The 57,671-nt window shown below is 69.8% G+C and carries 48 protein-coding genes (2 of these 48 running past the window's edge); 37 read left to right on the plus strand and 11 right to left on the minus strand.

The window, feature by feature from the left end; genetic code table 11:
• Positions 1–705 carry the 5' portion of a hypothetical protein gene (locus tag AB4078_RS15680; RefSeq protein ID WP_441977894.1) on the minus strand. Its footprint begins 255 nt before the window's first position, so only the first 705 of its 960 coding nucleotides appear in the window; its start codon is at positions 703–705; its stop codon lies beyond the left edge, outside the window.
• 318 nt (positions 706–1,023) lie between these two features.
• Between AB4078_RS15680 and AB4078_RS15685 the strand changes: the two genes are divergently transcribed.
• The 4 genes from AB4078_RS15685 (at position 1,024) to AB4078_RS15700 (ending at position 5,448) form a co-directional block, all read left to right on the plus strand.
• On the plus strand, positions 1,024–2,394 hold the full coding sequence (locus AB4078_RS15685) for an ABC transporter substrate-binding protein (protein ID WP_440732483.1): 1,371 nt from the start codon (positions 1,024–1,026) through the stop codon (positions 2,392–2,394).
• An 83-nt stretch (positions 2,395–2,477) separates the two neighbouring features.
• Complete coding sequence (locus AB4078_RS15690; protein WP_441977895.1) at positions 2,478–3,404, plus strand: carbohydrate ABC transporter permease; 927 nt, start codon at positions 2,478–2,480, stop codon at positions 3,402–3,404.
• Entirely contained in the window at positions 3,404–4,315 is a 912-nt protein-coding gene (locus tag AB4078_RS15695; RefSeq protein ID WP_440732481.1) for a carbohydrate ABC transporter permease, read from the plus strand. The genes AB4078_RS15690 and AB4078_RS15695 overlap by 1 nt, the downstream gene beginning before the upstream one ends.
• Positions 4,316–4,344: 29 nt before the next feature.
• Complete coding sequence (locus AB4078_RS15700) at positions 4,345–5,448, plus strand: DUF4185 domain-containing protein (RefSeq protein ID WP_441977896.1); 1,104 nt, start codon at positions 4,345–4,347, stop codon at positions 5,446–5,448.
• 41 nt (positions 5,449–5,489) lie between these two features.
• On the opposite strand, the gene AB4078_RS15705 is transcribed toward AB4078_RS15700, so the two are convergent.
• The gene (locus AB4078_RS15705) at positions 5,490–7,052 is read right to left on the minus strand and encodes a molybdopterin-dependent oxidoreductase (RefSeq protein ID WP_441977897.1); all 1,563 of its coding nucleotides are present in this window, start codon (positions 7,050–7,052) and stop codon (positions 5,490–5,492) included.
• Between the two features lie 129 nt (positions 7,053–7,181).
• On the opposite strand from AB4078_RS15705, the gene AB4078_RS15710 reads away from it, so the two are divergent.
• The 6 genes from AB4078_RS15710 (at position 7,182) to AB4078_RS15735 (ending at position 13,609) form a co-directional block, all read left to right on the plus strand.
• Entirely contained in the window at positions 7,182–7,859 is a 678-nt protein-coding gene (locus AB4078_RS15710) for a fasciclin domain-containing protein (RefSeq protein ID WP_441977898.1), read from the plus strand.
• 138 nt (positions 7,860–7,997) lie between these two features.
• Positions 7,998–8,597, plus strand: coding sequence for an ECF RNA polymerase sigma factor SigK (gene sigK / locus AB4078_RS15715; protein ID WP_441977899.1), 600 nt, complete (start codon positions 7,998–8,000; stop codon positions 8,595–8,597).
• Positions 8,594–9,379 carry an anti-sigma factor gene (locus tag AB4078_RS15720; RefSeq protein WP_441977900.1) on the plus strand — a complete coding sequence of 262 codons (786 nt, stop codon included), beginning with the start codon at positions 8,594–8,596 and terminating at the stop codon, positions 9,377–9,379. The genes sigK and AB4078_RS15720 overlap by 4 nt, the downstream gene beginning before the upstream one ends.
• 173 nt (positions 9,380–9,552) lie before the next feature.
• The gene (locus tag AB4078_RS15725; RefSeq protein WP_441977901.1) at positions 9,553–11,277 is read left to right on the plus strand and encodes an ABC transporter ATP-binding protein; all 1,725 of its coding nucleotides are present in this window, start codon (positions 9,553–9,555) and stop codon (positions 11,275–11,277) included.
• A gap of 5 nt (positions 11,278–11,282) precedes the next feature.
• On the plus strand, positions 11,283–13,070 hold the full coding sequence (locus tag AB4078_RS15730; RefSeq protein WP_441977902.1) for an ABC transporter ATP-binding protein: 1,788 nt from the start codon (positions 11,283–11,285) through the stop codon (positions 13,068–13,070).
• A gap of 107 nt (positions 13,071–13,177) precedes the next feature.
• On the plus strand, positions 13,178–13,609 hold the full coding sequence (locus AB4078_RS15735; protein WP_441977903.1) for a DoxX family protein: 432 nt from the start codon (positions 13,178–13,180) through the stop codon (positions 13,607–13,609).
• 204 nt (positions 13,610–13,813) lie between these two features.
• On the opposite strand, the gene AB4078_RS15740 is transcribed toward AB4078_RS15735, so the two are convergent.
• Both AB4078_RS15740 and AB4078_RS15745 read right to left on the minus strand, forming a co-directional pair.
• Positions 13,814–15,349, minus strand: a complete 1,536-nt coding sequence (locus AB4078_RS15740) for a DUF4185 domain-containing protein (RefSeq protein WP_441977904.1) — start codon at positions 15,347–15,349, stop codon at positions 13,814–13,816.
• A 46-nt stretch (positions 15,350–15,395) separates the two neighbouring features.
• Positions 15,396–16,523 (minus strand): glycoside hydrolase family 172 protein, encoded by a 1,128-nt coding sequence (locus AB4078_RS15745; RefSeq protein ID WP_441977905.1) that lies wholly within the window; start codon positions 16,521–16,523, stop codon positions 15,396–15,398.
• 144 nt (positions 16,524–16,667) lie between these two features.
• Between AB4078_RS15745 and AB4078_RS15750 the strand changes: the two genes are divergently transcribed.
• From AB4078_RS15750 to AB4078_RS15775, 6 genes are all read left to right on the plus strand, one after another.
• Positions 16,668–17,648 carry a LacI family DNA-binding transcriptional regulator gene (locus tag AB4078_RS15750; protein ID WP_441977906.1) on the plus strand — a complete coding sequence of 327 codons (981 nt, stop codon included), beginning with the start codon at positions 16,668–16,670 and terminating at the stop codon, positions 17,646–17,648.
• Positions 17,649–17,865: 217 nt separating this feature from the next.
• Entirely contained in the window at positions 17,866–19,374 is a 1,509-nt protein-coding gene (locus tag AB4078_RS15755; RefSeq protein ID WP_441977907.1) for an FGGY-family carbohydrate kinase, read from the plus strand.
• Positions 19,371–21,998: a GH116 family glycosyl-hydrolase gene (locus AB4078_RS15760; protein WP_441977908.1), complete on the plus strand. Its 2,628-nt coding sequence runs from the start codon at positions 19,371–19,373 to the stop codon at positions 21,996–21,998. Before AB4078_RS15755 ends, AB4078_RS15760 begins: the two co-directional genes overlap by 4 nt.
• Complete coding sequence (locus AB4078_RS15765; protein ID WP_441977909.1) at positions 21,995–23,626, plus strand: fucose isomerase; 1,632 nt, start codon at positions 21,995–21,997, stop codon at positions 23,624–23,626. Before AB4078_RS15760 ends, AB4078_RS15765 begins: the two co-directional genes overlap by 4 nt.
• A gap of 183 nt (positions 23,627–23,809) precedes the next feature.
• Positions 23,810–24,220, plus strand: a complete 411-nt coding sequence (locus AB4078_RS15770) for an MmcQ/YjbR family DNA-binding protein (protein ID WP_441977910.1) — start codon at positions 23,810–23,812, stop codon at positions 24,218–24,220.
• 97 nt (positions 24,221–24,317) lie between these two features.
• Positions 24,318–24,851, plus strand: coding sequence for an SRPBCC domain-containing protein (locus AB4078_RS15775; protein ID WP_441977911.1), 534 nt, complete (start codon positions 24,318–24,320; stop codon positions 24,849–24,851).
• 61 nt (positions 24,852–24,912) lie between these two features.
• Here the strand turns inward: AB4078_RS15775 and AB4078_RS15780 are convergent, their stop codons facing one another.
• A complete protein-coding gene (locus AB4078_RS15780) occupies positions 24,913–25,530 on the minus strand; it encodes a hypothetical protein (protein ID WP_441977912.1) in 618 nt (205 codons plus the stop codon).
• 155 nt (positions 25,531–25,685) lie between these two features.
• Between AB4078_RS15780 and AB4078_RS15785 the strand changes: the two genes are divergently transcribed.
• The 3 genes from AB4078_RS15785 to AB4078_RS15795 all read left to right on the plus strand — a co-directional run bounded on the left by AB4078_RS15785 (position 25,686) and on the right by AB4078_RS15795 (position 30,961).
• Positions 25,686–28,133, plus strand: a complete 2,448-nt coding sequence (locus AB4078_RS15785) for a polysaccharide lyase 8 family protein (protein WP_441977913.1) — start codon at positions 25,686–25,688, stop codon at positions 28,131–28,133.
• A gap of 434 nt (positions 28,134–28,567) precedes the next feature.
• Positions 28,568–29,722, plus strand: a complete 1,155-nt coding sequence (locus AB4078_RS15790) for a glycosyltransferase (RefSeq protein WP_441978082.1) — start codon at positions 28,568–28,570, stop codon at positions 29,720–29,722.
• Between the two features lie 6 nt (positions 29,723–29,728).
• Complete coding sequence (locus AB4078_RS15795; RefSeq protein ID WP_441977914.1) at positions 29,729–30,961, plus strand: glycosyltransferase family 4 protein; 1,233 nt, start codon at positions 29,729–29,731, stop codon at positions 30,959–30,961.
• A gap of 21 nt (positions 30,962–30,982) precedes the next feature.
• On the opposite strand, the gene AB4078_RS15800 is transcribed toward AB4078_RS15795, so the two are convergent.
• From AB4078_RS15800 to AB4078_RS15810, 3 genes are read right to left on the minus strand one after another with little or no spacing between them, the layout of a single operon-like run.
• Entirely contained in the window at positions 30,983–31,492 is a 510-nt protein-coding gene (locus AB4078_RS15800; RefSeq protein ID WP_441977915.1) for a hypothetical protein, read from the minus strand.
• A 58-nt stretch (positions 31,493–31,550) separates the two neighbouring features.
• A complete protein-coding gene (locus AB4078_RS15805) occupies positions 31,551–32,210 on the minus strand; it encodes a lipoate--protein ligase family protein (RefSeq protein ID WP_441977916.1) in 660 nt (219 codons plus the stop codon).
• A 35-nt stretch (positions 32,211–32,245) separates the two neighbouring features.
• Entirely contained in the window at positions 32,246–32,932 is a 687-nt protein-coding gene (locus AB4078_RS15810; protein ID WP_441977917.1) for an NRDE family protein, read from the minus strand.
• A gap of 188 nt (positions 32,933–33,120) precedes the next feature.
• On the opposite strand from AB4078_RS15810, the gene coaBC reads away from it, so the two are divergent.
• From coaBC to pucL, 6 genes are all read left to right on the plus strand, one after another.
• Complete coding sequence (coaBC, locus tag AB4078_RS15815) at positions 33,121–34,338, plus strand: bifunctional phosphopantothenoylcysteine decarboxylase/phosphopantothenate--cysteine ligase CoaBC (RefSeq protein ID WP_441977918.1); 1,218 nt, start codon at positions 33,121–33,123, stop codon at positions 34,336–34,338.
• Positions 34,339–34,428: 90 nt separating this feature from the next.
• A complete protein-coding gene (locus AB4078_RS15820) occupies positions 34,429–35,301 on the plus strand; it encodes an HpcH/HpaI aldolase/citrate lyase family protein (protein ID WP_441977919.1) in 873 nt (290 codons plus the stop codon).
• 21 nt (positions 35,302–35,322) lie between these two features.
• Positions 35,323–35,790: a thioredoxin-dependent thiol peroxidase gene (gene bcp, locus AB4078_RS15825; RefSeq protein WP_441977920.1), complete on the plus strand. Its 468-nt coding sequence runs from the start codon at positions 35,323–35,325 to the stop codon at positions 35,788–35,790.
• Positions 35,791–36,026: 236 nt separating this feature from the next.
• Positions 36,027–36,530 carry a 2-oxo-4-hydroxy-4-carboxy-5-ureidoimidazoline decarboxylase gene (gene uraD, locus AB4078_RS15830; RefSeq protein WP_441977921.1) on the plus strand — a complete coding sequence of 168 codons (504 nt, stop codon included), beginning with the start codon at positions 36,027–36,029 and terminating at the stop codon, positions 36,528–36,530.
• Entirely contained in the window at positions 36,527–36,868 is a 342-nt protein-coding gene (uraH, locus tag AB4078_RS15835; protein ID WP_441977922.1) for a hydroxyisourate hydrolase, read from the plus strand. Before uraD ends, uraH begins: the two co-directional genes overlap by 4 nt.
• Positions 36,869–36,880: 12 nt before the next feature.
• Positions 36,881–37,774 carry a factor-independent urate hydroxylase gene (pucL, locus tag AB4078_RS15840; protein ID WP_441977923.1) on the plus strand — a complete coding sequence of 298 codons (894 nt, stop codon included), beginning with the start codon at positions 36,881–36,883 and terminating at the stop codon, positions 37,772–37,774.
• 253 nt (positions 37,775–38,027) lie between these two features.
• Here pucL and AB4078_RS15845 read toward each other — a convergent pair whose 3' ends face one another.
• The gene (locus tag AB4078_RS15845) at positions 38,028–38,774 is read right to left on the minus strand and encodes an SDR family oxidoreductase (RefSeq protein ID WP_441977924.1); all 747 of its coding nucleotides are present in this window, start codon (positions 38,772–38,774) and stop codon (positions 38,028–38,030) included.
• A 113-nt stretch (positions 38,775–38,887) separates the two neighbouring features.
• On the opposite strand from AB4078_RS15845, the gene aceE reads away from it, so the two are divergent.
• The gene (gene aceE / locus AB4078_RS15850; protein WP_441977925.1) at positions 38,888–41,593 is read left to right on the plus strand and encodes a pyruvate dehydrogenase (acetyl-transferring), homodimeric type; all 2,706 of its coding nucleotides are present in this window, start codon (positions 38,888–38,890) and stop codon (positions 41,591–41,593) included.
• 282 nt (positions 41,594–41,875) lie between these two features.
• Here the strand turns inward: aceE and AB4078_RS15855 are convergent, their stop codons facing one another.
• Entirely contained in the window at positions 41,876–42,676 is an 801-nt protein-coding gene (locus AB4078_RS15855; protein WP_441977926.1) for an IclR family transcriptional regulator, read from the minus strand.
• 191 nt (positions 42,677–42,867) lie between these two features.
• On the opposite strand from AB4078_RS15855, the gene AB4078_RS15860 reads away from it, so the two are divergent.
• From AB4078_RS15860 to allB, 11 genes are all read left to right on the plus strand, one after another.
• Positions 42,868–44,259, plus strand: a complete 1,392-nt coding sequence (locus tag AB4078_RS15860; RefSeq protein WP_441977927.1) for an NAD-dependent malic enzyme — start codon at positions 42,868–42,870, stop codon at positions 44,257–44,259.
• Between the two features lie 5 nt (positions 44,260–44,264).
• Positions 44,265–45,539: a DUF6986 family protein gene (locus AB4078_RS15865; protein WP_441977928.1), complete on the plus strand. Its 1,275-nt coding sequence runs from the start codon at positions 44,265–44,267 to the stop codon at positions 45,537–45,539.
• Positions 45,536–46,357, plus strand: a complete 822-nt coding sequence (locus tag AB4078_RS15870) for a bifunctional allantoicase/(S)-ureidoglycine aminohydrolase (protein ID WP_441977929.1) — start codon at positions 45,536–45,538, stop codon at positions 46,355–46,357. Before AB4078_RS15865 ends, AB4078_RS15870 begins: the two co-directional genes overlap by 4 nt.
• Positions 46,358–46,697: 340 nt before the next feature.
• Positions 46,698–47,498, plus strand: coding sequence for a hydroxypyruvate isomerase family protein (locus tag AB4078_RS15875; protein ID WP_441977930.1), 801 nt, complete (start codon positions 46,698–46,700; stop codon positions 47,496–47,498).
• Positions 47,499–47,529: 31 nt separating this feature from the next.
• Entirely contained in the window at positions 47,530–48,408 is an 879-nt protein-coding gene (locus AB4078_RS15880; protein ID WP_441977931.1) for a 2-hydroxy-3-oxopropionate reductase, read from the plus strand.
• A gap of 129 nt (positions 48,409–48,537) precedes the next feature.
• Entirely contained in the window at positions 48,538–50,325 is a 1,788-nt protein-coding gene (gene gcl / locus AB4078_RS15885; RefSeq protein WP_441977932.1) for a glyoxylate carboligase, read from the plus strand.
• Between the two features lie 63 nt (positions 50,326–50,388).
• The gene (locus AB4078_RS15890; RefSeq protein WP_441977933.1) at positions 50,389–51,537 is read left to right on the plus strand and encodes a glycerate kinase; all 1,149 of its coding nucleotides are present in this window, start codon (positions 50,389–50,391) and stop codon (positions 51,535–51,537) included.
• 127 nt (positions 51,538–51,664) lie between these two features.
• Positions 51,665–52,678, plus strand: coding sequence for a LacI family DNA-binding transcriptional regulator (locus AB4078_RS15895; protein ID WP_441977934.1), 1,014 nt, complete (start codon positions 51,665–51,667; stop codon positions 52,676–52,678).
• A gap of 176 nt (positions 52,679–52,854) precedes the next feature.
• Complete coding sequence (locus AB4078_RS15900) at positions 52,855–54,384, plus strand: NCS1 family nucleobase:cation symporter-1 (protein WP_441977935.1); 1,530 nt, start codon at positions 52,855–52,857, stop codon at positions 54,382–54,384.
• A gap of 18 nt (positions 54,385–54,402) precedes the next feature.
• The gene (locus AB4078_RS15905) at positions 54,403–55,128 is read left to right on the plus strand and encodes an aspartate/glutamate racemase family protein (RefSeq protein ID WP_441977936.1); all 726 of its coding nucleotides are present in this window, start codon (positions 54,403–54,405) and stop codon (positions 55,126–55,128) included.
• 88 nt (positions 55,129–55,216) lie between these two features.
• Positions 55,217–56,605, plus strand: coding sequence for an allantoinase AllB (gene allB / locus AB4078_RS15910; protein ID WP_441977937.1), 1,389 nt, complete (start codon positions 55,217–55,219; stop codon positions 56,603–56,605).
• 229 nt (positions 56,606–56,834) lie between these two features.
• On the opposite strand, the gene AB4078_RS15915 is transcribed toward allB, so the two are convergent.
• Positions 56,835–57,671, minus strand: partial view of an NCS1 family nucleobase:cation symporter-1 gene (locus AB4078_RS15915; RefSeq protein ID WP_441977938.1) — the 3' portion only. 822 nt of this gene lie beyond the right edge of the window; the window shows 837 of its 1,659 coding nt (coding positions 823–1,659); its start codon lies beyond the right edge, outside the window — the gene reads right to left on this strand; it ends in the stop codon at positions 56,835–56,837.

Consider the following 57,671-nt stretch of genomic DNA (forward strand, 5'->3'; position numbering starts at 1 on the left):
GTCGCCCGTCGCGGAGACGAGCGCAGCCCCGCCCTCGCGGACGAGCTCGTCGAGTCCGAAGGAGGCGTGCGCGGCGAACCCGGTGCCGGTGAACCCGGGCCAGAGCTCTGCAGGCGTGACCACGCGGTCCGCGAGCTCGAGCCGGCGCAGCCGCGCCCAGTTGCCCATGGTCGCGCTGAGTACGAGCCGGTCCAGAGGCACGGAGCCGGAGTCGCTGTACCCCGCCAGTTCCACCCCGTGCGGACGATCGGCCCTGAACCGCACCCGCACCTGCACCTGCGCCCCGTTATCGAACGGCTCGACCCGGATCCAGATCGTGAGCCGCTCCACGCCGTCCGCGGTGTCGACGATTCCGGGATCGGGATCCAGCCGTGCCCGCACCGCGGCATCGGACGGATGGTCGACGGCCCACATCCGCTTCCCGCGCTCGCCGGGGTCGAGCGTGCTCGGCTCCAGCTCTGAATAGCCGCGCTCGGCGCTGCCCGCAGGCACCGGCTCCACGGCGATGTAGTTCACCAGTCGCTCCGGCGGATGCTCCAGATAGGGGGTGAAGATCTGCAGCAGCCCGCGCGGTGCGGAACTGATGCCCAGCTGCATCCCCGCGGGATGGCCCCAGCGGGGTTCGCGCGGGACAGGACCGGCAGGACGGACCCATCGCCCGGAGAGATCGGCCGGTGAGGGGGATCCGACGGCGGACGTCATCATGGGAGCTCCTTCGTGGTTTTCGCGAGTGTCCTCACGACTGGACGAGCAAACCTCATCTGAAATCGATTTCCTGTCGAACGACTCTAGAGGCGTTCTGGTCGCGGCCGAAAGAGCGGGCGCGGTGCGGAGAGAAGAGGAATCGGCTTTCACTCGCACGGAGTTGCGCAGATCGCTCAAGAGCGTCTTGTGCCTGAAATCGATTTCGCCTACTCTGAATGCAGCCCGGTCGATGCCGACTCAGCGCGACCGCGGACCCGGCCCCCTGTGCCGGACCCAGCACCGATTCGACGAGGAAGTCGTGTTCCCGAGGAGGAACCCATGAAGACGGACACACAGCGCACGCGCCGGGTGGTGATGGCCGCTCTCGGCGGCATCACGGCGGTAGGACTGCTCGCGGGCTGCGGCTCGAGCACGCCGGGGCAGGCCGCGGGCGACGGAGGCGACTCCTCCGGCAAGACCACGATCGAGTTCTGGCACCGCACGTTCACTCCGCCCGAGAACGCCTGGTACAAGGACATCGTCAAGAAGTTCAACGCCTCCCAGGACAAGATCGTCGTCAAGGACACGGAGATCCCGGCGGATGCCTGGGATCAGAAGATGAAGGCTGCCCAGGCGGCGGGCAAGGCCCCTGACATCTACACGCACTCCGGCAGCATCCAGGACGCGGTCAACGCCGGGCAGCTCTACGACCTCGGCAAGGTCGTGGACAAGTCGAAGCTCGACGAGATCATCGACTCCGCCAAGTCCGTGTCCGAGATCGGCGGCACCTATTACGCCTACCCGCTGCTGCAGGAAGCGCAGACGGTGCTGTTCTGGAACAAGGACATGCTCGACAAGGCCGGCGTCGACACCGACAAGGCCCCGGCGACCTGGGACGACCTGCTCGCCGATTGCGCCAAGATCCAGCCGACGCTCGCGCAGGGGCAGTACTGCATCTCGCCGGCGTCCGACGCGATCACCTTCGCCTGGTCGACGGTCGGTCAGCAGTACAACTTCGCCGGGCACACGGCGCTCACGGACGACTGGGCCAAGCCGGACATCGACAACGCGGCGTACCGTGACCTGATGTCCAAGTACAAGGAGCTCTGGGACAAGGGATACATGCCCAAGCAGGCGCTCGCCGCCTATGTCGAGGGCAAGGATTTCGGCCAGAAGAAGGTCGCCTTCAAGGTTTCCGGCTCGTGGATGATGTCCGAGATCGGATCCGACTATCCCGACCTGCTGACCAAGACCGGCATCGGCGCCTTCCCGAACGCCGCGGGCGCCGACGGCCGCACCGCGACCACCCTCGGCAACTTCAAGTGGGTCATCGACGCGAAGAGCAAGCACGCCGACGCCGCCGGGAAGTTCCTCGAGTGGTCTCTCGCCGGCGACCCGAAGAACCTCGTGCCGTTCTTCGTGAACACGCAGTTCACCAAGGTCCCTGTGCGCACCTCCGTGCAGGATGCCGTCGCGAAGGATGAGGCCGCAGCCAAGGCCCCGTGGTCGAAGGTGATCACGAAGGACATCGCGCCGGACGCGATCCCCGAGCCGACCTACCCCTGGGACGTCTCGCTCGCCGTCGGAACTGCCATGGAGTCGGTGATGAAGGGCGCGGCCTCGCCGGATGACGCGATCAACACGGCCGATGCCGCGATCCAGAAGGTCATCCAGTCGCAGGATCTGCCCAGCAAGGCTCCCAAGAAGTGAGCGCGGCGCGGTCGGGGACCGCTGCGAGGCCGTCCCCGACCGCGCAGCCGACGCCCCGCACCTCAGAACGACGAGGAGGCACGATGCCCGCCGAAGTCACCGACGACCGGCACACCGTCAGGCGCCGGCACGCGCGGTACCGGAACCGAGACACCAAGCTCGCGTACCTGATGCTCGCCCCCGTGGTGATCCTGCTCGGCATCTTCGTAGCCTGGCCGGCGGTGTACGCCGGCTTCCTTTCCTTCCAGGACTGGAGCTTCTACAAGGATCCGCAGTTCGTCGGGTGGAAGAACTACGCCGACGTGCTGACGGACCCGCTGTTCGTCGCCACGATCGGCCGAGGCTTCCTGTTCGTGCTGATGACGGTGCCTGCGATGCTCGTGCTGGCCTTCCTGTTCGCGAGTCTCGTGGTGAGCCTGTCGCGTCGGCTCGCGACCATCCTCAAGGTCAGCATCTACATCCCGACGATCATCTCCGGAGTCATCGCGTCCATCATCTTCGTGGTGATCTACGCCTATGACGGCGGAATCCTGAACGCCGTTCTGGCCGCGTTCCACATCGACGCGGTCTCCTGGATCGGGGATCCGGCCTGGGCGCTGCTCGCCGTGGCCGTGCCGGCGGTGTGGCTCGGCATGGGGCTGACCTCGCTCATCATGGTCGCCGCGATGGTCGACATCCCGACGGAGTACTACGAGGCAGCGGCGATGGAGGGCGCCGGCTGGTGGCAGAAGACCTTCTACATCACGATGCCGCAGATGAAGAATGTGTTCCTGTACCTGCTGATCACGGGTTTCGTCGCCGCGATCCAGCAGTTCGAGCTGCCCCTCGTGATGACCCAGGGCGGTCCGCTGGACTCGACCACCCTGCCCAATCTGTTCATCTTCAACCACTTCCGCAACGACGTGAACGTGGGCTACTCGATCGCCGCGGCGCTGCTGCTGTTCGTGGTGCTGGGATCGGTGTCGGCCCTCGTGTTCAAGTTCATCAACTCCGAGAGGCTGGTCGACTGATGAGCGCGACGTACCCCGCGACCGTGCCCGAGACCACCCGCATCGTCCTGGACGGCAAGGATCACCGCCGGCTCAAGGTGCCGCACGGCATCGGTGGCTGGGCGGCCTTCGTCGGCAAGGGCGTGGTCGGCCTGATCTTCCTGCTCGCCGCGCTGTTCCCGCTCGCCTGGATGGTGATCGCCGGCTTCAAGGCGAAGACCGAAGTGCTGAGCACGCCGTTCCAGTTCTTCCCCGAAGTGTGGCACTGGGAGAACTACGGCAAGATCCTCGGCGACGAGACGTTCCTGCGCACGCTCGGCTGGACGTTCCTCGGCGCGATCCTGTTCACCGTGCTCAGCCTCACGGTGAACTCGTTCGCGGCTTACGCGTTCGCGCGTCTCGAGTTCCGGTTCCAGCGCACGCTGTGGGTCGCGGTGCTCACGACCATGTTCATCCCCGGGATGACGATCCTGCTCACCAGCTTCATCGTCGTGACGAAGCTGGCGATGCTGGACACGCTCGCCGTGCTGGTGATCCCGGGGGCGGCCAGCGCCGCGTCGGTGTTCTTCATCCGGCAGTTCTACCTGAACATCCCGGCCAGCCTCGAGGAGGCGGCGATGCTCGACGGCTGCGGCCGGTTCGGCATCTTCGTGCGGATCTTCCTGCCGCTGTCGAAGCCGCCGTTCGTCGTCATGGGCATCACGGCGTTCCTCGCCTACTGGAACTCCTACGTGTGGCCGATCATGACGATCACGTCGCCGGAGAAATTCGTGCTGCAGCAGTACCTCGCGGAGTTCCGCACCGGCCGCGGCTCGAGCGAGCTGGGCCTGCTCATGGCCGGATCCGTGCTCGCCGCGGCGCCGGTCGTGATCCTGTTCCTCATCTTCCAGCGTCAGATCATCGGCAACATCAAAATGGCCGGGCTCAAGTAGCCGGTCGCGTTCTCGAAGGGGAGAAGGCCATGTCCGAAGAAGCGATCCGTCCTGCCCGCGGGCTCACCCGCCGCAGCCTGTTGCAGGGAGCGCTCGCCGCCGGCGCCGCATTCGGCGTCTCGGCGCTGGGCGTGAGTCCCGCGGCGGCCGCGGGACTCACCGTGACCCGTATGAAGGTGCTCGCCGGCACGCAGGCGGGGGTGCAGTACGGGATCGGCGCGACCGATCTCGGGATACCCGCTCGCACGCCCGACGGGCGGCTGCTGTTCATGTTCGGCGACACCTGGGCCGACACGGTGGGCGGTACGAACTGGCGCTCCCCGGTCGCGCTGTACTCCTCGACCACCGACCTCACCACCGGGGTCGTGTTCAACGGCGCGGCGGGCGCGGGTGCGAACACCCAGGTCACGGCGCCCCAGCTCTGGTACTACCCGCACGATGCGTACTACGAGACCGTGATCCCCTCCGACGTGATCACGATCGGATCCCGGATGTACTTGCATGCCATCGTGAACGGGCCGACGTTCGGGGCGGTGCGCTGGACCGAACTGTGGCAGTCCGACGATTCCGGGGCGACCTGGCAGCATACGGGGCTGAAGTTCCCGGCCGACATGGCCAACGGGCACTTCCAGTGCATCACGTGGGGTCAGGGCAACGACGGCTACGTCTACATCTACGGCACGGGCTTCCAGCGCGACAAGGGCATCGTGCTCTACCGGGTGCCGCAGAACAGCATGACCACGTTGTCGGCGTACCAGCCGTGGGGTTACGCGAACGGTGCGTGGGGCTGGGGAAACCCCGCGACCGAGGTGCTGCCGGGAAAGTTCGGCGAGATGTGCCTGCGACCTCTCGGAGGCAAGTGGATCCTGACCTGGTTCAACGCCGATGCCTACCGGATCGACGCGATGATCGTGAACACTCCGACGGACAACCTCTACACAGCCGCGAAGACCACCCTGCTCTGGGGCGGGAACTGGGGCGCCGAGGACGCGACCCACGTCGCCCAGCTCTATGGCGGGTACATCCTGCCCGGCTCGACGCTGCCGGATCTGCATCTCAGCGTGAGTCAGTGGAACACCGGCGACAACAGTGTCTACCACGTCGAGCAGTTCCGGATCCAAGGGCTCGTCTGACGGCGGGCGCCGGCTCGGGGGTCGGCGCTTCCCGCTGCCGCTCAGCCGGCCGTGCCGACCCGGACCACGGTCGACTGCCATCCGGTTGATCCGTTCGGAGCGATCGGGGTGCGCTGCTGTTCCTGCATCCGGCCGTGCCGATCGGTGGCGCGGACGACCAGCGAGTGGCTGCCGCTCGTCGCGTTCCAGTCGAGGAACCACTGCACCCAGGTGTCGTCGCTGACCGGAGCCGACAGCGTCGCAGTCTGCCAGGCCCCTCCGTCGATCTGCACCTCGACCCGCTGGATCCCGACGGTCTGCGCCCAGGCGACCCCGGCGATCCGGGCGGCCCCCGGCGGGATCTCCTTGTCGATGCGCGGGGTGTCGATGCGGCTCGACAGCTTGATCGGCGCCTGCGCGCTGTACCCGCGGGGCGTCCAGTAGGCCTGGTCCTTCTCGAATGTCGTGACCGTCATCCGGGTGAGCCACTTCGTCGCCGAGACGTACCCGTAGAGCCCGGGGACGACCATCCGCACCGGGAAACCGTGCTCGGGCGGCAGGGGCTCGCCGTTCATCGCGACCGCGAGGATCGCGTCGCGGTGCGGATCCGTGAGCGCGTCGAGCGGTGTGCTCGCGGTGAACCCGTCGATGCTGCGCGAGAGGACCATGTCGGCCCCCTTCGCGGGGAGCGCGCGGGAGAGGATCTCGCGCACCGGCACTCCGAGCCAGCGTGCCGTGCCGACGAGATCGCCGCCGACCTGGTTGGAGACGCAGGTCAGGGTCACGGCGTACTCCCGCAGGCCCATCCGCAGCAGTTCGTCGAAGCTCAGCTCCACCTTCTCGCCGACCATTCCGTCGACCATCAGGCGCCAATCTGCGGGTGCCAACGAAGGCACCGTCAGCGCGGTGTCGACACGGTAGAAGTCGGCGTTCGGGGTGAACAGCGGCGAGAGGCCCGGGATGTCGAGCTCGGCTCCCTCGGGCACCGTGACCCGCGACAGCGGCTCCGGCAGTCGCAGCGCCTTGCGCACCGCTGCGATCGAGGTGGTCGCCGCGGTTCCGAGGCGGGCACCGGTTCCCGCCACGATCGCGGCGACCGCTCCCACCGCGGTCAGCGCCAGGAAGCGCCGGCGATCCGGGCCGCCACCCGCGCCATCCGCGGCCCGGAAGGCGCGCCATCGGCGCAGCGCTGCGATCGACATCCGCAGGAACACGCAGCCCGCGATCGCGCCGATGAGCGACGGCAAGGCGGACAACGGCGTCGCCCCCGTGCGGGTCAGCGCGGCCAATGTCCCGGCGGCGCCGGCGGCCGCGAACACCGCGACGCCCGCCCAGCGGTACCGGCGCTCGAGGATGCCCGCACCCGCGGCGACCACGAGCACGCCGACGCCGAGGGTCACGAGGAGGAAGAGCTTGTCGTTGGCGCCGAAGAGCTCGATCGCCAGCTCCTTCGCCCACTGCGGCACGATGTCGATGACGAACGAGCCCGCCGCGAGCAGCGGACTCGCGTCGCGCGCCACGAGGAAGGCCGTGATCTCGGCGGCGGCGACGAACACCATGCCGCTCACGACCCCCGCGACAGCGGCCCAGATCCGTGCGCCTGCTTTCCCTGTGCTCTCACCCATATCCGTGGTTCGTCGCGATCGGCCGATCGGATGGCGATCGGGCCGGATCCAATCCGGCGCGGGTGCGGCTCCGAACGCATCGTGTCGGCCGATGAACGGTCGCGATGCACCAGTCAAAGGAGAAAGATCATGCGATCCACTGTTCGCCTGCACGCCAGGGCGTCGCTCGCCGCCGCCAGCCTGCTCGCCGCCGCGGCCCTGGCCCTCACGGGCTGTTCGTCGATGTCGGGCTCATCTTCCGGCTCGTCCTCCGAGCCATCGACCAGCGCGCCGGCCGCGTCTCCGTCTCAGTCGATGGATCCGGCGGCCGATCTGGTCGGACCGGGATGCGCCGCCTATGCGCAGCAGGTCCCGTCCGGCTCCGGCTCCGTCGCCGGGATGGCGCAGGACCCGGTCGCGACGGCCGCCAGCAACAACCCGCTGCTGACCACGCTGGTCGCGGCGGTCTCGGGCAAGCTCAACCCGAAAGTGAACCTGGTCGACACCCTGAACGGGAGCGAGTTCACCGTCTTCGCACCCGTCGACGACGCCTTCAAGAAGATCGATCCCGCGACGATCGACACGCTGAAGACGGATGCGGGCGCGGACACCCTCAGCAAGATCCTGACGTACCACGTGGTCGCCGGTCAGATCTCGCCGAAGGACATCGTCGGCACGCACAAGACCGTCGAGGGCGGCGACGTGACCGTGACAGGTTCGGGCGACAACCTCAAGGTCAACGACGCGAACGTGATCTGCGGCGGCGTCCACACCGCGAACGCGACCGTGTACCTCGTGGACTCCGTCCTGATGCCGCCGGCCCAGTAAGAACCGACGCATCCGCAGGGACGACCGGACCGGACCGCATGCTCGAAGGCACCGCCCGAGCATGCGGTCCCGTGGTCGGCAGCACGGCGCGGTGGTCCCTTGGGTCGCGCATTGCCGAACCGGGCGAGGAGGTGAGGCATGCTGGAGCCTATGGTGATCGACGATCGGGAGCACGCCGAGCAGGACGGCGGCGATGATCTCGCGTCCGCGCTGCTGGTGCGGGTCGCGGAAGGCGATCAGTCGGCGTTCGCCGAGCTCTACGAGATGCTGTCCTCGCGCGTCTTCGGTCTCATCCTTCGCGTGCTGGTGAATCGCTCGCAGAGCGAGGAAGTGCTGCAAGAGGTCTTCCTGGAGATCTGGCAGACCGCGGCCCGCTTCGCCTCCGACCGGGGCCGGGGGAGGACCTGGATCCTGACGATCGCGCACCGTCGGGCGGTGGATCGCGTGCGTGCCTCGCAGTCCAGCGCCGACCGTGACGTGCGGATCGGCGCACGCGACCTCGACGTCGCCCATGACAGCGTCGCCGAACAGGCGGAACTTTCGATCGAAGCCGACCGGGTCGTCGACGCCCTTTCTGCCTTGCCTGACGCGCAACGCGAGGCGCTCGTGCTCGCGTACTACGGCGGTTACTCGCAGAGCGAGATCGCCACACTCACGGGATCACCGCTGGGAACGGTGAAGACCCGGATGAGAGATGGACTCACGCGTCTGCGGACGCACTGGGGGGTGAACGCATGAACGAGTCGGAGTTCGCCGAGCTGGCCGCGGGCCACAGCCTCGGGTCGCTGTCTGCGGAGGATGAGCGACGCTACCGGGACGCGCTCGCCGCGCACCCCGAGTGGTCGTCGATCGTCTCCGACGACGCGGACACTGCAGCCCTCCTTGCCGACGGGGTGCCCCCGGTCGCGCCCCCTCCGGCGTTGCGCGACGCGCTTCTCGCCCGCATCGCGGTGACGCCCCAGAACCTCGGCCAGGACGCAGCGCCCGCGGACGAGCCGCCGGCCGTTTCCGACCAGGGCGATCCGGCCCCGGCTCCGGAGGCCGCCGCAGCGGAGCCCGCGCGTCGTCCGCGCAGGCTGCTGTTCGCACTGGCCGCGTGCCTCGTGCTGATCGTCGGTCTCGGCGTGGCCGCCTCTGTCGTGATCCCGCAACTGCTGCGCCCCGCGGCCGTCGTCGCGCTGGACAAGATCGAGAACGCACCCGATGCGGCGCAGAAGACCGTGTCGCTGCCCTCCGGGGGCCACGCGACGGCGCACTGGTCGGCGTCGATCGGCTCGGCGGTGCTCGTGTCCGACGGGCTGCAGCCGCTGGACGCGAAGCAGACGTACGAGCTGTGGTTCGTCCGGGGCGATGGACCCGTCTCAGCCGGCGTCTTCGCCGCGGAGCAGGGAACGACGACCGCGCAACTGAGCGGGAACATGCACGCCGGCGACGCGATCGCCGTGACGGTGGAGCCGGCGGGGGGATCCCCCACGGGAAAGCCCACAAGCCAGCCGATCATCGTCATCCCGACGTCCTGAGGCAGATCCCGTTCCGCATCTCCGAAATCAGTGATATCGATTTCACGCGAAATCCGCTAGCGTGGCGGCATGCGCCGTTGAACAGAGCTCCCCGGATCCTGTGATCCTTTCCGCCCCCGGCCGCGTGCGCCGAGGGGCGATGACTCTGTTTCCCCCGCGAGAGGAGCCGGGCGATGATCGCCCTTCCCGAGACCTATGTCCCCCCGCCGTCAGGAGTGACACCGCTCGGCTTCCTGGCCTGGCTCGTGCGCCGGCAGTGGACCACGGTGCTGCAGGGCGTCGTGTGCGACGTCGTCTGGTTGCTCGGACTCGCGCTCACCCCGTGGGCGATCGGCAGGGCGATCGACGAGGGCCTGGTCGCGGGCGACTACGGCGCCTTCCTCGGCTGGCTGGGCGTCGTCGTGTGGCTGCAGCTGCAGCATTCGCTCATCCAGGGGCTCCGCGACCGCGCCGGATCCATCAACTACGAGCGCGGGGTGAGCCGGGTCGATCAGGTGATCGTGCACACCGCGACGCGGATCACGATCGCCGCCGATCGCCGGCTGGGATCCGGATCCGCGGTCACGATGGCGTCGAACGACGCCTGGTGGTTCGGATTCGTGCCGATCAACGTCGGCACCCTGGTCTCCGCGCTCGTCTCGTTCGGCACGGTCTCGGTCCTCCTGCTGCGCGACTCGGTGCTGCTCGGCGTGCTGGTGATCGTCGCGGTGCCCGCGTTCTCGATGTTGCAGGTGTTCCTCGTCGGGATCCTCCGTTCTCGACAGAGCGCGGCCAGGGATGCGACCCGCGACATGAACGCGGTCGCGACCGACAGTGTGCGCGGGCTGCGGGTGATCCGCGGCATCGGCGGCGAGGACTGGTTCCTGGAGCGGTTCCGCCGCCGCTCGGAGCGCGCCAGGGACGCGCAGCAGGCGGTCGCCTGGCCGGTGTCCCTCGCCGACGCGCTCGGCGTGCTGATCGCGGGAGTCCTCGTCGTCGGGCTCACCTGGATCGGCGCCGCGATGGTCGCCCGCGGAGAGCTGCGGATCGGCGAGCTGGTGGCGTTCTACGGATACGCGGGCTTCATGGTGCTGCCCGTCACGCTGTTCAACCAGGTCGTCCGGGTCGTCGTGCGCGGGATGATTGCGGCGCGCGCCATCGTGGAACTCCTCGCGGTCGAGCCGCTCTGGACGGACGGCCCCGACGACGCCGTGCCGGCGCCAGGGGCGGGAGCGCCCGCGCTGCACGATCCGCGCACGGGACTCACCGTGCGCGACGGCGAAGTCGTCGCCGTCGTGGTGCGCGACGCGCAGCAGGCGCAGGCTCTCGTCGATCGGTTCGGCCGCCTCGGCGACGACATCGCCGACCCGGTGCTGCTGAGTGGGCGACAGGCCTCGAGCCTTGCCGTGTCGGCCGTGCGAGCGCAGATCGTTGTGTCCGACCCCGTGCCGTTCCTGTTCAGCGGGACGCTGCGGGATCTGCTGGACCCTTGGGGACGCCACGACGATGCGCGGATCCTGCGCGCCGTCGCGGCGGCCGATGCGGAGGACGTCCTCGAGCAGCTTCCGGAAGGGCTCGATGTGCGTGTCGGCGAACGCGGTGTCGAGTTCTCCGGCGGTCAGAGGCAGCGCCTCGGCGCCGCGCGGGCTCTTCTGACCGAGGCGCCGATCCTGGTGCTGCACGATCCGACGTCCGCGGTCGATGCCGCGACGGAGGAGCGGATGGCGACCGGGATCCGCGCGCATCGCGCCGGGCGGATCACGATCGTCGTGAGCGCCAGTCCGCTCGTCCTCAGCGCCGCCGACAGAGTCGTCGTGATCGCCGACGCGCGGATCTGCGCCGAGGGCACACACGAGGAGCTGATCGGGCGGGATCCCGTGTATCGCCGCGCGGTGCTGCGGGCCGAGGGGGTCGCGTGATGACGATGACCGACGAGACCGAGCCGGCGCTGCCCCGGGCGGGCGCCGCGCGGGTGCGGCAGGAGCTCGCCGCGATCTGGAGACGGCATCGGGCGCGCTTCGTGCTCGTGGTCGCGCTCAACGCGGGGGCTGCTGCGGCGTCGCTCGTGCCGCCGCGCCTGATCGGGCTGCTCATCGACCGGCTGCGCGCCGGAGCGGGGGCGGGCGAGGTGGCGCTCTACGGCTCGGCCATGCTGGCCGGGGTGCTCGCGCAGACGCTCTTCGTGCTGACGGCCGCGCGCAGCGCGTGGCGGCTCGGCGAAGACGTGTTCGCGCGGCTGCGGATCGACTTCCTCTCCGACGTCCTCGCTGTTCCGATGGGCGTGGTGGAGTCTGCGGGCACGGGCGAGCTCGTCACGCGCACCACGCAGGACATCAGCACGGTGGCGGAGACGGTGCGCTGGGCGCTCCCAGGGAGCCTGATATCCGCGCTCACCGTGGTACTCACCCTCGTCGCCGCGGCGGTCGCCGCGCCCCTCATCGCGCCGGTGTACCTGATCGCTCTGCCCGTGCTGGTCCTGCTGATGCGCTGGTACACGCGGCGGGCCCCTGGCGTCTATCAGCGGCTCGGAGACAGCTACGGGCCCACGTTCGCTTCCCTCGACGAGACCGCGAACGGAGCCCGCGCGGTCGAGGCGCTGAGCCTGCAGGGCGCGCGCCGGCGCTCGATCTCGGATGCGCTCGCCCTGCACTGGCGGGCCGCGGTGGGCCGGATCCGGCTGCGCCAGACCATGCTCCCGTGGGCGAACCTCGCCTTCGCGATCCCCGTCTTCTCGTCGCTCGCGTGGGGAGGCTGGCTCGCCGTGCGCGGCGAGGTGTCGGTCGGCGCGGTCGTGACCGCCACTCTGTACGCCTCGGCGCTGGTCGCGCCGCTGGAATCCCTCATCGACTGGACGGACGAGCTGCAACGCAGCTTCGTCTCGTTCGCGCGGATCCTCGGCGTGCACGAAGCCGCAGAGGCGCCGCACGCGGAGGAGGGTGCCGAGCCGCAGACGACCCAGGTCGAACTGGACGACGTGACCTTCGCCTACCGACCGGGGCGGCCGGTCGTGCACGACGTGTCGCTGCGGATCGTGCCGGGGGAGCGTCTCGCGATCGTCGGCGCTTCGGGCGCCGGGAAGTCCACACTGGCTCGGCTGCTCGCCGGGGTCGACCGACCCACGGCTGGCCGCGCCCTCGTCGGGGGAGCGGACGTCGCGTCGATCCCGCTCGCCCTCCGGCGACGGCACGTGCTGCTCGTTGCCCAGGAGAACCATGTGTTCGCGGCGACCGTGCGCGAGAACGTGCTGCTGGGGCACCTCGACGCCGCCGATGCCGAGGTGGCGGATGCGCTGGATCGGATCGGCGCCATGGGCTGGATCGACACGCTCGACGACGGATGGGACACCGTGGTCGGATCCGGCGGGCATCCGCTCACGGGGGCCCAGGAACAGCAGCTCGCGCTCGCCCGGGTGCTGCTCGCGGATCCGCACACGATCATCCTGGACGAGGCGACGAGCGCGATGGATCCGACCGCGGCGCGCGATCTGGAGGCGGCGCTCGCGGCGACCATGCAAGGGCGCACGGTTATCGCGATCGCGCACCGGCTGTCCACGGCGTATGACGCCGACCGAATCGCTGTCGTAGACGATGGGCGGATCGTGGAGCTCGGGTCCCACGACGAGCTCGTCGCCGCCGGCGGCGCCTACGCCCGGCTCTGGGCGCTCTGGCGCGATGACGGCATCCGTTCCCGAGGATCCGTCACCGGATATTGAGCCCGCGTTCAGAAACATGACAGGGGCGGCTCCGTAGCGTGGAGGAACGGGGCGGATGCCCCGAGCCGCGCTCGCCGCGGTGTCCTGCCACGAAGGAGCTGTCCGGAATGACGAACACCACGAAGCCCGCCGCCTCTCTCGGACTCCTGGTCCTGCGCCTCGTGATCGGCGGCGTCTTCGCCGCGCACGGCGCCCAGAAGGTCTTCGAGTTCACCCTGCCCGGCACGGTGCAGGCCTTCGCGGGCATGGGCGCCCCGCTGCCCGAGATCGCCGGCCCGGTGATCGCGTTCCTCGAACTCGTCGGCGGGATTCTGCTCATCGCCGGCCTGTTCACTCGCCCCGTCGGCGTGCTGCTCGCCGCCGACATGGTCGGAGCCATCGTGCTCGTGCACCTCGGAAACGGCATCTGGGTCGGCGACGGCGGCTGGGAGTTCGCAGCCGTGCTCGGCGCGGGGGCCCTCGCGCTCGCCTTCACCGGCGCGGGCCTCTACGGCCTGGACCGCGCCGTGCTGCGCGGACCGGTGCGCGCACTGGCCTGAACCGCTGTGGCCTGAACCGCAAGCGGCGCCGAAGATGGAAAACGTCGCTCCCAGGGCCGTGGGAGCGAGGTTTTCCATCTTTCGGATCCCGCGCCGCGGGCTGCGAGATGGATTTCGCTGCCCCGACGCGGCTCGGAGCGACGTTTTCCATCTTTGGGGATCTGCCGGCGACGCCGGCGCCGGCTCCGGCGTTTCAGCGCGGCGTCAGGGCACCCGCACGAGCGTCACGTCGTCCATCTGCATCCAGATGTCGCCGCTGTTCGTCCAGACGCCGCCGTAGAGCTGCACCTGATCGCGGTCTCCGGAGTCGAACGTGACGGTGAAGCGCGTCCATGCGCCCACCGAGGTGAAGTGCGCCTCGGAGATCACCGTGCCGTCGAGCGAGCGGGCGCCGAAGTAGCCGGCGTCGCTGTTCACCGATGTACGGACGAAGCCCGTCAGGCGGTAGGTCGTGTGCGGCTGCACCGCCACGTCCTGCCAGACGTCGCGCCAGCCCTGGTTGTACCGCACGAACACGCGGTGGTCGCCCGTGAAACCCGCGGCAGGCGCGTTGTCGATCCCCGAGTTGGGCTTGGCGCCCCAGGTGCCGTTGGTGCCGTCGCCCAGAGCGGTCGCGCGCTCGAAGCTCGGATCCGCGACGAGATTCGGATCGATGATCGTGCCGTTGCGATCGATGCGCAGGTGCATCAGATACACGTTGTACGGATTCCACTGCGACATCGTGAAGTAGATCTCGCCGTTCTTGTTCCACGGATGGAAGTAGCCGCCGTACAGCGCGGGGTAATCGGTCGAGCTGGCCACCGTCTGCGCCGGCGTCCACGGACCCTCGGGGCTGGTCGCGGTGCGCAGGATGATGTCCTCGCCCGAGAGCGTCATCATCAGGAACCGCTTGCTGTAGTCGTCCCACTGCACCGACATCTCGCTCATCGGCGCGTCCATGACCGGCTTCGCCGCGGCTTCGTCCTTGCTCCACGACGATCCGTCCCAGTACCGGTACGAGGCCTTGTCGAGCAGCTTCTGCGCGGGAACCTTCGCCACCGATGCCGGGCCGTTGCGGCCGTTCTGCGTGCCGAAGACGTAGATCGTGCCGCCCTTCTGCACATAGGCCTGCATCTGGAACGGGTCGTGGCCGTCGGGGTTGTCCCAGCGGGTGTCGGAGACGGTCCAGGTCTCGCCGTCGTCGTCGGAGTAGGCGATGCCCGCGTGGTTCGTGTCCCACACCCCGGGAGGACCCCACTGCCGCACCGACATGAAGCCGAGGTACTGCCGCCCGCCGACCGAGATGCCCGCCGTGGGGATGACGGTGATCTCGTCGCCGTTGATCTTCTTCGACGGGATGATCTGCTTCGCGATCCCCTGCGGATCCTGCGCGGCGTGATCGAAGAGCATGCCGTCGGCCAGGTCCGTGTCACTCGAGCGCAGCAGCACGTTGCTGCGCCAGTTCCCGTTCGGCGGCGCACCGCCGCCGGGGCCGGTCCAGGAGTTGCCGAAGGTGTCGCCGAACGCGGTGAGCACGTGGCCGGATCCGTCGTCCCACCCGATGCCGAGATCGGTCGCCTTCACGTCCCAGCGCCCCCAGGTGTTGTTGGGAGCATCCGGTCCGGTGAGCTTCTCGACGACGGTGGCCGGGGTCGTCGCAGTGGTGGCCACGGCCGGCGGAGGCGCGGTCGCGGCCGCGAAGGCGACGACGGCGAGGGAGGTGATCGCGGCGCCCGCCGCGATCCTGGTCAGGGGCTTCATCGCCCTCTCCTTTCTTCGCGTCGCCGGCACTCGCCGCGCGACGGGTTCAGCTGCGCGGTGCGCGCGGGGGAGTGGATCCGAGGTCGGGCACCGGGGCCGTTCCTAGGTGCACCTCCATGTCGTCAGCGCTCGGCGCCTTCGGGCGGCGGGCTGTCGGGCGATCCAGGTAGAACATCGCGGTGGAGGCGATGTCGTCGCGGAGGGGGAGGTAGCGCCATCCGCTGCGCCATCCGAGCGCCTGGATGTCGACCTTCGGCAGGCCGGTGGAGAAGTGGATCGGATCCGCGAGGTGCCAGCGGTACATGCCGAAGCGCTGCTGCGAGACATAGAGCCCGTCGGGGCGGATCACCTGGGGCATGCCCAGGTAGGGCGTCGAGAACGCCGTGTACCCCTGGCCGGGGATGTCGAAGTTCCAGGCGCCGCCGAAGTAGTCCTCGGTGCCGGTGCCGCAGATCGTGGGGTGGTCGGTGTCGTCGTCGAGGTAGAACTTGATCTCGCCCTCGCCCCACCAGCCGTTGGAGTTCACACCCCACGCGATGTACGTCCCGACGTACTGTCCTTGCCCCTCGATGCCCTCCAGGATCGTGTGAGGGACGAGCTCCTCGAGCGGGTTCGAGCGGCGCCACTGCGCATGGAAGTAGCCGTCGGCGGAGTAGTCGCCGCCGGTCTCGTAGGTCACCTGGTAGTAGACGCGCACATCGACCGCCGAGGTGTTCTCGATCGTGAGGCGAGCACCGTCGCGGAAGGGCATCGGCCAGTACGAGTTGAAGCCGCCATGCGGGTTCGCGGCGATCACCTGCGAGTTCACCTGCGCGAAAACGCCCCAGCCGTTGCAGAAGAAGTCGCCGTAGGGCACCTCGACGGCGGGCTCGGCCGCGCCGTCCCAGTACGCGCGCAGGATGAGAGTGCGCCAGTTGTCGGTGTGCGTGGTGATCCAGATGTGGGTGATCCTGCCCGCGCCCTCGATCACGGCGAGATCGAACGTCTCGCCCGCTGCGATGTCGACGCTCGGCGAGATCTTCCAGCCGGGCCCCAGGTCGCGGGCGCAGTCGGCCCCCGTCCCCTCGGTCGCCCTGGCGCCGCCGCCGACGGAGCCGTCGAAGTTCTCCGGGGAGATGGACCGGGTCTGCACGGTGCGCAAGGCGGACAGGGACGACAGGTCGGAAAAGGTCATGGCGGGGCACATCCTCGTGTCGAGTGGGTGAAGACGCGTGCAGGGCGTGGCAGCGCGTGCGGCCACCCTACCGATTCCATCCCACTGTTGCAATCGATTTCATCACGGTAGTGTGTCCTGACGGACAACAGAAGGCAGGGCGGGATGGCGACCATCTACGACGTGGCGCGTCTCGCGGGCGTGTCTCCGGCGACGGTTTCCCGCGTGTTCAACGGCGTCGGCGTCTCCGAGGAGAAGGTCACGGCCGTGCGCCAGGCCGCCGCGCAGCTGAAGTTCTTCCCGAACCGCACCGCGCGCACCCTTCGGCGGCAGAGCTCCGAGGTGATCGCGCTCGTGATCCCCGACATCGAGAACCCCTACTTCACCGAGATGGCGCGCGGAGTCGAGGACGTCGCCTCTGAAGCAGGCTTCTCCGTGGTGCTGTGCAACTCCGACGCGCAGGTCGAGAAGGAGCAGACGTATCTGCGGATCGCGATCGCCGAGCACATGTCCGGGGTGATCCTCGCCGCGGCATCGGATCACACCAGCCTCGAGGAGATCATGGCGGCGGGGCGGCCTGTGGTCGCCGTCGACCGCAGCACCGGGTACGACATCGACGGCGTGGTCATGGCGAACCGCGACGCGGGCCGCAGCGCGACCGAGCAGCTGATCGACGCCGGATACACCCGCATCGCGCACATCGCCGGGCCCGAGCACATCGAGACAGCGGTCGAACGCGTGGACGGCTGGCGGATGGCTCTTGCCTCCCACGGTCTTCCTGTCATCCCCGACCTGCTGCGGTTCTCGTCGTTCCGGGTGGACGGGGGCCGCGAGGCCATGGAGCAGCTGCTGGCGCTCCCCGAGCCGCCTGACGCCGTGGTCGCGGGCAACAACCTCATCGGCGTCGGTGCCATCCAGGTGCTCACCGAACACGGCCTCACTCCGCCCGCGATGGGCGTCGCGGTCGTGGGCTCGCTGCCGTTCACGACGCTGTCGCCGAGCGTGGTCACCGTGGTGCGTCTTCCTGCGCGCCACATGGGCGTGACGGCCGCACGGATGTTGCTGGACCGGATCGGCGGCGACGACCAGCCCGCGCGCACGATCGTGCTCCGCAACGAGATCCAGGCCGCGACCGTCTCGCGCTGAGCTGGTCCGAGCAGAGCAGAGCAGAGCAGAGCCGAGCGCGGGGACGAACCATCCGGCGGGGATTCGTTTGGCCACTGAGCATGTGGATCGGTTTCACGAAATCAGCGCGAAGACCACGCAAATGCCGATGCTCGCGAAGTGTTTGCAGGCCGATTGCACTTGAAATCGATTTCGCGTAATGTGATCGCCGTCCGGTCAGGGCGAGCGATCGAGGAGGATGCGCGTGCGGTGCACCATCGGTGTCGACATCGGCACCTCCAGCAGCAAGGGCGTCCTCGTCGACGCCGGCGGCGCGATTCTCGCCCAGGCCACGCGGACGCATGACGTCAGCCGCCCGCGCACCGGCTGGGTCGAGATGGACGGCGGGACCTGGTGGGACGAGTTCGTCTCCCTCGCCCGCGAGCTGCTCGCGGCCGTGCCGGACGCCGAGGTCGCGGCGGTCGGCGTGAGCGGCATGGGACCGTGCATCCTCTTGGCCGACGACGCGGGCGAACCGGTGCGCCCCGCGATCCTCTACGGCGTCGACACCCGGGCCGGCGAGCAGATCGACCGGATGACCGCAGACCTGGGTGTCGCCGAGATCACGCGGGTGGGGGGATCCGAACTCACCTCTCAGGCCGGCGGCCCGAAGATCCTCTGGATCCGTGACGAGGATCCGGTGGCGTGGAGCCGCGCCCGTCGGCTCTTCATGCCCGCCTCATGGCTCGCGCACCGCCTCACCGGCGCCTACGTGCTGGACCACCAGTCCGCGAGCCAGGTCTCTCCGCTCTACGACATCGAAGCGGAACACTGGCACGACGAATGGTGGCAGCGGTACGCCGCGCCTGTCGAGCAGCCCGCCCTGTGCTGGGCCGGTGACGTCGCCGGCGCCGTGTCGGCCGAGGCGGCAGTCCTCACCGGCATCCCCGAGGGCACGCCGGTCATCGCCGGCACCATCGACGCGTGGACCGAGGCGGTCAGCGTCGGGGCCCACGGCGTCGGGGACCTCATGCTCATGTACGGGACGACCATGTTCCTCATCGCGACCGGGGAGGAGACTCTGCGCACCCCCTCGATGTGGACCACAGCCGGCGCCTTCCCGGGCACCCGCAACCTCGCCGGCGGGCTGTCGACGTCCGGCGCGCTCACCGCGTGGCTGAAGGACCTCACCGGATCCGACTACCCCGAGCTGCTCGCCGAGGCGGACGCATCCGGCGTCGGAGCGCGCGGGCTCGTGCTGCTGCCGTACTTCGCGGGCGAGCGCACGCCGATCCAGGATCCGGACGCGCGCGGCGTGATCGCCGGTCTCACGCTCGCGCACGGCCGGGGCGACCTGTACCGGGCCGCGCTCGAGGCCACGGCGCTCGGCGTGCGGCACAACGTGCAGACCATGCGCGACGCCGGCGCGGACATCCGGCGCGTCGTCGCGGTGGGCGGCGGCACGCAGGGCCGGCTCTGGCTGCAGATCGTCTCCGACGTCACCGGGCTCGTGCAGGAGGTGCCCGAGGTGACGATCGGTGCGAGCTACGGCGCCGCTTTCCTCGCGGCGGGTGCGGTCGCCGATCCGGCTCCGAGGATCGAGGAGTGGAACCTGGTGGTGACGACGATCGTCCCGGACCCGACTCTCGCTCCGGCCTACGACGCGCTCTACGACCGCTACCTGCGGCTCTACGCGGGTACGGCCGAGGTCGTGCACGAGCTCGCGGCGCAGCAGCGGGCCGACGACGTGAGGGAGGCGTCCGCATGACGCGTCGCGCCCGCCCCATCCCGCACACTGCAGAGCGCGCGGCGTTCCTGCTCGGCGGCATCGGCACCGGCAACGTGTCGCTCGGGGCCCGCGGCGAGCTGCGCGACTGGGAGCTGGAGAACCACCCCGACAAGGACCGGCGCAACCCGCGCACGTTCTTCGCGATCCACGCGGCGCCGGAGGGTGCGGATCCGGTCACCCGGGTGCTGGAGGCGCGCGTAACCGGCCGTCGGGACCTCGATGCCGGGTTCTCGTTCGACGACCTCGCGGGCCTGCCGCGGCTCGACGGCGCCACGATGCACGGCGAGTACCCCGTGGTCGACATCGACTTCGCCGACCGCGTGCTGCCCGTGGAGGTGTCGCTGCATGCGTTCACCCCGCTCGTGCCGCTCGATGCGGATGCCTCGGGCATCCCCGCCGCCGTGCTGCGCTACCGGGTCGTCAATCCGGGCGTCGTGCCGGTCGGGGTCACGGTCGTCGGCAGCGTGTCGCACACGGCCGGCCGCAGCGAGCCCGGACCGGATGCTCCCTGGGGGATGCGCGGCACGCAGACCGTGCGCTGGCGCGATGAGGGCGAGGTGCGGGGGCTCGACTTCGGCATCGATCTGCCCGAGGACGATCCGGGCTACGGCACCCTCAGCCTCACCACGAGCGACGCGTCGACCACGGTCAAGCCGCAGTGGGTCACGAGCTACTGGCCCGACGGCGCCCGCATGTTCTGGAGCGACCTCACCGCCGACGGACTGCTCGACCCCGAACCGCGCCTCACGCTCGAAGACCGCCCGCGCGGCCTCTTCGCGGAGCGGGACGCGGATCCCGAGGCCCCGCCGCTCACCGAGGAGGAGATGCTCGCCAAGCTCCCACGGCTGCGCACCGGATCCCTGGGCATCGTGCACACGCTCGCGCCCGGCGAGGCCCGCGACTTCGAGTTCGTGCTGAGCTGGTCGTTTCCGAACCGGCGGCGCGGCTGGCATGGCCACATCGTCCTGGACGACCAACCGGTGGATCCCGCGCTGCCACCCGTCGTGCGCAACCACTACGCGTCGCTGTGGCCCGACGCGTGGGCGGCCGCCGTGCACCTGCACCGCGAACTGCCCGCGCTCGAGGCGGCGACCGACGCGTTCGTCGAGGCCCTCTATGGCGGCACCCTGGATCCCGTGCTCGCCGAAGCCGCCGGGGCGAACATCGCCGCGGCGCGCTCCACCACATGCTTCGTGCTGGAGTCGCCGAACCCGGTCCTGGGGGAGGGGCCGGTGTTCGCCGCGTGGGAGGGGTCCTTCGACCACGGCGGCTCCTGCGAGGGCACCTGCACCCATGTCTGGTCGTACGCGCAGACCGTCGCATGGCTGTTCCCCTCGCTCGAGCGCAGTGCCCGCCGGCCCGAGTTCCTGCTCGAGACCGACGAGGACGGCGCGCAGAAGTTCCGCGGCAACCGGATCTTCGGATCCCCGTCGTGGTTCATGGGTCCGGCGGTCGACGGACAGCTCGGCACGTTCCTGCGCCTGCACCGCGAATGGCGCTTCTCTGCAGACGACGCGTACCTGCGCGAGCTCTGGCCGGCGGCGGTGCGCGCCCTGGAGCACGCCATCCGCGAATGGGACCGCGACGGCGACGGCCTGCTCGACGGCGAGCTGCACAACACCTACGACATCGAGTTCCACGGGATCGATCCGCTCGCCAACGGCATCTATCTGGCGGCACTCCGGGCCGGATCGCGGATGGCGGCCCACCTCGGCGAGACCGAGCGTGCTCGCGACTGGGCGGCCCGTGCCGACCACGCCGCCGGGGCGATGGACGACGTGCTGTACAACGGCGAGTACTACCGGCAGGTGATCGAGGACGTCGACGCGCACCGCTACCAGTACGGCGAGGGTGTGCTGTCGGACCAGCTCCTCGGGCAGTTCCACGCCTGGGTGAACGGGCTCGGCGCGCTGCTGCCGCCGGAACATCTCGACTCGGCGCTCGCCGCGATCGTGGCGCACAACCACCGGGCCGACCTGTCCGTGCACGAGAGCACGCAGCGCGTGTACGCCCTGAACGATGAGGGCGGGCTGCTGCTCGCTTCTTGGCCGCGCGGCGGGCGGCCCGCGATCCCGTTTGTGTACTCGGACGAGGTGTGGACCGGCATCGAGCACCAGGTGGCGGCATCGCTGCTCTATGCAGGCCGGGTCGAGGACGCCCTGCTCGTCGAACGCACCCTGCGCTCCCGCTATGACGGCGTTCACCGCAATCCGTGGAACGAGATCGAGTGCGGCAACCACTACGCCCGCTCCCTCGCCTCCTGGGCGTTGCTGCTCGCCGCGAGCGGCGCGCAGTGGGACGCGCCCGCGCGCACCCTGTCCTTCGCACCGACCCTGGGTGCCTTCGCTGTGGATGCCCCTGCGCGATTCCTGTTCACCACCGGGACCGGGTGGGGTTTGGCCGAAGTAGACCGGGGCACGCTGACCCTCCACCTCCACGGCGGAGCGCTCGACCTCGCCGAGCTCCGCCTGCACGACGCCGTCGTCGCCCGCGACCTGCGGATGGTCGCGGGCGAGACCCGCACCCTCCCGCTGGCCACCGGCACCACCGGCACCACCGGCACCACTGACGAGACCCCCATCCAGCAACGGAGAATCCCATGAGCTACGCCATCCCCGCGCCGACCGTGCGCCCCGCCTCCGCACCGAAGACCGCCTACCTGATCACCTCCGGCGACCTCCGCGAGTCGGCGAACGTCGCGGGGTGGCCGGTGCAGGCCGCGACCGAGGCTGCCGTCACCGCCGCCTTCGCGGATCTCGGGTGGACCGTCATCCGCCCCTTCGGCGTGGATCCGGTCACCGGTCACGGCTACATCTCGAGCCAGCGGATGGGCATGGAGGTGTTCACGAGGATCCCCGTCGACGCACCGCTCATCGTGGCGACCGCGAACTGGCAGTACTCGCACCACGTGCTGGCAGGGTTGCGCACGCACCGCGGCCCGATCCTCACCACCGCGAACTTCGCTCCGGACTGGCCGGGGCTCGTGGGTCTGCTCGGTCTGAACGCGGGCCTCACGAAGATGGGCAAGCCCTACTCCACCATCTGGTCGGTCGACTTCACGGACGACTGGTTCCGCGCGGGCCTGAAGGAGTGGACGGAGACGGGCCGCATCACGCACGACGCCTCGCACGTGCGTGCCCTGCCCGTGCTCCCCGACAGCCCGGAGAAGCAACTCGGCGAAGCGCTCGCCGCGCAGCTGCGCGCCGACAAGGCCATCATCGGCGTGTTCGACGAGGGCTGCATGGGCATGTACAACGCGATCTTCGACGACGAACTGCTCAACAAGACGGGCATCTACAAGGAGCGCCTGTCGCAATCCGCGCTGTATGCCGAGATGCTGACCGTGTCCGACGCCGAGGCCGACGCCGCCTATGACTGGCTCGTCGCGCACGGCATGACCTTCGTCTACGGCGAGGATGCCGCCACCGAGCTCACCCGGGAGCAGGTCCAGTGGCAGCTGAAGATGTACATCGCCGCCCTTCGCATCGCCGACGACTTCGGCCTGGACGCGGTCGGGATCCAGTACCAGCAGGGCCTCAAGGATCTGGTGCCCGCATCGGATCTCGCCGAGGGGATCTTGAACTCCACGGAGCGCCCGCCGGTCACCTCGCGCGACGGATCCCGGATCCTGCACGAGGGGCGCGCCTTCCCGCACTTCAACGAGGCCGACGAGGGGGTCGCGGTCGATGCCCTCGTGACCGACCGGGTGTGGCGGGCGATGGGCCTCGTGCCCGACAACACGCTGCACGACGTGCGCTGGGGCGAGGACTACGACGGCGAGTTCGTCTGGGTCTACGAGATCTCCGGATCCGTCCCCGCCTCGCACCTCGGCGGCTGGGACAGGGCTGAAGGATGGCGGCAGGGTCACGTGTTCTTCCCCGCCGGCGGCGCCACGATCAACGGCGTCTCCAAGCCGGGCGAAGTCGTGCTGTCCCGCATCTTCATCGCCGACGGGGTGCTGCAGGCCGACGTGTTCCGCGGCACGGTCGTGGAGCTGCCCGCCGCGGAGACCCAGCGTCGGAAGGACGCCACGAACCCGGAGTGGCCGATCGCGCACGTCGTGCTGCACGGTCAGAGTCGGGACCAGTTCATGGCCAGGCACAAGGCCAACCACGCCCAGCTCGTCTACGCGCCGGACGCCGAGACTGCCGACAAGGCCCTCGTCGCAAAGGCCGCGATGCTCGACGGCATGGGCATCCGGGTCAACCTCGTGGGCGACGTGAACGTCTGACCACCCTGGGGCATCCATCGTGTCGCCGACAAGCGCGGCGGCGGCGACGGGTCAGGCTCGCGGCAGCAGTCCCGCCACGAATGCGTCCACGACGTGATCGCCGGATCCGTCCTGCATCCGTCGCGACGTCCTGCCACCGCCCGTCCCTTGATCCGCGTCTCGGACGGAGCGAGGATCGGATCCATGGCGACGATCGACGATGTCCGCACTCTGGCCCTCGCGTTGCCCGGCGTCGAGGAGCGGATCGGCGGACACACCGGGGAACCGGCTTGGCGCTGCAACGGCGGCCAGATCGCGTGGATGCGCGGACCGCGCAAGACAGACCTGGCGCAGCTGGCCGAGCTCGGCCGCACCTGGCCGGAGGGGCCGGTGGTCGCCGTGCACACGGAGACCGCCGCCCTCGCTGAGGAGCTGATCGCGGCGGATCCGGACGTGTTCTTCACCATCCCCCACTTCGCGGGCTACCCCGCCGTGCTGCTGCGCCTCGACGCGATCGCGCCCGATCATCTCGGCGAGGTGATCGCCGACGCGTGGCTGCTCCGCGCACCGAAGGCGGTGGGCCGCGCGTGGCTTGCGGAGCGCGGGCTGAGCTGAGGACGATCACCGTGCGCGCGGCGCGGGCGGAATCATCGCTGTCGGTCTGCGTTTACCTCAAGGTCACACTGAGACCCGCCGACGAACCGGAGACGACATGACGGCCCATCCCGCATCCCGTGTCGACGTCGCCGCGAGGCCGGCCCTCGCCGCCCTCGACGTACGTCACGATGCCTTCACGATCGAGCGTCGCTTCGGCTCGGCGCCCTCGTCGGTGTTCGCCGCGTTCGCCGAGGAGACGACGCGTCGACGATGGTTCCGGCTGCCGGGCAAGCGGACGGCGGAACGTCACGAGTTCCGGGTGGGTGGCGGTGTGGATGCCACCAGTACGTTCCAGGTCGCCGGCGCCGCGCCGGAGCAGCTCGCCTACCACTCCCACTATCTCGACATCGTCCCGGACCGTCGGATCGTGTTGTCCTACACCTCGACGGTGAACGAGGTGCCGCGGTGGTCCTCGTTGGTGACCGTCCTGTTCGCGGACGCCGACGACGACGGCTGCCTGCTGACGTGGACTGAGCAGGTTGCATTCCTCGCCCGCACCGGGGACGGAAGCGATGACTTCCCGCACCTGCGCGGCGGCACTGCCCTGCGCCTGAACGGCCTCGCCGCTGCCCTTCAGGCCGGCCACTGACGATCAGAGCCGCACGCTGACTCCCGGGGACAGGACGGACTGATGCGCCGCCGCTCTGCGCTCAGGCCGGTGGCAGCCGCAGCACCGGACCGGCCTCGCCCACGGCGAGGTCGTCCGCAGTGCGCAGCGTGCGCGCGATCTCGTCGACCGCGGAGATGACGGTGCCGAATCGCTCTCGGTCGGCGCAGACCGCCTGCAGCGTGATGAGGTGCGTGCCCGTGTCCCAGGTGTACGTCGCGAACGGCGGTGCCGACTGCCCCGTGGGGCCGGGTTGCGGCAGGGGCACGACGAGCTTCTCCCCGACGCCGAGGTAGGGGTTGCGGAACTCCTCGGTGTCGTCGTACTCCATCGGCATCATGGCGCGGGCGGTGCGCAGCTGCGGGGTGAGCTCCTGCGCGCTCGCCATGGCAACGATGAGCTCGGGCTCGGCCTTCCAGGTCCACACCAGCACGCGGCCGTCGGCCTTGCGCATGAGGAAGGGGGCGGCCTGGCTGAGCGCCCATGCGCCGAAGCCGGATCCGCCCCTGGTCCCTGAGGCCGTCGTAGGGGCACCGACCGCGGCGCCGGCCTGGCCGAGCAGCATCCTGATCGCCGCCTTGCGGTGCCGGCGGCCGCGCAGACCGAGGGATCCGGTCACGGGGATCCAGCGTGCGGGGTCGGCGTCGGCAAGCAGGCGCATGCTCAGAGCGTAGGGGGCGAAGGTGGGGGCCAGCCGTGCGTCCACCGCGCCATGAAATATGTACATCACCTCTACTATTCGGATGGGAAAGCGCATACCATGGTCCGCGAATCCTTCCCCGAACCGCCCGGAGGCCGATGATGTCCCCTCTTGAGATGAACCGCCGCGCCCTGCTCGGACTGCTCGGAGCCGGCGCACTCGTCGCCGTCGCCGGCGAATCCGCGAGCGCCCGGACGCTCCCCGGACACGTCCCGGCCGTCGCCGACGATCCGCTCGCTGTGCTCATCGAGCGCCGTCGCGTGATGCTGGCCGGCGACGGCAGCGCGGCGTCCATCCCCGAGCTCGCCGAGGTGCTGAACGGCATGAGCGCCGCGGCGACCGCGTCGTGGAACGCGATGGTGCGGCCCGCGGCGTCCCCCGGGATCTGGGCCGATCTGCCCCTCGCCGGGGTGAGCGGCACCGTCATGTCCGGCAACATGGGCGTGACGTTCAACCGCATCTTCGACCTCGCCCTCGCGTACTCGACTGCGGGGTGCGCGCAGCACGGCGACGCGGCGCTCGCGGCGGACCTCGTGGACGCGCTGACGTGGCTCAGCGCGAACGTCTACAAGGCAGGCAAGTCCGCGGTCGGCAACTGGTGGTTCTGGGAGATCGGCGTGCCCCGCAAGGCGGCCGACATCTGCATCCTGTTGCACGACGCGGTCCCGGCCGACGTGCGCACCGCGCTCATGGCGGCGGCCCGATACTTCACGCCCGACCCGAACTGGCGCGGCCGCGGCACGAGCCTGGCGGAGACCGGCGCGAACCGCACCGACAAGGCCCTGTCCTGCGCGCTGCGCGGGATCCTCGACGGGCGTCCTGACGAGATCGCGCTCGCACGCGACGCCCTCAGCGACACGGTGAGGGCAGGGAAGAACAGCGTGTTCGGCTACGTCACCAGCGGTGACGGCTTCTACGCCGACGGATCCTTCGTGCAGCACACCTACCTGCCCTACGTCGGAACCTACGGCGTCGTCACGCTCGGCGGCATCGCCGAGATCCTGGGCCTCCTCGGCGGCAGCGACTGGGCCGTGACGGATCCGAAGAAGTCGGTGGTCCTGGATGCGGTCGAGGCCTCGTACGCGCCGTTCATCTGGAACGGACGGATGATGGAGACCGTCCGTGGCCGGGCGGTGTCGCGGCAGGCCGAGCCCGACTATGTGGACGGCGCCGCCGCTATCACCGCGATCCTGCTGCTCGCCCCCGGCGCGGGGGAGCCGTATCGCAGCCGCTACCTCTCGCTCGTGAAGGGCTGGCTGCAGCGCTGCACCGATGAGAAGCTGTACGGCCTGCCCACCCAGACGGTGGCGAAGTCGTTGCTGGTGACCTCGATCCTCGGCGACGACAGCGTGACGCCGGCCGACGCCCCGGTCTACACGCGGGCATTCGGCGACCAGGACCGCCTGGTGCACCACCGCCCCGGCTTCAGCGCCGTGGTCAACGTCTCCTCGAAGCGGATCGGCCGCTACGAATGGGGCAACCGTGAGAACAACCTCGGCTGGTACCAGGGCGACGGGCTGACCTTCTTCTACAGCTCTGCGGATCCGGCGCAGTACAGTGCGGACTTCTGGCCCACGGTCGACCCGTACCGGCTTCCCGGCACGACGGTCACGGCGGCGACGCGGGCCAACGGAGCCACGGACGGCACGGGTATCCCTCGGGCGTTCCAGGCGTTCGGCGGCGGTCTCGCGCTCGACGGGCGCTGGGGGATCCAGGGCATGGACCACCTCAACTTCGACAAGTCGCTCAGCGCCCGCAAGTCCTGGTTCTTCCTCGACGACAAGGTGGTGTGCCTGGGCGCGGCGATCGCCTCGACCTCCGGGAACGACGTGTTCACCACGATCGACAACCGCTCGTTCGCCCCCGGCACCGTGCCGAACGTGCGCACCGACAACCGCAACCGGGTGCTCACCGCGGCCGACGGCGCCATCACGGTGAAGCGCAACGTGCACATCATGGGGCACGGCGGATACGTCTTCCTCAAGGGGGAGAACGTCTCGGGCGCGATCGACGTGCAGGTCGTGCCCCGCTCCGGCGACTGGCAGACCATCAACTCCGGATCCGACACCGGCGGCACGACCGACGTCAAGAACCGCGACTACGTCACGGTGACGCACCACCACGGCACGGATCCGTCCGGCGGCGGCTACGCGTACATGGTGCTGCCGAACGTGGACCACTCGGTCACGTTCACGGAGTCGGATGCGCCGACCGTCGAGGTCGTCGCGAACAACGCGCAGGCGCAGGTGATCCGCGTGGTGGGGCAGGGCCTCACCCTCGGGAACTTCTTCCAGGCCACGCCGTCGGGCACGACCCCGGGCAACGGAGTGACGGTGAGCGGACCGTGCTCGCTCGCGGTGCACACCGAGGGCGGGCGCACGACGGTCGCGCTCTCCGACCCGAGCCGCACGCAGGCGACCGCGCAGGTCGTGCTCGCCGGGGTCGTGGAGTCGACCGTGGTCGAGGCCGACGACGGGGTTCGGATCGTCGGCACGTCGCCGCTCACGCTCGAGTTCGACCTCGACGGGCACGGGCACGCCAAGCGCGTCGTGCTCGGAGCCTGAATCCCGTCCACGGCCGGCCTGCCGATCAGCGGGCCGGCCGTGGAGCCGTGCGGTGGACGCTGGATCGCGGACTCCGCCATCGCCGCTGGTGTCCGCAATTCAGGATGGATTCTCCGAAACCGCGACGTTCCGGTCGGCAAGAGGCGGCGAACACCGATCCATCCTGAGCAGGGGACGCCGCGGACCGCCGAACGCTGCCGTGCTGTGCCGGATCCGCCTCCCCGGCATCCTCAGTCCGCTCGGGTAGAGTGGCCAGCGCCCGATCCAGGCCATCTCCGCGGGGTTCGAGCGGCCGATGAAGCGCTCGCCGGCGCCGCGGCCCAGCAAAAGGCAGCAATCACGTGACTTCCCCCGGCGATCATCGCCCGCAGGCCACCCCCGAGACCGCCGCGTCCGCCTCGGCTGAGTCCGCGGCCGCGCCGCGCCCGCTCACCATCGTCATCGGCGCCGACACGTTCTCACCCGACGTGAACGGCGCCGCCCGATTCACCGAGCGCCTCGCCGCCGGCCTGGTGCAGCGCGGCCACGACGTGCACGTCGTGGCCCCCAACCAGGCGTACCGCACCGCGAAGCCCCGCGTCGAGGTGATCGAGGGCGAGGCGATGACGCTGCACCGGCTGCCGTCGGTGCGCTGGGCGCCACACGACTGGCTGCGGTTCGTCTGGCCGTGGCGCGCGAAGCACTACGCACGCAAAGTGCTCGACGAGGTGCAGCCCGACGTGGTGCACATCCAGTCGCACATCGTGATCGGGCGCGGGCTCTCGCGCATCGCACATCAGCGCGGGATCCCCGTGATCGCCACGAACCACGTCATGGCCGAGAACATCCTCGACCACACCACGATGCCGAAGTTCGTCGACGACATCGTGCTGAAGTTCGCGTGGGCCGACGCGGCGCGCACGTTCGCTCTCACCCGCGCCGTGACCACGCCGACCCGCCGCGCGGCCGACTTCCTCGAGCGCACGATCGACGTCGAGGGCGTCATCCCGATCAGCTGCGGGATCGACCGCACCCAGTACACGCCGGTCATCGGCCCGCGTGAGAAGAACCGCATCGTGTTCGTCGGCCGGCTCACGGCCGAGAAGCAGGTCGAGGTCATCCTCAAGGCGATGACCAAACTGGATCCGGCTCTCGACGTGACGTTCGACATCGTGGGCGGGGGAGACCAGCGCAAACAGCTCGAGGCACTCGCGCAGCAGCTCGGGCTGGCCGACCGGGTGACCTTCCACGGGCGCACGACCGATGCCGAGCTGCGCGCGATCCTCAGCCGCGCCTCGCTGTTCGTGATCGCCTCGATCGCCGAGCTGCAGTCCATCGCGACGATGGAGGCGATGGCCTCGGCGCTGCCGATCGTCGCCGCGGACGCCGTCGCGCTGCCGCACCTGGTGCACGACGGGGAGAACGGCTACTTGTTCGAGCCCGGCAACGTGAACGAGCTGGCCGCGCGATTGACCGAGGTGCTCACCGCCGACCCGGCCGAGTACGAGCGCATGCAGCGCGCCTCGCTCGACGGGGTCGTCGTGCACGACATCAACCGCACGCTGGACACCTTCGAGGCGCTGTACCGCGACGAGCCGCTGCCCGAGTAGCCCCGGATGCACATCGTCTTCTTCGGCGACCAGCACGCCGAGTCGCTGGGCGGGGCGCAGGTCTCGATGCGGCTGCAGCGGAAGTACCTAGAGCGGGCGGGGCACACGGTCACGATCGTCGCGCCGCAGATGCACTCGGCGCGCGGCGCGGACGCGGCGGGGGATCCCGGTTACGTCGACCTCCCGTCGATCCCGATCACGGCCGACCGCGAGTACTCGCTGACCTGGCCGGGACGGCGCACCGACCGCTTCCTCGACCGTGCGCTCACCCGCCGGCCGCCCGTGGACCTCGTGCACGTGCAGGCCGACTTCTGGGGCGCGTACATCGGGCACCGCTTCGCGCACCGGCACGGCATCCCCGCCGTGCACACCATGCACAACCGCGTCGACGTCGGGATCGCCGCGGTGACCCCTCTGCACAAGCCCGTGCTCGGCGCGCTGAACCTGTGGCGCCGTGCGGCGCTGCGCGGGATCGGGGTGCAGCCGCGCGGCGTCGACGGGTGGGCGTACCTCGCGGGGATCGCCGCGGGGTCGCGCGCGGTGACCGCGCCGTCGGGGCACTTCGCCCGCCGGCTCGAGCAGCACGGCGTCTTCGGATCCGTGGACGTGATCTGGAACGGGATCGACGACGAGGTGCGCGAGCAGGTGCTCGCCGCCCTTCGACAGGCTCAGGGACCGGGCACGGAGCGGAAGCCGGGGCGGCCGCGGTTCATCTGGCTCGGCCGGATGAGCCCGGAGAAGCGTCTGCTGCCGTTCCTCGAGGCCGTCGTCGCGAGCGACGTCGATGTGGACATCGAGATCGTCGGAGGCGGGGTAGAGCGCCGCGCCGCCGAGCGCATCGCCGCACGCGCGGTGCGCCCCGGCATCCACTTCGCCGGCCGGATCGGCTACGCCGACGTGCTCGCCCGGATCGCTGCGGCCGACGCGGTGGTGCAGACGTCGATCGGCTTCGAGACGCAGGGGATGACGCCCTTCGAAGCGGCGACCCTGGGCACCCCGACGGTCGTGAGCGACCCCGACATCGCGGGCGAGCTGCGGGGCGGGCTGTGGGCTGTGCCCGACGTCGGCGCCGACGAATCCCGCCGGATCGCGGCTCTGGCGGACACGCTGCGCATCGCCACCGCGGACATCGCGGCCGGCCGTGCGCCCGAGCCAGACCCGCAGGTCGCCGCCGACTTCCGGCAGTCGTCGCGGACGGCCGCGATGCTCGAGGTCTACGGTCGCGCGATCGCAGGCTGAGCCCGGCGGAACACGGATCCGTCAGAACGACGTGGGGATCACGTTCGACAGCAGAGCGAACGCGATGCCGATGATGCCTGCGCCACCGACTCCGATCGCGATACCCGCCTGCACCGATCGACTGCCGCGGGCGCCGAGGATCCCGAAGATCAGCGTGACGGCGTAAGCGAGGAAGAGCAGGGTCTGCCCGACGAGGCTGTAAGTCCCGATGACCCCTGCGCCCAGGTGGAAGTCGTACGAGAGTCGGATGATCGCGAAGCGGAAGAGCAAGGTGTACAGCACGCCCAGTGCGACGCTCACGATCGCCAGCACCAGGGCGACGCGGGCGCTGCCGTCCGCACTGCGGCCCGCCCCGGCCGTCGCAGGCAGGCCGTTCTGCGCCCCGGCAGGATGGCCGTTCTGCGCGGTGGCTCCGGGATATGCCGGCTGATAGGCGGGCGTGGATCCGTAGGGCGGCTGCGGGGGAGTCGACGCGGTCGCGGGCGGTTGCGCGCCGGGTGCGGGCGGGAACTGCTGCTGGGGATCGCTCATGTCGCCGACGCTACCGGCACCGGCGCATTCGCGACATGGGCAGCGCTGCCCATGTCGGTCAGGCGATGAGCGCCGCCGCCAGCGCGTTCTCGACGTCGTCGCGCGAGACCGCCGGCGCCTCGGTGAGCATGGATCCGAACGTCTGCGGATCCCAGTCGAGCCCCAGTGCGGCGTTGGCTTCCGTGAGCACGGCGACGAAGCGGTCGACGGGGCCGAACGCGAGCATCCCGCTGAGCAGGCGTGCGCCGCGCACACCGCGCTGCGAGGTGCCGACGAGCTTCACGGCGCCGCGGGCGTTGATGCTGTACTCGCCGGGGCAGTACTCGCCGGGCACCTCACCCAGACGGGCGTCGACGCCGAGCCCGCGCAGCGCGTCGACGATCGTCCTGCCCGTTTGCGCGAAGAACGCGGTGGGGTCGGCATGCGCCTCCTCGCGCTCGACGAGGTCGAAGACGAGGCACGTCTCGTCGTAGGCGACGGCGCGGCCGCCGGTCGGGCGGATCGCCGGCGCGAACCCGAGGCGCTCGGCCGCGGACACGGCGGTCTGGCAGCCTGGCATCAGGCTCTCCCGCCGCGTCAGCGCGAGCGTCGGCGCCGGCGTGTACAGGCGCAGCACCCGCTCAGGACCGTCCCCGGAAGCGACCTGGCGCAGGAGTTCGACGGATCGCTCGAGGTCGTTCGTGCGTGGGGACGACTGACGGATGACGTCTCCGCGCACGGGGACGAGGCGATCGGAGGATCCCGCGGGCACCGTCAGCCCCAGTGCGCCGGCGCCGGCAGGGCGTGGTCGCGCACGTCGACGCCCTCCGCGCCGACCGAAGCCGTGCAGTAGAGCAGCGACTGCGTGGGATAGCCGTGCGGGCGGTTGTCGCGGATGATCGCGCGGTCGTCGGCCGGATCCATTTCCGCGGTCGTCGCGAGCAGCCGGATCCAGGACTGCGGCCAGTCCTCATCCTGCGTCGGGTGCGCGCGGAACTCGGGCAGCCAGCGCGCGATGCGCGCGGTCTCAGGATCGTCCAGATCCGAGTGCGCGATCATGTGCACGCCCGTCGGCACCGGGGTCTCGCACAGCGTGGTGCCGTCCCACGACAGCACGCGGGCACCGGCGGGGGAGACCTCGAGCAGATTGAAGCCGTGCATGCGCTCCGAGCCGCTCGGCGAGACGCCCGCCACGGACGCCAGTGCGAGGGTGCCGCGAGAGACGGCCAGCTCGTCGGGCAGGTCGAGCACGTCGGCGCGGTTCAGCAGCACGGCCAGCCGGCGCGACTCCGGGTCGACGGCGAGCCAGGCTCCGCCGGCGCGGCGGTCGCGGATCCCGATGACGCCGGGGTGCTCGGGCCACCACTCGCCGAGCGCATCCCACTCGCGCAACGGATCCTCATCCCGCACGGCCAGCAGCCGCGCCCCCGTCCCGTCGACCTCGATCACGACCGTGCACACGGGATCAGTCTAGGCAGGGCGCGGGCCACCGGATCCGGATGGGCCGCGCCTACGTCATCCCGCGAGACGACCGCGTTTCGTCTCGCTCCTCGCTGCGCTCCGTGCTCGCTCAACGACCCCGATGGGATCCGGATCCGGTCGACGAGCGCTCCAGGCCCGGGCACGGCGCCGAATGGCAGAATCGAGGGATGGACATCGTGGTGGGGGTCTCCGGCGGCATCGCGGCCTACAAGTCGGTGCAGCTCGTGCGGCTCCTGGTGAAGGCCGGGCACGCGGTCACAGTCGTCCCCACCGAGGATGCGCTGCGCTTCGTGGGCGCGCCGACGTGGGAGGCGATCAGCCGCAACCCGGTCACGACGAGCGTGCACGACGACGTGGCGAAGGTGCGCCATGTCGCGCTCGGCCAGGGCGCCGATCTGGTCGTCGTCGCCCCCGCCACGGCGAACACGATCGCGCGCATGGCCGCGGGCATCGCCGACAACCTGCTCGGGACGACGCTGCTGGCCACCACCGCGCCCGTGCTCATCGCCCCCGCGATGCACGCCGAGATGTGGGCGCACCCCGCGACCCAGGCGAACATCCGCACGCTCTCCGACCGCGGTGTGCACCTGATCGGGCCCGACGACGGCGAGCTCGCCGGCGGCGACAGCGGACCCGGCCGGATGAGCGAACCCGAGGCGATCGCCGAGGCCGCGCTGCGCCTGCTCGCCCCGCAGGACCTCGCCGGCCTGGCGGTCGTGGTCTCCGCGGGTGGCACGCGCGAGCCGATCGATCCCGTGCGCTACCTCGGCAACCGCTCCAGCGGCCGTCAGGGTGCGGCCCTCGCCGTCGAGGCGGCGACCCGAGGCGCCGAGGTCGAGCTCGTCGCGGCTAACCTCGCGCGAGACGTCCTCGCGGCGGCGAGCCATCCGCGGATCCGGATCCGTCCCGTCGCCACGGCGGCTCAGCTCGCGTCCGCGGTGAAGGAGGCCGCGACCCGTGCGGATGCCGTGGTCATGGCCGCCGCCGTCGCCGACTACCGGCCCGCGCAGGCCGCCGCGCACAAGCTCACCAAGGAGGACGGAATCCTCGAGCGGATCGACCTCGTCGAGAACGAGGACGTGCTGGCGGCCCTCGGCGCCGCCCGCCGCGCGGGTGCGGCGCCGGAGGGGCAGGTCCTCGTCGGTTTCGCCGCGGAGACCGCGACGGATCCCGAGGCCCGGCGCGAGCGCGCCCGCCGCAAGCGCGAGCGCAAGGGCGCCGATCTGCTCGCCGTGAACCTCGCCGACGCCGAGCACGGGTTCGAGAAGCACGACAACGCCGTGGAGATCATCGGCCCCGATGGGGCGGTCGTCGCGGCGGTGGCCGGGTCCAAGCGCACCGTCGCTGCGGCGCTGTGGGACGCTGTGGTCGCCCTGCGCGACTGAGGCCCGCGCCGGGCACAAGGCTGGCGCCCGCTTGCACGCAGGAGTACAGTTTTCGTATTGTAAAAGTAGACTTTCACAGAATGGAAGAGTATGAACGCTCCGTTGCCCACCCCTGGCCCGCGCGAGATCGCGCCGGAGCTGGCGCGCTCGTGGCTCCTGGTCGCGGCGACGAGGCCGGAGACGTTCGACGACGCGGCCCGTTCGCATGCCGACGCCGTCGTGCTCGACGTCGAGGATGCCGTCGATGCGAGCCACAAGGACTCCGCGCGGGATGACGTCGTGCGCTGGCTGCACGGTGCCGATGAGGACGGCAACGCCCACCGCGCCTGGGTGCGCATCAACGACGCGACCAGCGAGCACTGGTCTCCGGATCTGGACGGGCTGCGCGACGCCCCCGGACTGCAAGGCGTCATGCTGGCCAAGACCGAGTTCGGCGGCCAGGTCATGGACACGTTCAACCGCCTGGGTGCGAAGGTGCCCGTCGTCGCGCTCGTGGAGTCGGCCATCGGCATCGAGAACGCCACGGAGATCGCCCGGGCCAAGGGCGTGTTCCGGCTCGCCTTCGGCAGCGGCGACTTCCGCCGCGACACCGGCATGTCCGCCGATCGGGAGGCCATGGCCTACCCGCGGGCGCGCCTGGTCATCTCCAGCCGCGCGAGCGGGCTCCCCGGCCCGATCGACGGTCCGACCGTCGGATCCAGCCACCCGATCCTGCGCGAGCAGTCGGCCATCACCGTGTCGATGGGCATGACCGGCAAGCTCTGCCTGCAGGCCGATCAGACCCCCGTCGTCAACGAGGTCATCAGCCCCACCCGCACCGATGTTGAGTGGGCCTACGAGTTCCTCGAGGACTTCGACGCGCGGGGTCGCATCGTCCGCGACGGCAGCGACCTGCCCCGTCTCGGCCGCGCCCGCAAGATCATGCATCTCGCCGAGGCCTTCGGCGTGCTGCCCACCCGCTGACCCCATCCGAACGGAGACATCATGACCACTCGCCTCGCCCCCGGTGACACCGCGCCCGCCTTCGCCCTCGACGACGCCGACGGCGCTCGTGTCTCGCTCGAGGACTACCGCGGACGCAACGTCGTCGTGTACTTCTACCCCAAGGCTGCGACCCCCGGCTGCACCACCGAGGCCTGCGACTTCCGCGACAACCTGTCGTCGCTCGACGCCGCCGGCTACTCCGTGATCGGCGTCTCGCCCGACGAGGTCGCCGACATCCGCGCGTTCTCCGAGGCGGAGGGCCTCACCTTCCCGCTGCTCGCCGACACCGACGCCGCCGTGGCGCGGGCGTGGGGCGTATGGGGGGAGAAGACCGTGGGCGACCGCACCTTCGACGGCGTCATCCGCTCCACGTTTGTGCTGGACGGCGACGGCGTCGTGCAGCGGGCCGAGTACGGCGTCGACGCCTCGGGCCACGTGGCGCGCCTGCGCGCCGAGCTCGGCGTCTGAATCCGATCCACCACCAGCGATTCGTCCCCCTCAGCACGAGCCATCGGTCGTGCTGAGGGGGACGACTCGAAATGGGGGTTGACAACCGCGGATCCGCTCCGCACACTAGTTACACATGCTGAAACAACAGTTCCGGCATACGGAAACTCCTCCCTTGGATGAGATCGGATCCTGTCGATAGGATCCGTCCGTATAGCCCTTACACGCCGGATGCCAGCATGGTCTGAGGATCGAAGATGTTGCTCGAGGAGTTCAACTCCGCCGGCCGCGACGACGCCATCGCCGTCGTGAAGCCCGCACTGGACATCACCCGCTGGATCGACGCGATCGTCGACGGCCGCCCGTACGCCTCGGTCGACGCGCTCTCCGCCGCCGCCCTCGAGGCCGCGGCTCCGCTCACCGAGGCCGAGCTGGACGGGGCGCTCGCGCACCACCCGCGCATCGGCGCCAAGGTCGACGGCACCAGTGCCGAGGCCGCGCACTCGCGTCGCGAGCAGCCGAGCGTCGACGATGTCACGGCCGCCGCCCTCGCCGAGGGGAACCGCGCCTACGAGGAGCGGTTCGACCGCGTCTTCCTCATCCGCGCCGCCGGCCGCAGCGCCCAGGACATCCTGGCCCTGCTGCGCGAGCGGCTCGGCAGCACCGACGAGCAGGAGCTCGCCGTCGTGGACCAGCAGCTGCGCGAGATCGCGGCCCTGCGCCTCGCGGCGGCCATCGAGACCGAAGGAGTGAGCGCATGAGCGTCTCCCACGTGACCACCCACATCCTGGACACCACACTCGGGCGCCCTGCGTCCGGCGTCGCCGTCGTACTCGAGGCCCGAGTCGGCGACGGGTGGTCGGGGATCGGTACGGGCCTCACCGATGCTGACGGGCGGGTGAAAGCGCTCGGCCCGGAGCGGCTGGAGAGCGGTGCCTACCGACTCCGGTTCGACACCGCGGCCTACTTCGCCGGCATCAAGACGGACGCCTTCTTCCCGGAGGTGGTGCTGACCTTCCAGGTCGACGCCGAGCAGGCGCACTATCACGTGCCGCTGCTGCTCAGTCCGTTCGCCTATTCCACCTACCGAGGAAGCTAAGAGGGATCCGAAATGACGAACATCATCCTGGGCAAGAACCAGTACGGCAAGGCCGAGAACCGGGTCGTCCGCATCACCCGCGACACCGACCGCCACGAGATCGAGGACTTGAACGTCACCTCGCAGCTGCGCGGCGACTTCGCCTCCGCGCACTTCGACGGCAACAACGAGAACGTCGTCGCCACCGATACCCAGAAGAACACGGTCTACGCCTTCGCCAAGGACGGCATCGGCAGCCCGGAGGAGTTCCTCGTGCGTCTGGGTCGTCACTTCACCGGCGAGTTCGACTGGGTGACCGGCGGACGCTGGGCTGCGGAGCAGTACACCTGGCTGCGCATCGAGGGCGACAACGGCGAGCACGACCACGCGTTCGTGCGCGGCGGCACCGAGACCCGCACCGCGGTCGTGCAGATCGACGGCGACGACACCACGATCATCGCGGGCCTGCAGGACCTCACGGTCCTCAAGTCGACCGCGAGTGGTTTCGTCGGCTACCCGCGCGACAAGTACACGACCCTCCCCGAGACCGAGGACCGCATCCTCGCCACCTCGGTGACGGCCAAGTGGCGCTACAACCGCAACGACCTCGACTTCAACGAGGTCTACGCGGACGTCCGTCGCCTGCTCCTCGCCGGCTTCTCGCGCAACTACTCCTACGCCCTGCAGCACACGCTGAAGGAGATGGCCGAGGCCGTGCTCGAGGCGCACCCCGAGATCGACGAGATCCGCTTCTCGACCCCGAACAAGCACCACTTCGTCGTGGACCTGTCGCCGTTCGGCCTGGAGAACCCGAACGAGGTGTTCTTCGCCGCCGACCGTCCCTACGGCCTCATCGAGGCGTCGTTCCTGCGTGATGGCGCCGACGCCGACCACTGGTCGTGGGACGGCATCGCCGGCTTCTGCTGAGCGCTGCACCACTGCCGACACGAGAATGCGGGGCCCGGTTCGCCGGGCCCCGCATTCGTCGTCTCCGGGCGAGCGGGATGCCTCGGAGCCTTGACAAGGCGTCCCTCGCGGGAGGACAATAGTTACGCAATCTGAAAGAAACCTTCCACGATCTGAAATCAATCGGATCCGGAATCGAGCACGAACCCGCGGCCACGACACGAGGGCGCAGGGACGAGGAGGTCCGCCGATGATCGCGAACCCCCGCGATCCCTCAGCCGCGCCCGCCGAATGGCATCCCGCTCGCGGTGATCGTGAGCGCGCCGATGTTGGCCTCCGTGGGCAGATCCGCCATGAGCAGCACGGTGCGCGCCGCGGCCTCGACGTCGAAGGTGGGCTCGACTCTGCGACTGCCGTCGGCCTGCAGCGCCCCGGATCCGACACCGAGTTCGTCCATGATCTCGGTGCGGGTGTTGCCGATGTCGATCTGACCGCAGGAGATCCGGAACGGTCGGCCGTCGAGATCGACGGACTTCGTCAGCCCCGTGAGCGCATGCTTGCTCACGGCGTACGCCACGGACAGCGGGCGGGGCGTCTGGGCGGAGATGGATCCGTTGTTGATGATGCGGCCGCCCTGCGGACTCTGCGCGCGCATCACGCGCATCGCACCCCGTGCACAGAGCAGCGCGCCGGTGAGGTTGACCGCGAGTGTCTGCTCCCAATCGGCGAGCTCGATGTCCGCCGCCGAGACCGCGGGGCCGAACGCGCCGGCGTTGTTGAACAGCACGTCCACGCGGCCCCACTCCCGCACCACGCGGTCGAAGAGCGCGTCCACCTCGGCCTCGACCGTCACGTCTGTCGGGAGCACCAGCGCGTCCGGATGCCAGGCCGCCGTCTCCGCCAGCGCAGCCTCGCGCCGCCCTGCCAGCGCCACGCGGTAGCCGGCCTCCAGCATCGTGCGCGCCACGGCGCGCCCGATCCCCGATCCTGCACCCGTCACCACGGCGATGCGTCCGCTCATCGTCACTCCTCGAACCTCAGACCCGCTGCGCAACCCGCAGCCACCTACATCTAGCAGATCAGCCCCGCTGCCCGACCGGCAGCCTCCCGATACATCCCACAGAAAGGCCGAAGATGCACGAACAGAGCAGCTCCGCCGCCCTCGGATCCGAGACCCTGGATCACGACCCCGAAGAGACCGCCGAGTGGCTCGAGTCGCTGGATGCGCTCGTCGCTCAGCGCGGCGCCGAGCGCGGCGAGCACATCGTGCGCACGCTGGCCGCCCGCGCCGGCGTGGTCGACGAGCCGAACGCGACCACGGACTACATCAACACGATCTCGGTCGCCGATGAGCCCGCCTACCCCGGCGATGAGGAGCTCGAGCGCCGCTACCGCGCCTGGATGCGCTGGAACGCCGCGATCCTGGTGCATCGCGCGCAGCGCCCCGGCATCGGCGTCGGCGGCCACATCTCCACCTACGCGGGCGCCGCGACCCTGTACGAGGTCGGCTTCAACCACTTCTTCCGCGGCAAGGACCACCCCGGCGGCGGCGACCAGATCTACTTCCAGGGCCACGCCTCGCCCGGCATGTACGCCCGCGCGTTCGTGGAGGGCCGCCTCAGCGAGGAGGACCTCGACGGCTTCCGCCAGGAGAAGTCCCGCGAGGGGCATGCCCTGAGCTCCTACCCGCATCCCCGGCTCATGCCGGAGTTCTGGGAGTTCCCGACCGTGTCGATGGGCATCGGCCCGATGAACGCGATCTACCAGGCGCAGTCCAACCGCTACCTGCACAACCGCGGGCTCAAGGACACCAGCGACCAGCACGTCTGGGCGTTCCTCGGCGACGGCGAGATGGACGAGCCGGAGAGCCGCGGGCTGCTGCAACTCGCCGCCAACGACAAGCTCGACAACCTCACCTTCGTCGTGAACTGCAACCTGCAGCGCCTGGACGGCCCGGTGCGCGGCAACGGCAAGATCATTCAGGAGCTCGAGGGCTTCTTCCGCGGCGCGGGCTGGAACGTCATCAAGGTCGTCTGGGGTCGGGAGTGGGATGCGCTTCTCGACGCCGACACCGAGGGTGCGCTGCTGAACGTCATGAACACGACCGTGGACGGCGATTACCAGACGTACAAGGGCGAGTCGGGCGCGTTCATCCGGGAGAACTTCTTCGGACGCGATCCGCGCGCGCTCAAGCTCGCCGAGCACCTCAGCGACGACGAGATCTGGGGCCTCAAGCGCGGCGGCCACGACTACCGCAAGGTGTTCGCGGCGTATCAGCAGTCGATGGAGCACAACGGCAAGCCCACCGTGATCCTCGTCAAGACGGTGAAGGGCTACGGTCTCGGCCCGCGGTTCGAGGCGCGTAACGCCACGCACCAGATGAAGAAGATGACGCTGCAGGACCTCAAGGACTTCCGCGACCACCTGCGCGTGCCGATCAGCGACGAGCAGCTCGAGGCGAACCCCTACGAGCCGCCGTACTACCACCCCGGCGCCGACGCCCCCGAGATCCGCTACATGCAGGAGCGTCGTGCGGCGCTCGGCGGGTACCTGCCCGAGCGGCGCCCGAACGCCTCCGGCGAGATCGCCCTGCCCGACCCCAAGGCGTACGAGGTGGCGGCTCGCGGATCCGGGAAGCAGCAGGCCGCGACCACCATGGCGTTCGTGCGGGTGCTGAAGGACCTCATGCGCGACCCCGAGTTCGGCAAGCGCATCGTCCCGATCATCCCCGACGAGGCGCGCACCTTCGGCATGGACGCGTTCTTCCCGACCGCGAAGATCTACAACCCGAACGGGCAGAACTACCTCGCCGTCGACCGTGACATCGTGCTCTCGTACAAGGAGTCGACGGCGGGTCAGATCGTGCACGTCGGCATCAACGAGGCCGGATCCATCGCGGCCTTCACTGCGGCGGGCACCGCGTACGCGACCCACGGCGTGCCGCTTGTGCCGGTGTACGTGTTCTACTCGATGTTCGGCTTCCAGCGCACCGGCGACTCGCTGTGGGCGGCCGCCGACCAGATGACGCGCGGCTTCCTGATCTCGGCGACCGCCGGGCGCACCACGCTCACCGGTGAGGGGCTGCAGCACGCCGACGGGCACTCGCCGCTTCTCGCGGCGACGAACGCCGCGGTGATCACGTACGATCCGGCGTTCGGCTACGAGATCGGCCACATCATGCGCGCCGGCATCGAGCGCATGTACGGCGCGGACTCGGTCGACCGCAACTACATCTACAACCTCATGGTCTACAACGAGCCGATCGTGCAGCCGGCCGAGCCCGAGGGCGTCGACGTGGCCGGGATCCTGGGCGGCATCCACCGGATCGCCCCGGTCGAGGCGCCCAAGGCGCACCTGCTCGCGTCGGGCATCGGCGTGACCTGGGCCCAGGAGGCGCAGCAACTGCTCCGCGACGACTGGGGTGTGGACGCCGACGTGTGGTCGGTGACCTCGTGGACCGAGCTCCGTCGCGACGCGGTCGCCGCCGAGGAGGACGAGTTCCTCGGACGCGGTGCGCGCACGTCGTTCCTCGCTTCGCAGCTGGCCGGATCCCACGGCCCGATCGTCGCGGTGAGCGACTACGCGAAGGATCTGCCGGACCAGATCCGCCAGTTCGTCCCGAACGACTGGGCCACCCTGGGCGCCGACGGCTTCGGCTTCTCGGACACCCGCGCCGCCGCCCGCCGGTACTTCAAGATCGACGGACCCTCGGTCGTGGTGCGGACGCTCCAGCTGCTCGCCAAGCGCGGCGAGATCGACGCGTCGATCCCGGCCCGGGCCGCCGAGAAGTACCGCCTGCTCGACGTCAACGCCGGCACGAGCGGCACCGACGCGGAGTAGTCGGTCCCGGGTCGTTGAGCGAGGACGCGCGAAGCACGACCGAGACGAAACGCGGTGCCTCTCGAAGCGGACCTCGGGAGGGCGCCGCGTTTCGTCTCGCTGCGCTCGCTCAACGACCCCGTGCTCAACGATCCAGAAAAAGGACGGATGCAACTCCAGAGGACAGGATCCGTGGATCCGTCCTGCGGAATTGCATCCGTCCTTCGGAGTTGTGGGGACGTCACCCCCGGGCGGGCCCTCAGGGACCCCCGGGATGCCCCCGTGCGGGCCCCCTGCGCCCGCTTACGCCTCCAGGTCGGCGGCGATCGCGGCGGCGGCCTCGCGCAGCCGCGGCACGGCGCGCTGGGCGAACTCCTCGGTGACGCGCGCGATCGGACCGGACACGGACACCGCGGTCGGCGTGGGGGCGCCGGGCACGGCCATCGCGTAGCAGCGCACGCCGATCTCCTGCTCCTGCTCGTCGATCGAGTATCCGCGCTCGCGGATCAGATCCAGCTCCTTCAGCAGCGCGTCCACGGTGCCGATGCTGTACTCGGTGGGGGTGGTCATGCCGGTGCGGCCCACGATGCCGCGCACGACGTCGTCATCGAGCTGGGCGAGGATCGCCTTGCCGACGCCGGTGTCGTGCACGTTGGCACGGCGGCCGACCTCGGTGAACATGCGCATGGAGTGCTGCGAGGGCACCTGGGCGACGTACACGACCATGTCGCCGTCGAGCACAGCCATGTTCGCGCTCTCGCCGAGGGCGTCCACGAGGCTCTTCAGCTGCGGGCGGGCGAGCGCGCCGAACTGGCGGGATGCGCCCTCGCCGATGCGGATCAGGCGCGGCCCGAGCGCATAGCGCCGGTTCGGCAGCTGACGCGCATAGCCGAGCGAGACCAGGGTCCGCAGCAGCCGGTGGATGGTCGGAAGAGGGAGGTCCGTCGACGCGGACAGCTCGCTGAGCGTCACATCGCCGCCGGCATCCGTCACGAGCTCGAGCAGCTCGAACACGCGCTCGACCGACTGCACGCCCGATCCCGCGCTTCTGCCGGTCTTCGGCTCCGTGACCTTCACGCCTGTGGTGCTCGGATTCTCTGCCATGTCAGCTCCCGTCCTTGGGTAATTCCATCATGCGAGAGTCCCGAGCCGGAAATCCAAGAGGATCCGAATCTCATCTTGCGCGAAACTTCCACGATAGAGATAATAGTGTCCACAATACGAAACTTGTAAACAGTTCATCACCGCAACAGCGCCCGAGGCCTCCGCCCGGGACGCCTCGATGAGGAGGAATCATGGCGAACCCGGGTCCCGGAAATTCGATCACGCTGCGCATTGACGCGCCGTCCAACTTCACCGTCACGAGCGAGCTCGCCGCGGCTGCCGCCGGCGCCGGCGCCGTCGTGACCGCGCTCGACGTCGTCGAGTCGCACCCGTCGACGATCGTCGTCGACCTGACCTGCAACACCACTGGTGAGGAGCACGCCGATCAGGTGCGCGACGCGATCGACGCCCTCGAGGGTGTCACGGTCCGCCTGGTCAGCGACCGCACGTTCCTGATGCACCTGGGCGGCAAGCTCGAGGTCGTGCCGCGCGTGCCGCTGCGCAACCGCGACGACCTCTCCCGCGCGTACACCCCGGGTGTCGCCCGCGTCTGCATGGCCATCGCCGAGGACAAGAGCAAGGCCCGCCAGCTCACCGTCAAGCGCAACACGATCGCCGTCGTCACCGACGGCACGGCCGTGCTGGGCCTGGGCGACATCGGCCCCGAGGCCGCGCTGCCCGTCATGGAGGGCAAGGCCGCGCTGTTCAAGCAGTTCGCGAACGTCGACGCCTGGCCGGTCTGCCTCGACACCAAGGACACCGAGGAGATCATTCAGATCGTCAAGGCGATCGCCCCGGTTTACGGCGGCGTGAACCTCGAGGACATCGCCGCCCCGCGCTGCTTCGAGATCGAGGCGCGGCTGCGCGACGAGCTCGACATCCCCGTCTTCCACGACGACCAGCACGGCACCGCGATCGTCACGCTCGCCGCCCTGCAGAATGCCCTCAAGGTCGTCGACAAGACGATCGGCGAGGTGCGCATCGTCGTCTCGGGCGTCGGCGCCGCCGGCAACGCGATCGTGCAGCTGCTGCTCGCCGAGGGGGCCGTCGACATCGTGGCCTGCGGCCGCAACGGCGCGATCAACCGCGACGAGGAGTACACCGACGCGCACCGCATCGAACTCGCCGCCACCACCAACCCCCGTAACGCCAAGGGCACCCTCAAGGAGGTGCTCGTCGGCGCGGACGTGTTCATCGGCGTGAGCGCTCCGAACGTGCTCGACGAGAACGACATCGCCGGCATGGCCGACGACGCGATCGTGTTCGCGATGGCGAACCCCACCCCCGAAGTCGACCCGATCATCGCGTCGAAGCACGCGGCCGTCGTCGCCACCGGGCGCAGCGACTTCCCGAACCAGATCAACAACGTGCTGGCGTTCCCCGGGTTCTTCCGCGGCCTCCTCGACGCGGGCGTGTCGGACATCACGCCGCCTATGCTGGTCGCAGCCGCGCAGGCGATCGCCGAGCGGGTCGGAGAGGACGAGCTCAACGCGAGCTTCATCATCCCCAGCGTGTTCGACCCGCTCGTGGCCGGCGCCGTCGCCGAGGCGATCGTGCGCGTCGTCGAGTCGTCGAAGGAGTGAGCCTTTTGTCCGCAGGCACCCTGGGCGAGGCCGACCTCGCCGACATCGACGCCCGCCTCTCCGGCACCGACACGCTGCTGAAGACCGAGTACCCCGGCGATGACGGATCCCGCCAGCCCGTGCACACCCTGTACGTGCCCGCCGACCGGTTCCGGCTCGACCTGCCGGCGCAGTTCGGCCAGACGGCCGCACAGGCCGTGGCGGCCTTCGGCGGCACCGTAGCGCTCGCCCAGGCTGTCGGCCTCGGTGCGCTCGCCGACGAGCTCGCGCCTCTCGTGGACGCCAAGCTCGTCGCCGAGCCGATCGAGGACCTGCGCCTCGACTTCGAGGACGGCTACGGCGCGCGCGGTGACGACGAGGAGGACGCGGATGCGGTCCTCGCCGCCGAGCGGGTGGCTCAGGCCGTCGCCGCCGGCGTCGCGCCCCCGTTCATCGGGATCCGGTTCAAGTGCTTCGAGGCGCCCACGCGCCGGCGCGGGATCCGCACGCTCGACCTCTTCCTGTCGACGCTGGCCGCGAACGGTCCGCTGCCGGACGGCCTGGTGCTGACGCTGCCCAAGGTCACCACGGTCGAGCAGGTCGAGGCGATGGTCTCGCTGTGCGAGCGGTTCGAGGAGCGCCTCGGGCTGCCCGCGGGCCGGCTGCGCTTCGAGGTGCAGATGGAGACGCCGCAGCTCATCGTCGCCGCGGACGGATCCGTTCCGGTCGCGACGCTCCTGCACCGCGCCGACGGCCGCGTCTCCGCGCTGCACTACGGCACCTACGACTACAGCGCCTCGCTGCAGATCGCCGCGGCCTACCAGTCCATGGAGCACCCCGCCGCCGACTTCGCCAAGCAGGTCATGCAGGTGGCGGTCGCCGAGACCGGCGTGCGGATCTCGGACGGATCCACGAACGTGATCCCCGTCGGCGATCCGGACCACGTCATCGAGGCGTGGAAGCTGCACGCCCGCCTGGTGCGGCGCTCGCTCGAGCGCGGCTACTACCAGGGCTGGGACCTGCACGCCGCCCAACTGCCGACTCGGTACCTCGCGACCTACGCGTTCTACCGCGAGGGGTTCGCCGCGGCCGCCAAGCGCCTGGACAACTACCTGCACGGCAGCGACGCCACGATCATGGACGAGCCGGCCACGGCCCGTGCCCTGGCGCGGTTCGTCGTGCGCGGCCTGGAGTGCGGCGCGCTCACGGCCGACGAGGTCCGCTCCGCGACCGGATCCGAGCCCGCAGAGCTGGTCCGCCTCGCACACCCGAAACTCGCAACCAAGGAGGCCGTCTCTTGAGCACCCGCACCTACTACACGCCCGCCGGCGGGCTGCCCCCGCAGACCGACCTGCTCACCGACCGCGCGGTCGTCAAGCTCGCCTACACCTTCATCCCGAAGGGCGTGATGCGCGACATCGTCACCAGCAGCCTGCCCGGGTTCTCGAACACGCGGGCATGGATCATCGCGCGTCCCACGCCGAGCTCCGCGCAGACGTTCTCGCAGCTCATCGTCGAGATCGCGCCCGGGGGAGAGGCGGCCAAGCCCGAGCCGGAGGCCGGAGTGGAGAGCGTGCTCTTCGTGACGACCGGCGAGCTCACCCTCACGCTCGAGGGCGAGCGGCACGTGCTCGAGGCGGGCGGCTACGCCTTCATCGCGCCGGGCGCGCAGTGGTCGCTCGCGAACGAGGGATCCGAGATCACCAGCTTCCACTGGATCCGCAAGGCCTACGAGTACCTCGAGGGCGTCGACGCTCCGGCGTCCTTCGTCACGAGCGACAACGACATCGAGCCGGTCTCGATGCCGGACACCGACGATGTCTGGGCCACCACCCGCTTCTCCGACGCGAGCGACATGGCGCACGACATGCAGGTCAACATCGTGACCTTCAAGCCGGGCGGATCCATCCCGTTCGCCGAGACGCACATCATGGAGCACGGCCTGTTCGTGCTGCAGGGCAAGGCCGTCTACCGGCTCAACGACGACTGGGTCGAGTGCGAGGCCGGCGACTACATGCTGCTGCGCGCGTTCTGCCCGCAGGCCTGCTACGCCGGCGGCCCCGAGGACTTCCGCTACCTGCTGTACAAGGACATGAACCGTCAGATCAAGCTCACCTGACGCTCCGGAGAAGGGTCTTGTCGAAGGGCCCCTCGAACGCCGCTCGCCCTCGGGGCGGGCGGCGTTCGCCGTCCCTGGCGGCCCTTCGCCGGGGTCGTTGAGCGAGCGAAGCGAGACGAAACGTCGCACTCTTGCGAGGGCGCCGCGTTTCGTCTCGCTCCTCGCTTCGCTCGGTGCTCGCTCAACGACCGGTTGGCGTGTGTGCGCTCAACGACTCCGCGGATCCGGATCCGACCCGTTGACAACCGCCACCTTGCGGCCTAAACTTTCATCAATCAAGATTTTATTTCCACAATTCGGAAATAGCCCGAAACCCGAGACAGACATCAAGGACGATCTCATGAGCTACACCGTCAACGCCTCGATCCTGCTGACCGAGCTGCCGATCCTGGAGCGCCCGGCCGCCGCGAAGGCCGCCGGCTTCGACGCCGTGGAGTACTGGTGGCCGTTCTCCGTCGCCGTTCCCGCGCAGGACGAGGTCGACGCGTTCGTCGCCGCGATCCAGGACGCCGGCGTGCAGCTGACGGGTCTGAACTTCTTCGCGGGCGACATGCCGGGCGGCGACCGCGGCCTGGTGTCGTGGGTGGGTCGTGAGGACGAGTTCGCCGCGAACATCGACGTCGTCGTCGAGATCGGCCGCCGCCTCGGCACCAAGGCCTTCAACGCCCTGTACGGCAACCGCCTCGAGGGCGTCGACCCGAAGGCGCAGGACGACCTGGCCGTGCGCAACCTCGCCGCGGCGGGTCGCGCGGTCGCCGAGCTCGGCGGCGTCGTGCTGCTCGAGCCGGTCAGCGGCATGGAGACCTACCCGCTGAAGACGGCGGCCGACGCGCTCGCGATCATCGAGCGCGTGCAGCAGGAGGAGGGCGTCGACAACGTCAAGCTCCTGGCCGACTTCTACCACCTCGCCGTCAACGGCGACGACGTGCCCGCGGTGATCGCCGGCCACGCCGCCGAGTTCGGCCACATCCAGATCGCCGACGCCCCCGGCCGCGGCGAGCCCGGCACCGGCGAGCTGCCGCTCGCGCAGTGGATCGCCGACGCTCAGGCCGGCGGCTACGAAGGCGTCATCGGTCTCGAGTACAAGGCCACCCAGGCGGATCCCTTCGCCTGGATCACCACCGCGGCCGCCCAGGCCTGACCCACCAGATTTCCCGCGAAGGAGCGAAGACATGACCCGCATCGCATTCATCGGCCTCGGCATCATGGGCCTGCCCATGGCCAAGAACCTCGTCACCGCCGGCTACGACGTCACGGGCTACAACCGCAGCCAGGAGGCGATCGACAAGCTCGTCGCCGCCGGCGGCACGGGTGCCACAGGCATCGCCGCCGCCGTGAAGGACGCCGACGTCATCATCACGATGGTCCCGGACTCCCCGGACGTGGCCGGTGTCGTGCAGGGCCCGGACGGGGTCTTCGCGAACGCGAAGGCCGGCGCGCTCTGGATCGACAACTCCTCGATCCGCCCCGACGTGGCCAAGGAGCTCGCCGAGGAGGCGGTCGCCGCCGGCCTCGGCGTCGTCGACGCCCCCGTCTCCGGCGGCGAGCAGGGTGCGATCGACGCGGTCCTCTCGATCATGGTCGGCGGATCCCCGGATGACTTCGCCAAGGCCGAACCGGTCCTGAACGCAATCGGCAAGACCATCGTGCACGTCGGTCCCGCCGGTGCCGGCCAGACCGTGAAGGCCGCCAACCAGCTCATCGTCGCCGTCAACATCCAGGCGCTCGCCGAGGCGGTCACGTTCCTCGAGGCGTTCGGCGTCGACACGGACGCCGCACTCAAGGTCCTCGGCGGGGGACTCGCCGGATCCAAGGTCCTCGACCAGAAGGGCCAGAAGATGCTGAACCGCGACTTCGCGCCCGGCTTCCGCCTCGCCCTCCACAACAAGGATCTGGGCATCGTCACGTCGGCTGCCCGCTCGGTCGGGGTCACCGTCCCGCTCGGCGCCGCTGTCGCACAGCTCGTGAACGCGCTCGTCGCCCGCGGCGACGGGGGCCTGGATCACTCGGGCCTGTTCAAGCTCACCACCGAGCTCTCCGGCAAGAACTGACCCATTTTTCGGGGTCGTTGAGCGAGGACGCCGCAGGCGACCGAGACGAAACGGCGTCACTGACGGGGCACCGCGTTTCGTCTCGCTTCGCTCGCTCAACGACCACAACCCAGACTTAAGGAAACTCCCATGACCCGCATGCGTGCAGTCGACGCGATCGTCCAGATCCTGATCAAGGAAGGCGCGGACGAGGCGTTCGGCCTCCCCGGCGCCGCCATCAACCCCCTCTACTCCGCGATCCGCGCCAACGGCGGCATCCGGCACACCCTCGCCCGCCACGTCGAGGGCGCGAGCCACATGGCCGACGGCTACAGCCGCACCGGCGACGGCCGCATCGGCGTGTGCCTGGGCACCTCCGGCCCCGCCGGCACCGACATGATCACGGGCCTCTACGCCGCGATCGCCGACTCCATCCCGATGCTCTGCATCACCGGTCAGGCGCCGGTGGCGAAGCTCGACAAGGAGGACTTCCAGGCCGTCGACATCGCGTCGATCGCGAAGCCGGTCACGAAGTTCGCCAAGACCGTCCTCGAGGGTGCGCAGGTGCCCGGCGTCTTCCAGTCGGCGTTCCAGATCATGCGCTCCGGCCGCCCCGGCCCGGTGCTGATCGATCTGCCGTTCGACGTGCAGATGACCGAGATCGAGTTCGACATCGACACCTACGAGCCGCTGCCCGTGGCCAAGCCCGTTGCGACCCGCGCGCAGGCCGAGAAGGTGCTCGACCTGCTCGTGGCAGCGAAGCACCCGGCGATCATCGCCGGCGGCGGCATCGTGAACTCGGGCGCTTCGGAGAAGCTCGTCGAGCTGGCCGAGACCCTGGGCGTGCCCGTGTTCCCGACCCTGATGGGCTGGGGAGTGCTCCCCGACGACCACCCGCTCGCCGCGGGCCTGGTCGGCATCCAGACCTCGCAGCGCTACGGCAACGCGAGCTTCCTGGAGAGCGACTTCGTGCTGGGCATCGGCAACCGCTGGGCCAACCGTCACACCGGTGGTCTGGACACGTACCGCAAGGGCCGCACGTTCGTCCACGTCGACATCGAGCCCACCCAGATCGGCCGCGTGTTCGCGCCCGACTACGGCGTGGTCTCCGACGCCGGCGCGTTCATCGACGCGCTGCTCGAGGTCGCCCGCGAGCGCGTCGCCGAGCTGCCCGACTACAACGGCTGGGCCCAGGAGTGCCGCGACCGCAAGGCGCGCCTGCAGCGCAAGACGAACTTCGACAACGTGCCGATGAAGCCGCACCGCGTCTACCAGGAGATGCTGACCGCGTTCGACCGCGACACCACGTTCGTCACCACGATCGGCCTGTCGCAGATCGCCGGCGCGCAGCTGCTGCACGTCTACGGTCCGCGCAAGTGGATCAACGCCGGCCAGGCCGGCCCGCTGGGCTGGACCGGCCCTGCGGCCCTCGGCGTGGTGCGTGGCAAGCCTGGTGAGCAGGTCGTCGCGCTCTCGGGCGACTACGACTTCCAGTTCATGATCGAGGAGCTCGCGGTGGGCGCGCAGCACAAGCTGCCGTACATCCACGTCGTGGTGAACAACAGTTACCTGGGCCTGATCCGTCAGTCGCAGCGCGGCTTCGAGATGGACTACGAGGTGTCGCTCGCGTTCGACAACGTGAACACCCCGCGGGACTCCTCCTCGATCGCCACCGGCTACGGCGTGGACCACGTCAAGGTCGCCGAGGGCCTGGGTGCCAAGGCGCTGCGCGTCGAGCGCCCCGAGGACCTCGCCGCGGGCTTCGCCGAGGCGCAGCGTCTGCGCGACGAGTTCCAGGTGCCGGTGGTGGTCGAGGTGATCCTCGAGCGGGTCACCAACATCGCCATGGGTGCGGATCTCGACACCATGAACGAGTTCGAGGATCTCGCGACGTCGCCCGCCGACGCCCCCGAGGCCATCTACGCCCTGCTCGACTGAGCAGCCGTCCGCCGACCCGTAGCCTGTAGGCGAAGCCGACGAGCCGGAAGTAGAAAGGCCACCATGCGCATCCTGATCGCCTCGGACAAGTTCAAGGGCTCCGCCACCGGACCCGAGGTCGCGGCCGCGCTCGCGGCCGGGATCACCGCGACCGCGCCGGGGACCGCCATCGACGCGGTCCCCGTCGCGGACGGCGGAGAGGGTACGGTCGACGCCGCCCTCGCCGCCGGGTTCGAGGCGGTCACCGCGACGGTGACGGGGCCCACGGGGCAGCCCGTCGAGGCGCGCTTCGGCGTGCGGGGGGAGCAGGCCATCATCGAGATGGCCGCCGCGAGCGGACTGGACCAGCTGCCCGGCGGCGTCAAGGACGCGCTCGGCGCCACCAGCCGCGGGACCGGAGAGCTGATCGCGGCGGCGCTGGACCACGGCGCGACCAGCATCGTGCTCGGCATCGGCGGCAGCGCCAACACCGACGGCGGTGCAGGGATGCTGCAGGCGCTCGGCGTCTCGCTGCGGGACGCCGAGGGGCAGGAGCTTCCCGGGGGCGGCGGGGCGCTCGCACGCATCGCCGTGGTGGACGTGTCGGATCTGGATCCGCGTCTCGCAGCCACCGAGATCGTGCTGGCGAGCGACGTGGACAACCCGCTCCTCGGGGAGCGGGGCGCGCCGGCCGTGTTCGGCCCGCAGAAGGGGGCGAGCCCCCAGGACGTGACCGAGCTGGACGCGGCCCTGGCCCGCTACGCCGCGCTGCTCGAGCAGCAGCCTGGCATCCGCGCTGCCACCGCACTGCCTGGAGCCGGCGGCGCCGGCGGGGTGGGCTATGCCGCCCTGGCCGCACTCGGTGCCCGGCGCGAGCCCGGCGTGGAGGTCGTGCAGCGCCTCACCGGCCTCGCCGACGCGCTGGGCGCCGGCGATTCCCGGGCCGACCTCGTCATCACCGGCGAGGGCAGCCTGGACGACCAGAGCCTGGGCGGCAAGACCCCGCTCGGCGTGGCCGCGGCTGCGCGCGCGGCGGGCATCCCCGTCATCGCCGTGTGCGGGCGCTCCACGCTGAGCGCCGAGGCGGCCAGGTCGGCCGGGTTCGAGCGCGTGTACGCACTCAGCGAGCTCGAGCCGGATCCGGCCCGCAGCATGGCCGAGGCTGTGGCGCTGCTCACGGAGGTGGGCCGCCGCATCGGCGCCGAGGTCGGCAAGCTCGTGCCTCAGCGCTGAGCGCCCGCCCGTCATCGCCGGGATCGGCCGTCGTGACAGCGGTCGCCGACGTCACCGCCGCGTAGGATCGGAGGTCGGTGAACGATCCCGAGGACGTGGTGAACGGTCTCGCAGACGAGGTGGACACATGACGGAGCGCCCGCGTCTGCGTGACGTGGCCGCCCTGGCCGGCGTCTCGCCGACGACGGCCTCTCATGCGTTCAGCGGGCATCGTCCGGTGTCGGCCGCGACGAAAGCCGCGGTGCTGAAGGCCGCCTTCGACCTCGGCTTCGTGATGGAGCGCGATGCCGGACAGCGCACCGTCGGCCTGCTGCTGCGCCCGCCCGAGGCCATCCCCGGATTCGCGTCCGGCTCCGACGCCTTCACCTCCGTCGCCGGTGCGGTGCTGGTGGCTCTGCTGGGCGCCGGCTTCTCCGTCTCCTCCTTCCTCACGCTCGACGACATCGGGGCTCAGGTCGGCCGGCTCGACGCCTTCGTCCTGCTCCACCCCCGCCGTGGGGACGAAGTGCTCCGTGCGCTCATCGAGCGGGACATCCCGACCGTGACGCTGGATCGGGATCCGGACGACGACGAGTTCCCGTGGTGGATCAGCGCCGACCACGTCGTCAACGCGCGCATTCTCCTCGGTCACCTGCTGGAGCGGGGGGCGCAGCGCCCGGCGCTGATCGTCGGGTCGACGCAGAACACGTATCTGGAGTCGATCGCCGGCGTCTACGTCCAGGAGATGCGCGCGCGGGGGCTGCCCGTGCTGGTGAGGGAGCTGGAGCCGGTGCGTGGACAGCAGGGCGGAGCGGCGGCGGCCGAGTCGCTGCTGCGCACGCCGACACCGCCCGACGCATTCCTCACCTCATCGGACGTGTTCGCGGTGGGAGCGATCGAGGCGGTTCAGGCGCGCGGGCTTCGCGTTCCCGACGACGTGCTCGTCGCGAACATGATGGACAGCGTCATCGCCGAGCGTGCCGCGGTGCCGATCACGGCGATGAAGGCCAACATGCAGGTCTGGGCGTCGCAATTGACGCGGCTGCTGGAGCGCCGGCTGAACAGCGCCGCTCCGCTCACGTCGCATCTGCGACTGGAGTTCGATCTGGTGGAACGTGCGTCGACACGGCGGCCGGGGTCAGGCGGCGAGTCGGCCCCGTGATCCCGCGCCGGTGGAGCGCCGATGGCGCGGCACGCGAGGGTGCCTGTCCAAATTGTGCAAACGGTGTTGTCGCCTCCGCGTCCGAGCGCGACGATATCTGCATCCGAAACCTTCATTCCGGATTGTGAAATCGAGTGTCGACGGCACTGTCGCCGTCGAGAGGGGTTCAAATCACAATGACGTCCAATGACTACGTCCACGTCCCGAGCCGGAGCTCTGAGGGGCTCGATGAGGCTCCCTCCGGCGTGTTCGCGGTGCAGGCGGGAATCAGTCCGCGCCTGTACAACCGGGACCTCGCTCCCACCAACCGCCAGAGCCGCCACTGGAGCGCGTACAGCATCTTCACCCTCTGGGCGAACGACGTGCACAGCCTGGGCAACTACGCATTCGCGATCGGATTGTTCACCCTCGGCCTGTCCGGCGGGCAGATCCTGGGCGCGCTCGGCTTCGGCGCGTTGTTCCTCTTCCTGCTGCTGACCTTCTCCGGATTCATGGGCGAGAAGACCGGCGTGCCGTTCCCGGTGATGAGCCGGGTCGCCTTCGGCATCCACGGCGCGCAGATCCCCGGCCTGCTCCGCGGCGGCGTCGCGATCGCCTGGTTCGGCATCCAGACCTACCTCGCCTCCCAGGTGCTGCAGGTCGTGCTGATCGCGATCGCCCCGGGCCTCACGAACCTGCAGAGCGGGTCCTTCCTCGGGCTGTCGGCGCTCGGCTGGATCACGTTCGTCGCGTTGTGGATCATCCAGGTGATCATCGTCAGCTACGGCATGGAGATGATCCGCAAGTACGAGGCCTTCGCAGGCCCGATCATCCTCGCCACTTTCGTGATCCTCGCGGTCTGGGTTCTCGTGCAGTCCGGATTCCAGGTCGACTGGGCGCCCACGAAGTCCGCCGGAGGCGCCGACAGCTGGCTGCACATGCTGGGCGCGGCGTCCCTGTGGGTCTCGATCTACGGCACGTTCGTGCTGAACTTCTGCGACTTCACCCGCGGCGCCAAGTCGCGCAAGGCGATCGTGAAGGGCAACTTCTGGGGCATCCCGATCAACATGCTGTTCTTCGGCGTCATCGTCGTCATCCTCACCGGTGGCAGCTTCAAGATCAACGGCACGCTCATCACATCGCCCTCCGAGATCGTCTCCGCCATCCCGAACACGTTCCTGCTGGTACTCGCCTCGCTGGCGCTGATCGCCCTGACCATCGCGGTCAACCTGATGGCGAACTTCGTGGCTCCCACTTATGCGTTGAACAACCTGTTCCCGCGGCATCTGAACTTCCGCCGCGCCGCGCTGATCTCGGCCGTGATCGGGATCGTGATCACCCCCTGGAACATGTACAACTCCCCGGTCGTGATCGGCGTCTTCCTCGGCGGCCTCGGAGCCCTGCTCGGCCCGCTGTTCGGCATCATCATGGTCGACTACTGGCTGATCAAGAAGCAGCGGGTCAACGTGCCCCAGCTCTACTCGGAGTCCCCGATGGGCGAGTACGCGTACACCAAGGGCTTCAACCCGCGCGCCGTGATCGCCCTGATCATCGCCGGCGCGCTGTCGCTGCTGTTCACGTTCCTGCCGGTCTTCCACGGCATCAGCGACTTCTCCTGGTTCGTCGCCGCCGGATCCGCCGCGATCATCTACGCGATCATCGCCGACCGGCGCGGCCCGTTCCACGATGTCGACGGCACCGCGATCGCGGTGGACGTCACCCACTGAGCGCGGAGGAGGAACACCATGCGCATTCTCATAGCGAACGTCAACACCACCGAGGCGATGACCGATGCCATCGCCGAGGCGGCACGCTCCGCCGCGTCGCCGGGCACGGAGATCATCGGCCTGACGCCCGACTTCGGCGCCGAGAGCTGCGAGGGCAACTTCGAGAGCTACCTCGCCGCGATCGCGGTCATGGACAAGGTCGTCCGCTATGAGGGCGAGTACGACGCCGTCATCCAGGCCGGCTACGGCGAGCACGGCCGCGAAGGCCTGCAGGAGCTGCTCACCGTGCCCGTCGTCGACATCACCGAGGCTGCCGCATCCACCGCGATGTACCTCGGGCGGTCGTACTCCGTGGTGACGACCCTGGACCGGACGGTGCCGCTCATCGAGGACCGGCTGATCCTCGCCGGACTGCACGACCGGTGCGCCTCGGTGCGCTCCTCGGGTCTCGGCGTGCTGGAGCTCGAGTCGGATCCGGAGCGCGCGGTCGAGGCGATCGCCGCCGAGGCGCAGAAGGCGGTCGAGGTCGACCGCGCCGAGGTCATCGTCCTCGGCTGCGGCGGCATGGCCGAGCTCAAGGACCGCGTCGTCGAGTTGTGCGGCGTGCCGGTCGTGGACGGTGTGCAGGCCGCCGTCCAGGTCGCCGAGAGCCTGGTGCGCCTGGGGCTCACCACTTCCAAGGTCCGCACCTATGCCCCGCCCCGACCGAAGCGCGTCACCGGTTTCCCGGCGACGGCGCGCTGATTCCGGAGCACAATCGAATCACCCCACACCCACCCGTCAACCACCTCACAACGCCGGCGACGTCGCCGGCAGAAGGGAATCCGCGGACATGTCCCAGGAGACCGAAGAACACGCCTCGCTCGACCCGACCGGTGAGCACTACGATCTGGTGATCCGCGGCGAGCGGGTGCTCACCAGCTCCGGGATCCGGCCCCGTGAGGTCGGCGTCCGCGACGGCGTCATCATCGCGATGCAGCCGCTCGGCAACGGGCTCCGGGGCGACGAGATCATCGAGCTCGCCGACGACGAGACCCTGATCCCGGGGCTGGTCGACACGCACGTGCACGTGAACGAGCCCGGCCGCACGGAATGGGAGGGCTTCTCCTCGGCCACCAAGGCCGCCGCGGCCGGCGGCGTCACCACGATCCTCGACATGCCGCTGAACAGCATCCCGCCGACGATCGACGTGGAGGCGCTGGACATCAAGCGCGACGTCGCCCGCGATCAGGTGCACGTCGACGTGGGCTTCTGGGGCGGCGCCGTGCCGGGCAACATCGACAAGCTGCGGGGCCTGCACGACGCGGGCGCATTCGGGTTCAAGTGCTTCCTGCTGCACAGCGGCGTGGACGAGTTCCCGCCGCTGGACCCCGATCAGCTCGAGGAGGACATGCGCGAGCTCGCCACGTTCGACTCGGTCATGATCGTGCACGCCGAGGACTCCCGCGCGATCGACCGCGCGCCCAAGCCCGACGGCGACGACTACGCCAAGTTCCTCGCCTCGCGCCCCCGCGGTGCGGAGAACCTCGCGATCGCCGAGGTCATCGAGCGCGCCCGCTGGACCGGCGCCCGCGCGCACATCCTGCACCTGTCCTCCTCGGACGCGCTGCCGATGCTGCGCTCGGCCAAGCACGACGGCATCAAGCTCACGGTCGAGACCTGCCCGCACTACCTCACGCTCACTGCGGAGGAGATCCCGCTCGGCGCGACCGCGTTCAAGTGCTGCCCCCCGATCCGCGAGGCCGGCAACCGCGAACTGCTCTGGCAGGGCCTGGAGGACGGCACGATCGACTTCATCGTGTCCGACCACTCGCCCTCGACCCTCGACCTCAAGGACCTCGAGAACGGCGACTTCGCCGTGGCCTGGGGCGGCGTCGCGTCGCTGCAGCTCGGGCTGTCGCTGATCTGGACCGAGGCGCGCCAGCGCGGCCTGTCGCTGGAGACGGTGGTGGGCTGGATGAGCGAGAAGCCGGCTCAGTTCGCCGGTCTCACGGGCAAGGGGCGGATCGCGCCCGGCTACGACGCGGACTTCTCGATCTTCGCGGCGGACGACGCCTACGTGGTGGACGTGACCAAGCTGCACCACAAGAACCCGCTCACCCCGTACAACGGCAAGGCGCTCGCCGGCCGGGTGCGCAAGACCTACCTGCACGGCGAGGAGATCGACTTCGCCACTCCGCGCGGCCGCCTGCTGCGCCGCGGCATGGCCGAGGTCGGCTGACACCCACTGTCTCGGAGTCGTCCCCGTGAGCGCGAGCCATAGGCCGACGGTGTGCGGACAACGGCGTCCCTCATCGTCGGCGGATCCTGGTGATCCTGAACGGCGGATGCCGGTCCGATTCTGTATCGGGCCGGCATTTTCGCATGCTCCGAGGTCTTGTCCCGCCCGGCCGGAGTTGTCGCACCCGACCGGGCGGGGCGCCGCAATGCGGCTCAGACGCGCGCCGTCTTCACAGCTTCTCCTGCAGAACCGGGATCTCCTGCGAGATCGCGGCCGGTTCCGACGCGGGCGTCGCGGCTGCGCCGTCGATCGTGCCGTCCGAGATACCCTCGGCCTCGCCCTCGAACACGGGCACCTGCGGGTCGCGCTTCTCGAGCAGCACGAAGGAGAAGTATCCGAGCGCGCAGCCGATGAACCAGGTGTAGTTCCCGATCCACGCCACGTCGAAGGCGCCGAGGTCGGCGAACAGCTTGGGGAACACGCCCAGGATCACGGTGGGTATACCGGCGATCAGGATCGCCTTCACGCCGTTGGGGTTGTAGCCGTTGCGGTACCAGTACGGACCCTTCGCGTCCATCGTGTACATCGCGTCGACCTTGATCCGCTGGTGAGCGGCCACGTAGTAGCCGGCAATGAGGATGCCGAACAGGGGGCCGATCAGTGCGCCGAGCACGCCGAGCGTGTAGTGGATGGCGGTGTCGTTGGAGTACCAGTTCCACGGCGTGAGGATCACCGATCCGACGGCGGCGATCATGCCGCCCATCCGCCAGGAGATACGGTGCGGAGCGACATTGGAGAAGTCGAAGGCGGGGGAGATGAAGTTCGCGACGATGTTGATGCCCACCGTGGCGATCACGAAGGTGAGCCCGCCGAGCAGGATCGCGAAGACGCTGTCGATCTTCTCGACGGTCTTGATCGGATCCGTGATGAGCTCGCCGAACACCGGCACGGTGGCCGAGGCGGTGATCACGACCAGCAGCGAGAAGAACAAGAAGTTGATCGGAAGACCGAGGAAGTTGCCGCGCTTGACGGCGGCGAACGAGCGGCCGTACCGCGCGAAGTCGCC

Origin of the sequence: Microbacterium sp. 2MCAF23, assembly GCF_052115565.1 — a bacterium.
Classification (GTDB): Bacteria; Actinomycetota; Actinomycetes; order Actinomycetales; family Microbacteriaceae; genus Microbacterium.

Excerpts from the sequence above, each read along its gene's own strand:
- AB4078_RS15720 (WP_441977900.1), top strand. The coding sequence starts at position 8,594 with ATGAACGAGTCGGAGTTCGCCGAGCTGGCCGCGGGCCACAGCCTCGGG.
- AB4078_RS15880 (WP_441977931.1), top strand. The coding sequence starts at position 47,530 with ATGACCCGCATCGCATTCATCGGCCTCGGCATCATGGGCCTGCCCATG.
- AB4078_RS15800 (WP_441977915.1), bottom strand. The coding sequence starts at position 31,492 with ATGAGCGATCCCCAGCAGCAGTTCCCGCCCGCACCCGGCGCGCAACCG.
- AB4078_RS15845 (WP_441977924.1), bottom strand. The coding sequence starts at position 38,774 with ATGAGCGGACGCATCGCCGTGGTGACGGGTGCAGGATCGGGGATCGGG.
- aceE (WP_441977925.1), top strand. The coding sequence starts at position 38,888 with ATGCACGAACAGAGCAGCTCCGCCGCCCTCGGATCCGAGACCCTGGAT.
- bcp (WP_441977920.1), top strand. The coding sequence starts at position 35,323 with ATGACCACTCGCCTCGCCCCCGGTGACACCGCGCCCGCCTTCGCCCTC.
- AB4078_RS15900 (WP_441977935.1), top strand. The coding sequence starts at position 52,855 with ATGACGTCCAATGACTACGTCCACGTCCCGAGCCGGAGCTCTGAGGGG.
- AB4078_RS15700 (WP_441977896.1), top strand. The coding sequence starts at position 4,345 with ATGTCCGAAGAAGCGATCCGTCCTGCCCGCGGGCTCACCCGCCGCAGC.
- AB4078_RS15750 (WP_441977906.1), top strand. The coding sequence starts at position 16,668 with ATGGCGACCATCTACGACGTGGCGCGTCTCGCGGGCGTGTCTCCGGCG.
- AB4078_RS15905 (WP_441977936.1), top strand. The coding sequence starts at position 54,403 with ATGCGCATTCTCATAGCGAACGTCAACACCACCGAGGCGATGACCGAT.
- AB4078_RS15890 (WP_441977933.1), top strand. The coding sequence starts at position 50,389 with ATGCGCATCCTGATCGCCTCGGACAAGTTCAAGGGCTCCGCCACCGGA.
- uraH (WP_441977922.1), top strand. The coding sequence starts at position 36,527 with ATGAGCGTCTCCCACGTGACCACCCACATCCTGGACACCACACTCGGG.
- AB4078_RS15755 (WP_441977907.1), top strand. The coding sequence starts at position 17,866 with ATGCGCGTGCGGTGCACCATCGGTGTCGACATCGGCACCTCCAGCAGC.
- coaBC (WP_441977918.1), top strand. The coding sequence starts at position 33,121 with ATGGACATCGTGGTGGGGGTCTCCGGCGGCATCGCGGCCTACAAGTCG.
- AB4078_RS15705 (WP_441977897.1), bottom strand. The coding sequence starts at position 7,052 with ATGGGTGAGAGCACAGGGAAAGCAGGCGCACGGATCTGGGCCGCTGTC.
- AB4078_RS15745 (WP_441977905.1), bottom strand. The coding sequence starts at position 16,523 with ATGACCTTTTCCGACCTGTCGTCCCTGTCCGCCTTGCGCACCGTGCAG.
- AB4078_RS15695 (WP_440732481.1), top strand. The coding sequence starts at position 3,404 with ATGAGCGCGACGTACCCCGCGACCGTGCCCGAGACCACCCGCATCGTC.
- AB4078_RS15855 (WP_441977926.1), bottom strand. The coding sequence starts at position 42,676 with ATGGCAGAGAATCCGAGCACCACAGGCGTGAAGGTCACGGAGCCGAAG.
- AB4078_RS15895 (WP_441977934.1), top strand. The coding sequence starts at position 51,665 with ATGACGGAGCGCCCGCGTCTGCGTGACGTGGCCGCCCTGGCCGGCGTC.
- AB4078_RS15760 (WP_441977908.1), top strand. The coding sequence starts at position 19,371 with ATGACGCGTCGCGCCCGCCCCATCCCGCACACTGCAGAGCGCGCGGCG.
- AB4078_RS15795 (WP_441977914.1), top strand. The coding sequence starts at position 29,729 with ATGCACATCGTCTTCTTCGGCGACCAGCACGCCGAGTCGCTGGGCGGG.
- AB4078_RS15765 (WP_441977909.1), top strand. The coding sequence starts at position 21,995 with ATGAGCTACGCCATCCCCGCGCCGACCGTGCGCCCCGCCTCCGCACCG.
- AB4078_RS15740 (WP_441977904.1), bottom strand. The coding sequence starts at position 15,349 with ATGAAGCCCCTGACCAGGATCGCGGCGGGCGCCGCGATCACCTCCCTC.
- allB (WP_441977937.1), top strand. The coding sequence starts at position 55,217 with ATGTCCCAGGAGACCGAAGAACACGCCTCGCTCGACCCGACCGGTGAG.
- AB4078_RS15780 (WP_441977912.1), bottom strand. The coding sequence starts at position 25,530 with ATGCGCCTGCTTGCCGACGCCGACCCCGCACGCTGGATCCCCGTGACC.
- AB4078_RS15725 (WP_441977901.1), top strand. The coding sequence starts at position 9,553 with ATGATCGCCCTTCCCGAGACCTATGTCCCCCCGCCGTCAGGAGTGACA.
- AB4078_RS15860 (WP_441977927.1), top strand. The coding sequence starts at position 42,868 with ATGGCGAACCCGGGTCCCGGAAATTCGATCACGCTGCGCATTGACGCG.
- AB4078_RS15770 (WP_441977910.1), top strand. The coding sequence starts at position 23,810 with ATGGCGACGATCGACGATGTCCGCACTCTGGCCCTCGCGTTGCCCGGC.
- AB4078_RS15735 (WP_441977903.1), top strand. The coding sequence starts at position 13,178 with ATGACGAACACCACGAAGCCCGCCGCCTCTCTCGGACTCCTGGTCCTG.
- pucL (WP_441977923.1), top strand. The coding sequence starts at position 36,881 with ATGACGAACATCATCCTGGGCAAGAACCAGTACGGCAAGGCCGAGAAC.
- AB4078_RS15710 (WP_441977898.1), top strand. The coding sequence starts at position 7,182 with ATGCGATCCACTGTTCGCCTGCACGCCAGGGCGTCGCTCGCCGCCGCC.
- gcl (WP_441977932.1), top strand. The coding sequence starts at position 48,538 with ATGACCCGCATGCGTGCAGTCGACGCGATCGTCCAGATCCTGATCAAG.
- AB4078_RS15730 (WP_441977902.1), top strand. The coding sequence starts at position 11,283 with ATGACCGACGAGACCGAGCCGGCGCTGCCCCGGGCGGGCGCCGCGCGG.
- sigK (WP_441977899.1), top strand. The coding sequence starts at position 7,998 with ATGCTGGAGCCTATGGTGATCGACGATCGGGAGCACGCCGAGCAGGAC.
- AB4078_RS15875 (WP_441977930.1), top strand. The coding sequence starts at position 46,698 with ATGAGCTACACCGTCAACGCCTCGATCCTGCTGACCGAGCTGCCGATC.
- AB4078_RS15775 (WP_441977911.1), top strand. The coding sequence starts at position 24,318 with ATGACGGCCCATCCCGCATCCCGTGTCGACGTCGCCGCGAGGCCGGCC.
- uraD (WP_441977921.1), top strand. The coding sequence starts at position 36,027 with ATGTTGCTCGAGGAGTTCAACTCCGCCGGCCGCGACGACGCCATCGCC.
- AB4078_RS15820 (WP_441977919.1), top strand. The coding sequence starts at position 34,429 with ATGAACGCTCCGTTGCCCACCCCTGGCCCGCGCGAGATCGCGCCGGAG.
- AB4078_RS15785 (WP_441977913.1), top strand. The coding sequence starts at position 25,686 with ATGAACCGCCGCGCCCTGCTCGGACTGCTCGGAGCCGGCGCACTCGTC.
- AB4078_RS15685 (WP_440732483.1), top strand. The coding sequence starts at position 1,024 with ATGAAGACGGACACACAGCGCACGCGCCGGGTGGTGATGGCCGCTCTC.
- AB4078_RS15690 (WP_441977895.1), top strand. The coding sequence starts at position 2,478 with ATGCCCGCCGAAGTCACCGACGACCGGCACACCGTCAGGCGCCGGCAC.